This window comes from Caballeronia hypogeia (assembly GCF_001544875.2).
Taxonomy (GTDB): Bacteria; Pseudomonadota; Gammaproteobacteria; order Burkholderiales; family Burkholderiaceae; genus Caballeronia; species Caballeronia hypogeia.
In genome coordinates, this window is sequence record NZ_FCOA02000025.1 from 1 (window position 1) to 57,392 (window position 57,392).

Annotated in this window: 52 protein-coding genes and 1 tRNA gene (1 of these 53 running past the window's edge); 33 read left to right on the plus strand and 20 right to left on the minus strand. The window is 63.5% G+C overall.

From position 1 onward, the window contains the following. Positions 1–166: 166 nt before the first annotated feature. Positions 167–1,357, minus strand: coding sequence for a M20 aminoacylase family protein (locus tag AWB79_RS27940; protein WP_061170703.1), 1,191 nt, complete (start codon positions 1,355–1,357; stop codon positions 167–169). 165 nt (positions 1,358–1,522) lie between these two features. On the opposite strand from AWB79_RS27940, the gene AWB79_RS27945 reads away from it, so the two are divergent. Both AWB79_RS27945 and AWB79_RS27950 read left to right on the plus strand, forming a co-directional pair. Beyond that, a complete protein-coding gene (locus AWB79_RS27945) occupies positions 1,523–3,604 on the plus strand; it encodes a molybdopterin-containing oxidoreductase family protein (protein WP_061170704.1) in 2,082 nt (693 codons plus the stop codon). Positions 3,605–3,732: 128 nt separating this feature from the next. Then, positions 3,733–5,406, plus strand: coding sequence for a long-chain fatty acid--CoA ligase (locus AWB79_RS27950; protein ID WP_061170705.1), 1,674 nt, complete (start codon positions 3,733–3,735; stop codon positions 5,404–5,406). A 155-nt stretch (positions 5,407–5,561) separates the two neighbouring features. On the opposite strand, the gene AWB79_RS27955 is transcribed toward AWB79_RS27950, so the two are convergent. Beyond that, positions 5,562–6,737 (minus strand): porin, encoded by a 1,176-nt coding sequence (locus AWB79_RS27955; protein WP_061170706.1) that lies wholly within the window; start codon positions 6,735–6,737, stop codon positions 5,562–5,564. A 484-nt stretch (positions 6,738–7,221) separates the two neighbouring features. On the opposite strand from AWB79_RS27955, the gene coq7 reads away from it, so the two are divergent. The 18 genes from coq7 to lpxC all read left to right on the plus strand — a co-directional run bounded on the left by coq7 (position 7,222) and on the right by lpxC (position 27,734). Next, entirely contained in the window at positions 7,222–7,878 is a 657-nt protein-coding gene (coq7, locus tag AWB79_RS27960) for a 2-polyprenyl-3-methyl-6-methoxy-1,4-benzoquinone monooxygenase (RefSeq protein ID WP_061170707.1), read from the plus strand. Positions 7,879–8,313: 435 nt separating this feature from the next. Next, a complete protein-coding gene (gene mraZ, locus AWB79_RS27965; protein ID WP_061170708.1) occupies positions 8,314–8,742 on the plus strand; it encodes a division/cell wall cluster transcriptional repressor MraZ in 429 nt (142 codons plus the stop codon). A 16-nt stretch (positions 8,743–8,758) separates the two neighbouring features. Further along, positions 8,759–9,712, plus strand: coding sequence for a 16S rRNA (cytosine(1402)-N(4))-methyltransferase RsmH (rsmH, locus tag AWB79_RS27970; RefSeq protein ID WP_061170709.1), 954 nt, complete (start codon positions 8,759–8,761; stop codon positions 9,710–9,712). After that, on the plus strand, positions 9,709–10,053 hold the full coding sequence (ftsL, locus tag AWB79_RS27975; RefSeq protein WP_061170710.1) for a cell division protein FtsL: 345 nt from the start codon (positions 9,709–9,711) through the stop codon (positions 10,051–10,053). Before rsmH ends, ftsL begins: the two co-directional genes overlap by 4 nt. Further along, positions 10,050–11,903 carry a peptidoglycan D,D-transpeptidase FtsI family protein gene (locus AWB79_RS27980; RefSeq protein WP_061170711.1) on the plus strand — a complete coding sequence of 618 codons (1,854 nt, stop codon included), beginning with the start codon at positions 10,050–10,052 and terminating at the stop codon, positions 11,901–11,903. Before ftsL ends, AWB79_RS27980 begins: the two co-directional genes overlap by 4 nt. Beyond that, a complete protein-coding gene (locus AWB79_RS27985) occupies positions 11,900–13,444 on the plus strand; it encodes a UDP-N-acetylmuramoyl-L-alanyl-D-glutamate--2,6-diaminopimelate ligase (protein WP_061170712.1) in 1,545 nt (514 codons plus the stop codon). Before AWB79_RS27980 ends, AWB79_RS27985 begins: the two co-directional genes overlap by 4 nt. Next, entirely contained in the window at positions 13,441–14,871 is a 1,431-nt protein-coding gene (locus tag AWB79_RS27990) for a UDP-N-acetylmuramoyl-tripeptide--D-alanyl-D-alanine ligase (RefSeq protein WP_061170713.1), read from the plus strand. Before AWB79_RS27985 ends, AWB79_RS27990 begins: the two co-directional genes overlap by 4 nt. A 21-nt stretch (positions 14,872–14,892) precedes the next feature. Next, on the plus strand, positions 14,893–16,062 hold the full coding sequence (mraY, locus tag AWB79_RS27995; RefSeq protein ID WP_061170714.1) for a phospho-N-acetylmuramoyl-pentapeptide-transferase: 1,170 nt from the start codon (positions 14,893–14,895) through the stop codon (positions 16,060–16,062). A gap of 50 nt (positions 16,063–16,112) precedes the next feature. Beyond that, the gene (gene murD, locus AWB79_RS28000; protein WP_061170715.1) at positions 16,113–17,624 is read left to right on the plus strand and encodes a UDP-N-acetylmuramoyl-L-alanine--D-glutamate ligase; all 1,512 of its coding nucleotides are present in this window, start codon (positions 16,113–16,115) and stop codon (positions 17,622–17,624) included. Then, positions 17,621–18,919 carry a putative lipid II flippase FtsW gene (ftsW, locus tag AWB79_RS28005; protein ID WP_061170716.1) on the plus strand — a complete coding sequence of 433 codons (1,299 nt, stop codon included), beginning with the start codon at positions 17,621–17,623 and terminating at the stop codon, positions 18,917–18,919. Before murD ends, ftsW begins: the two co-directional genes overlap by 4 nt. Next, positions 18,916–20,034 (plus strand): undecaprenyldiphospho-muramoylpentapeptide beta-N-acetylglucosaminyltransferase, encoded by a 1,119-nt coding sequence (murG, locus tag AWB79_RS28010; protein ID WP_061170717.1) that lies wholly within the window; start codon positions 18,916–18,918, stop codon positions 20,032–20,034. The genes ftsW and murG overlap by 4 nt, the downstream gene beginning before the upstream one ends. Positions 20,035–20,036: 2 nt before the next feature. Beyond that, entirely contained in the window at positions 20,037–21,431 is a 1,395-nt protein-coding gene (gene murC / locus AWB79_RS28015; protein WP_061170718.1) for a UDP-N-acetylmuramate--L-alanine ligase, read from the plus strand. 22 nt (positions 21,432–21,453) lie between these two features. Then, positions 21,454–22,395 carry a D-alanine--D-alanine ligase gene (locus tag AWB79_RS28020; RefSeq protein WP_061170800.1) on the plus strand — a complete coding sequence of 314 codons (942 nt, stop codon included), beginning with the start codon at positions 21,454–21,456 and terminating at the stop codon, positions 22,393–22,395. Between the two features lie 34 nt (positions 22,396–22,429). Then, entirely contained in the window at positions 22,430–23,182 is a 753-nt protein-coding gene (locus AWB79_RS28025; RefSeq protein ID WP_061170719.1) for a cell division protein FtsQ/DivIB, read from the plus strand. A gap of 26 nt (positions 23,183–23,208) precedes the next feature. Beyond that, entirely contained in the window at positions 23,209–24,441 is a 1,233-nt protein-coding gene (gene ftsA / locus AWB79_RS28030) for a cell division protein FtsA (RefSeq protein ID WP_061170720.1), read from the plus strand. Between the two features lie 109 nt (positions 24,442–24,550). Then, complete coding sequence (gene ftsZ / locus AWB79_RS28035) at positions 24,551–25,759, plus strand: cell division protein FtsZ (RefSeq protein ID WP_061170721.1); 1,209 nt, start codon at positions 24,551–24,553, stop codon at positions 25,757–25,759. 287 nt (positions 25,760–26,046) lie between these two features. Beyond that, on the plus strand, positions 26,047–26,550 hold the full coding sequence (locus AWB79_RS28040) for a peroxiredoxin (protein WP_061170722.1): 504 nt from the start codon (positions 26,047–26,049) through the stop codon (positions 26,548–26,550). Between the two features lie 266 nt (positions 26,551–26,816). Beyond that, on the plus strand, positions 26,817–27,734 hold the full coding sequence (gene lpxC, locus AWB79_RS28045; protein ID WP_061170723.1) for a UDP-3-O-acyl-N-acetylglucosamine deacetylase: 918 nt from the start codon (positions 26,817–26,819) through the stop codon (positions 27,732–27,734). A 56-nt stretch (positions 27,735–27,790) separates the two neighbouring features. Here the strand turns inward: lpxC and AWB79_RS28050 are convergent, their stop codons facing one another. The 5 genes from AWB79_RS28050 to AWB79_RS28070 form a co-directional block, all read right to left on the minus strand. Beyond that, entirely contained in the window at positions 27,791–28,783 is a 993-nt protein-coding gene (locus AWB79_RS28050) for a lysylphosphatidylglycerol synthase domain-containing protein (protein ID WP_061170801.1), read from the minus strand. Positions 28,784–28,788: 5 nt separating this feature from the next. Further along, positions 28,789–29,607, minus strand: a complete 819-nt coding sequence (hpnK, locus tag AWB79_RS28055) for a hopanoid biosynthesis-associated protein HpnK (RefSeq protein WP_061170724.1) — start codon at positions 29,605–29,607, stop codon at positions 28,789–28,791. A gap of 4 nt (positions 29,608–29,611) precedes the next feature. Then, the gene (gene hpnJ, locus AWB79_RS28060; RefSeq protein WP_061170725.1) at positions 29,612–31,036 is read right to left on the minus strand and encodes a hopanoid biosynthesis associated radical SAM protein HpnJ; all 1,425 of its coding nucleotides are present in this window, start codon (positions 31,034–31,036) and stop codon (positions 29,612–29,614) included. An 81-nt stretch (positions 31,037–31,117) separates the two neighbouring features. After that, complete coding sequence (gene hpnI, locus AWB79_RS28065) at positions 31,118–32,293, minus strand: bacteriohopanetetrol glucosamine biosynthesis glycosyltransferase HpnI (RefSeq protein ID WP_061170726.1); 1,176 nt, start codon at positions 32,291–32,293, stop codon at positions 31,118–31,120. Between the two features lie 395 nt (positions 32,294–32,688). Continuing rightward, entirely contained in the window at positions 32,689–33,180 is a 492-nt protein-coding gene (locus AWB79_RS28070) for a DciA family protein (RefSeq protein WP_061170802.1), read from the minus strand. 266 nt (positions 33,181–33,446) lie between these two features. Here AWB79_RS28070 and secA point away from each other — a divergent pair, with 266 nt between their 5' ends. The 4 genes from secA (at position 33,447) to AWB79_RS28090 (ending at position 38,966) form a co-directional block, all read left to right on the plus strand. Beyond that, positions 33,447–36,260, plus strand: coding sequence for a preprotein translocase subunit SecA (secA, locus tag AWB79_RS28075; protein ID WP_061170727.1), 2,814 nt, complete (start codon positions 33,447–33,449; stop codon positions 36,258–36,260). 162 nt (positions 36,261–36,422) lie between these two features. Then, positions 36,423–37,664: a bifunctional glutamate N-acetyltransferase/amino-acid acetyltransferase ArgJ gene (argJ, locus tag AWB79_RS28080; RefSeq protein ID WP_061170803.1), complete on the plus strand. Its 1,242-nt coding sequence runs from the start codon at positions 36,423–36,425 to the stop codon at positions 37,662–37,664. A 10-nt stretch (positions 37,665–37,674) separates the two neighbouring features. Further along, positions 37,675–38,538 (plus strand): ATP-binding protein, encoded by an 864-nt coding sequence (locus AWB79_RS28085; RefSeq protein WP_061170728.1) that lies wholly within the window; start codon positions 37,675–37,677, stop codon positions 38,536–38,538. After that, positions 38,535–38,966 (plus strand): NUDIX domain-containing protein, encoded by a 432-nt coding sequence (locus tag AWB79_RS28090; protein ID WP_061170729.1) that lies wholly within the window; start codon positions 38,535–38,537, stop codon positions 38,964–38,966. Before AWB79_RS28085 ends, AWB79_RS28090 begins: the two co-directional genes overlap by 4 nt. Positions 38,967–38,982: 16 nt before the next feature. Here the strand turns inward: AWB79_RS28090 and AWB79_RS28095 are convergent, their stop codons facing one another. The 9 genes from AWB79_RS28095 to AWB79_RS28135 all read right to left on the minus strand — a co-directional run bounded on the left by AWB79_RS28095 (position 38,983) and on the right by AWB79_RS28135 (position 46,777). Next, positions 38,983–39,174: a DNA gyrase inhibitor YacG gene (locus AWB79_RS28095; protein ID WP_061170730.1), complete on the minus strand. Its 192-nt coding sequence runs from the start codon at positions 39,172–39,174 to the stop codon at positions 38,983–38,985. Positions 39,175–39,237: 63 nt separating this feature from the next. Next, a complete protein-coding gene (zapD, locus tag AWB79_RS28100; protein WP_061170731.1) occupies positions 39,238–39,993 on the minus strand; it encodes a cell division protein ZapD in 756 nt (251 codons plus the stop codon). Between the two features lie 169 nt (positions 39,994–40,162). After that, entirely contained in the window at positions 40,163–40,768 is a 606-nt protein-coding gene (gene coaE / locus AWB79_RS28105) for a dephospho-CoA kinase (protein ID WP_061170804.1), read from the minus strand. Between the two features lie 17 nt (positions 40,769–40,785). Beyond that, positions 40,786–41,700 carry a prepilin peptidase gene (locus AWB79_RS28110; protein ID WP_061170732.1) on the minus strand — a complete coding sequence of 305 codons (915 nt, stop codon included), beginning with the start codon at positions 41,698–41,700 and terminating at the stop codon, positions 40,786–40,788. Between the two features lie 31 nt (positions 41,701–41,731). Then, positions 41,732–42,943 (minus strand): type II secretion system F family protein, encoded by a 1,212-nt coding sequence (locus AWB79_RS28115; RefSeq protein ID WP_061170733.1) that lies wholly within the window; start codon positions 42,941–42,943, stop codon positions 41,732–41,734. Then, positions 42,943–44,151 (minus strand): GspE/PulE family protein, encoded by a 1,209-nt coding sequence (locus AWB79_RS28120; protein ID WP_061170734.1) that lies wholly within the window; start codon positions 44,149–44,151, stop codon positions 42,943–42,945. Before AWB79_RS28120 ends, AWB79_RS28115 begins: the two co-directional genes overlap by 1 nt. 74 nt (positions 44,152–44,225) lie before the next feature. Continuing rightward, a complete protein-coding gene (locus tag AWB79_RS28125) occupies positions 44,226–45,515 on the minus strand; it encodes an HlyC/CorC family transporter (RefSeq protein ID WP_061170735.1) in 1,290 nt (429 codons plus the stop codon). A 145-nt stretch (positions 45,516–45,660) separates the two neighbouring features. After that, positions 45,661–45,737, minus strand: a tRNA-Pro gene (locus AWB79_RS28130). A gap of 47 nt (positions 45,738–45,784) precedes the next feature. Further along, the gene (locus AWB79_RS28135; RefSeq protein ID WP_061170805.1) at positions 45,785–46,777 is read right to left on the minus strand and encodes a polyprenyl synthetase family protein; all 993 of its coding nucleotides are present in this window, start codon (positions 46,775–46,777) and stop codon (positions 45,785–45,787) included. On the opposite strand from AWB79_RS28135, the gene AWB79_RS39745 reads away from it, so the two are divergent. From AWB79_RS39745 to proB, 5 genes are all read left to right on the plus strand, one after another. Next, complete coding sequence (locus AWB79_RS39745; protein ID WP_198399116.1) at positions 46,713–47,042, plus strand: hypothetical protein; 330 nt, start codon at positions 46,713–46,715, stop codon at positions 47,040–47,042. The two genes, AWB79_RS28135 and AWB79_RS39745, sit on opposite strands and share 65 nt — an antisense overlap. Positions 47,043–47,050: 8 nt before the next feature. Then, complete coding sequence (rplU, locus tag AWB79_RS28140) at positions 47,051–47,362, plus strand: 50S ribosomal protein L21 (protein ID WP_014192315.1); 312 nt, start codon at positions 47,051–47,053, stop codon at positions 47,360–47,362. Positions 47,363–47,387: 25 nt separating this feature from the next. Beyond that, positions 47,388–47,648 (plus strand): 50S ribosomal protein L27, encoded by a 261-nt coding sequence (gene rpmA / locus AWB79_RS28145; RefSeq protein WP_008342952.1) that lies wholly within the window; start codon positions 47,388–47,390, stop codon positions 47,646–47,648. A gap of 143 nt (positions 47,649–47,791) precedes the next feature. Then, positions 47,792–48,916: an Obg family GTPase CgtA gene (gene cgtA / locus AWB79_RS28150; RefSeq protein ID WP_061170736.1), complete on the plus strand. Its 1,125-nt coding sequence runs from the start codon at positions 47,792–47,794 to the stop codon at positions 48,914–48,916. 20 nt (positions 48,917–48,936) lie between these two features. Next, complete coding sequence (gene proB / locus AWB79_RS28155) at positions 48,937–50,055, plus strand: glutamate 5-kinase (protein WP_061170737.1); 1,119 nt, start codon at positions 48,937–48,939, stop codon at positions 50,053–50,055. Between the two features lie 82 nt (positions 50,056–50,137). Here the strand turns inward: proB and AWB79_RS28160 are convergent, their stop codons facing one another. Both AWB79_RS28160 and AWB79_RS28165 read right to left on the minus strand, forming a co-directional pair. Then, a complete protein-coding gene (locus AWB79_RS28160; RefSeq protein WP_061170738.1) occupies positions 50,138–50,701 on the minus strand; it encodes a CNP1-like family protein in 564 nt (187 codons plus the stop codon). 141 nt (positions 50,702–50,842) lie between these two features. Next, entirely contained in the window at positions 50,843–51,493 is a 651-nt protein-coding gene (locus tag AWB79_RS28165) for an RNA pyrophosphohydrolase (RefSeq protein ID WP_061170739.1), read from the minus strand. A 257-nt stretch (positions 51,494–51,750) separates the two neighbouring features. Here AWB79_RS28165 and AWB79_RS28170 point away from each other — a divergent pair, with 257 nt between their 5' ends. Both AWB79_RS28170 and AWB79_RS28175 read left to right on the plus strand, forming a co-directional pair. Next, on the plus strand, positions 51,751–53,487 hold the full coding sequence (locus tag AWB79_RS28170; protein WP_061170740.1) for a proline--tRNA ligase: 1,737 nt from the start codon (positions 51,751–51,753) through the stop codon (positions 53,485–53,487). Beyond that, a complete protein-coding gene (locus tag AWB79_RS28175) occupies positions 53,487–54,086 on the plus strand; it encodes a MarC family protein (RefSeq protein ID WP_061170741.1) in 600 nt (199 codons plus the stop codon). Before AWB79_RS28170 ends, AWB79_RS28175 begins: the two co-directional genes overlap by 1 nt. A 46-nt stretch (positions 54,087–54,132) precedes the next feature. Here the strand turns inward: AWB79_RS28175 and AWB79_RS28180 are convergent, their stop codons facing one another. After that, positions 54,133–54,684 (minus strand): hypoxanthine-guanine phosphoribosyltransferase, encoded by a 552-nt coding sequence (locus AWB79_RS28180; RefSeq protein ID WP_061170742.1) that lies wholly within the window; start codon positions 54,682–54,684, stop codon positions 54,133–54,135. A gap of 125 nt (positions 54,685–54,809) precedes the next feature. Next, complete coding sequence (gene ffh, locus AWB79_RS28185; RefSeq protein WP_061170743.1) at positions 54,810–56,177, minus strand: signal recognition particle protein; 1,368 nt, start codon at positions 56,175–56,177, stop codon at positions 54,810–54,812. 125 nt (positions 56,178–56,302) lie between these two features. Between ffh and AWB79_RS28190 the strand changes: the two genes are divergently transcribed. After that, on the plus strand, positions 56,303–57,208 hold the full coding sequence (locus tag AWB79_RS28190; protein ID WP_061170744.1) for a cytochrome C assembly family protein: 906 nt from the start codon (positions 56,303–56,305) through the stop codon (positions 57,206–57,208). 46 nt (positions 57,209–57,254) lie between these two features. Beyond that, a protein-coding gene (locus AWB79_RS28195; RefSeq protein ID WP_061170745.1) for a PP0621 family protein crosses the window boundary here: on the plus strand, positions 57,255–57,392 show its beginning. It continues 216 nt past the right edge of the window; only the first 138 of its 354 coding nucleotides appear in the window; its start codon is at positions 57,255–57,257; its stop codon lies off the right edge, out of view.

The following is a 57,392-nucleotide window of genomic DNA, read 5'->3' on the forward strand; positions in this document are numbered from 1 at the left end:
CCGATGATAGTGCGGATTCCCGTGTGAAAGTAGGTAATCGTCAGGCTCCTCATGCCGCAAACAAAAACCCCACCCCACAAAGGTGGGGTTTTTGCGTTTCGACGCGAAATCTTCGCGTTCATCGTCCAGAGCAACAGCGGCGAGTCGCCCGCCGCTGTCTGTGGCATCAACGCGCAAGGAATCGTTCTGCCAGTCTCACCCAATACGACGATCCCACCGAAAGCAGGTCATCGTTGAAATCGTAGCTGGCGTTATGCAGCATGCATGGCCCGGCACCGTGGCCGTGCTCCCGATGTCCGCCATCGCCGTTACCCAGAAACGCGTAGCATCCCGGCTTCTCCAGGAGCATGAACGAGAAATCCTCGGCTCCCATCGTCGGTTCGACAGATGCGTCGACCTTGTCTTTACCCACGATTTCCGCCATCACTTCTGCCGCGAATTTCGCCTCCTCGGACGCGTTGATTGTCGGCGGATAATTTCTGTGGAAGTGCAGTTCCACCTCGCAATCGTAGGCGGCAGCCGTCGCTTCGACGATCTTGCGCATGCGCGTTTCGATCAGATCGAGCGTTTCCACCGTGAATGTCCGCACGGTTCCACCGAGCCACGCTTGATCGGGCACCACGTTCACCGCGTCGCCTGCATGAATCTGAGTGATTGAAAGCACCGCAGTATCAATCGGTTTCTTGTTGCGCGTGATGATGCTCTGAATTCCATTAGCAATCTGAACCGCCGTGAACACGGGGTCGCGCCCGTTATGCGGCAATGCGGCGTGCGAGCCTGTTCCGCGAATCGTCACGCGAAACTCGTTGCTCGACGCCATGATCGGCCCCTCCGTCACGCCAAAATGACCGGCTGGCATACCAGGCCAATTATGGATTCCAAATACGGCATCCACCGGAAATCGCGAAAACAGCCCGTCCTCAATCATGGCCTTCGCCCCCGCGCCGCCTTCCTCAGCCGGTTGGAAGATGAAAACCACGGTTCCGTCGAACTTGCCGTGCTCGGCAAGATGCTTGGCGGCGCCCAGGAGCATGGCCGTGTGACCGTCATGGCCGCACGCGTGCATGCGACCGTCTTTGGTCGAGCGGTGCCCGAAGGTGTTCAGTTCCTGGATCGGCAGCGCGTCCATATCCGCGCGTAGTCCGATCGACGTCCTTCCGGAGCCCCGCTTCAGCACCCCCACGACTCCCGTTTTGCCCAATCCGCGATGCACTTCTATTCCCCATTGCTCAAGGCTGTCGGCGACCAGTTTCGCCGTGCCGATCTCCTCGTAGCGCAATTCGGGATGGGCATGAATCGTTCGTCGAAGTGCTTTGATTTCGTCGTGTGATGCTTCGATTTCTGGGATCAGATTCATTTGAACCGCTCTCACGTTTGAATTCGGATTGCGCGCATTGATCTGCGCGCTTAACGGGTCCATTCTACGCCGCCACTATTTGCTTCATCGGACGGTCGGTCGCATTGCGGTCGTAATAGAATTCCTTCATTTGCCGCTTTTAATCTCGCTTTACCGGACTTCCAGATGAACGCTCCAGCCGAGTTCGCCCGAGCCGTATGCCCGCACGATTGCCCCGACACCTGCGCCTTACGCGTCACAGTAAAAGACGGCAAGGCGGTCAAAGTCAGCGGCGATCCCGATCATCCGCCGACGCAGGGCGTGCTGTGTACGAAAGTCAGCCGATACGCCGAGCGCACGCATCACAAGGATCGCCTTCTTACACCGCTGCGGCGAGTCGGCCGAAAGGGCGAGGGACGATTCGAGCCGATCGGCTGGGACGAAGCGTTGAGCATCGCGGCCGAGCGCCTGACAGCAATCGCCCAGCGCGCGCCTGAGGCAATCGTTCCATACAGCTACGCCGGAACAATGGGCCTCGTGCAAGGCGAAAGCATTGCTGCGCGATTCTTCAACGTGCTCGGCGCGTCGCGTCTGGAACGCACCATTTGCGCTGCGGCCGGCGCGGCAGGCCTTCGCTATACCTATGGCGCCAGTCTCGGCATGCACGCCGAGTTCTACGAGGAAAGCGAGCTGATTCTGATCTGGGGCGCGAACCCGATCGCATCGAGCCTCCACTTCTGGACACGCGCTCAGGAAGCCAAGCGGCGCGGAGCGAAGCTGATTGCCATCGATCCCTACAGGTCGCTCACAGCGGAGAAGTGTCATCAGCATATCGCGCTGCGGCCGGGTACCGATGCCGCGCTCGCGCTCGGCATGATCGACGTGCTCATCCGCGAGAATCTCATCGACCGCGAATACGTGGCCGCGCATACGCTCGGTTTCGATGAACTCGCCGCGCGCGCGGCACAATACCCGCCGTCGCGCGTGGCGCAGATCTGCGGCATCGAAGAGCACGTGGTCGTCGAACTGGCGCGTGCGTTCGGCGCAACCAAAAAAGCGGCGATTCGCCTCAACTACGGCATGCAACGGGTGCGCGGAGGCGGTAACGCGGTGCGCGCGATTGCCTGCCTGCCGTCGCTGACGGGAGCGTGGCGGGAACGCGCGGGCGGCCTTCTGTTGTCGTCGTCCGGCTGGACGCCGGTTGACAACAGCGCGCTCGAACGTCCGGACCTGTTGCCCGAGTGGCCTTCGAAGCTACCGCGCGCGATCAACATGAACGCGATCGGCGACGCGTTGCTGCACCCGGGCGACGCAGCCTTCGGGCCGAAGGTCGAAGCGCTGATCGTCTACAACTCGAACCCGGTCGCGGTCGCGCCCGACTCCGCAAAAGTGGCGGCTGGTTTCGCACGCGAGGATCTGTTCACGATCGTGCTGGAACATTTCCAGACGGACACGGCCGATTATGCCGATCTGATTTTTCCCGCGACCACGCAGCTTGAACATCTCGACGTGCACAAGTCGTACGGACATACGCACGTGATGGCGAACCTGCCCGCTATCCCGCCCGTCGGCGAGTCGCGTCCGAACACGGAAATCTTTCGCGGTCTCGCGCGCGCCATGGGACTGGCGAAGCCGGCGCTTTATGAGACTGACGAGCAAATCGCGGCGAGAGCATTCCGCTGGGACGATCGTGTCCTGGAAGGCCAGAACTGGGACGCGTTGAAGTCCAGCGGCTGGCTGAAGCTACAGATCGCCGAGGCGCCGTTGGCCGAGGGCGCGTTCCGCACGCCGTCGGGCAAGTGCGAGTTCTATAGCGAACGGCTGAAACGTGAAGGGCTCGATCCGCTGCCCGATTATCTGCCGCCCTACGAGTCCGCGGACGGTTCGCCTGAACTCGCCGCGCGTTATCCGCTCGCAATGATCTCGCCACCTGCCCGCAATTTTCTGAACAGCAGCTTCGTGAACATCGAAAGCCTGCGTGCGGCGGAGCGCGAGCCTTATCTGGATATCCACCCCGTCGACGCCCACGCGCGCGGCCTGACGGACGGCGCGCAAGTGCGCATCTTCAACGATCGGGGTTCGATGCAGGCGCGCGCCCGCGTGACCGAGCGCGCGCGCGAAGGCGTTGTCGTCGGTTTGTCAATTTGGTGGAAAAAGTTGTCCCCCGATGGCTGTAATGCCAATCAAGTTACGAGCCAGGCATTGACCGATCTGGGGGGATCGGCGACGTTCTACGATTGCCTGGTTGAAGTGGAGCAGATGCATTGAAGTGCTTTGAAATAGCGGACCCGCGCGGGTCTGGTGTATGGCGTCTAACCCGGTTGCCGGAGACCTGCCGAAAGGCTAGCATCTCGTTTCCGCACGACCATTCTAAAATTATATAAAGGAGACGCCGTATGGAGAAACCTTGGCTGAAGTCTTACCCGGCCGGCGTGCCTGCGGAAATCGATACCTCGGCATATCGCTCGGTTTCCGAGCTGCTTGAGGACAGCTTCCGCGAAAATCGCGAGCGTCGCGCGTTTCTGTGCATGGGACAGGCGATCACGTATGGCGAGCTCGACGCGATGTCGGTGAAGCTCGCCGCGTATTTCCAGCAGAAGGGTCTGAAGCCCGGCGCGCGTGTCGCGTTGATGATGCCCAACGTCCTGCAATATCCGATCGCGATCGCGGCGGTGCTGCGCGCGGGCTACGTCGTCGTGAACGTCAATCCGCTCTATACACCGCGTGAGCTCGAGCATCAGCTCAAGGACAGCGGGGCGGAAGCCATCGTCATTCTGGAGAACTTCGCCTGCACGCTCGAGGCCGTGGTGAAAAACACCGCGATCAGACATGTGGTCGTCGCCGCCATGGGCGATCTCATGGGCCTGAAGGGATTGCTGGTCAATTTCGTCGTGCGCCGCGTGAAGAAGATGGTGCCCGAATGGAGTCTGCCGGGCAGTATCCGCTTCAACGACGCCCTTGCCGAAGGCGGCCGCGGCAAGCTCGCGCCCGTCACCCAGAAGCCCGATGACGTCGCTTTTCTGCAGTACACGGGCGGCACGACCGGAGTCGCGAAGGGCGCGACGCTCACGCATCGCAATGTGATCGCGAACACGCTGCAGTCGGAAGTCTGGCTGAACCCGGCCCGCAAGCGCCGCCCCGATATCGACCAGTTCGTGTCTGTCGTGGCGCTGCCGCTGTATCACATCTTCGCGCTCACCGTGTGCGGCATGCTGACGATCCGGACCGGCGGTCTCGGCGTGCTGATCCCGAATCCGCGCGACATCGCGGGCACGATCAAGGAGCTGCAGGGCATTCCCATCAACACGTTTCCCGCCGTCAACACGCTCTATAACGCGCTGCTTAATCACCCCGACTTCGACAAGCTCGATTTCTCCAAGCTCATCGCGGCGAACGGCGGCGGTATGGCGGTGCAGGAAGCCGTCGCAAAACGCTGGTTCGCGGCAACCGGCGTGCCGATCGTGGAAGGCTACGGCCTGTCCGAGACTTCGCCCTGCGTGACCTGCAATCCGGTGACGGCCACGGAGTACACCGGCACCATCGGGCTGCCGCTGCCGTCGACCGAAATTTCCATCCGCGACGACGACAACAACGAGGTCCCGCTCGGCCAGGCCGGCGAGATCTGCATTCGCGGACCGCAGGTGATGGCGGGCTACTGGAATCGCCCCGAAGAAACCGCGAAGGTGATGACCGCCGACGGCTTCTTCCGTTCGGGCGATGTCGGGGTGCTGGACGAGCGTGGTTTCGTGAAGATCGTCGATCGAAAGAAGGACATGATTCTGGTGTCGGGCTTCAACGTGTATCCGAACGAGATCGAGGATGTCGTGGCGATGCTGCCCGGCGTGTTCGAAGTCGCGGCGGTCGGCGTGAAGGATCAGAACTCGGGCGAAGCGGTGAAGCTCTTCATCGTGCGGCGAGACCAGAGTCTGACCGAAGCCGACGTGATGGCTTTCTGCAAGGAGCGGCTTACCGGCTACAAGCGTCCGCGCATGATTGAGTTCCGCAATGACCTGCCGAAAAGCAACGTCGGCAAGATTCTGCGACGCGAATTACGCGACGGCGCAGCGTAGCCTTCGCTCTTTTTCAGACAAAACGCCTTCGTGCCGAGAGACACGAAGGCGTTTTTGTTGGCCGCTCACCACAAGTTGAACCGTCTCGCGCCGCGGGCATGAAAAAAAGGCGCCCGAAGGCGCCTTTCAGTTGGTACCGCTTCGTTACGACCTTATTAGAACTTGTGACGGATGCCGACCACAGCAGCAACCTGGTTCGACGTCGACGACGGCGACAGGCCGTTGATGTTCGCGACTGCCGGACGGTTCGTCGAGTCCGTGCCGCTTGCATGCTGGTACACGCCGTCGATATACACGTCCGTGCGCTTCGACAGGAAGTAGTCCGCGCCGAGCATTGCCTGATGGTACTTGGCGTCGGTCAGGCCGTAACCCTTCGTGTAGTCATATGCCACGCCCAGCAACAGAGCCGGCGTCAGCTGATACTTGAAGTTGATTTCGGCGTTGTGGAACTTGCCCGAGCCGCTCGTGAAGCCCGCCGGATTCAGGCCAGCGCCTGCTTCGTTGTTGACGTCCTTGAACATCGTGTTGCTGTACGTCGCGCCGATGGTCGCTGCGCCAAACGTGTACGCACCGCCAGCCGAGATCACTTGCAGCGTCTTGGCCGAAGCGAAGCCTGAGGTCACGCGGCTCGTGAAGTTCGAAGCCGAAGGCGTCGTGGTCGCGGTGCGCGAGGTCGCGTTGTTGCCGTAGAACGAGTAGTTCGGGTCCTTGACGTTCAAGTAGCCCGCGCCCAACTGCAGGGGACCTTGTGCGTAGCCCAAGCCCACCGACCAGATCTGGTTGCGGTTGAACTGGCCAGCCTGGCCGCCGAGGCTGTACAGGCCGCCGAACGTGAAGCCTGCGTAGTTCGCGCTCGTGTACTTGACCGCGTTGTTCACGCGATTCGTGTTGTTCATGTTGTCCAGGTCGCCCGGGTGCGCGCCGAAGTACGACGCCCACTGGCTACCGACTTCGAATGCGCCCGTGTAGTCAACCACGGAGTCGTACTGGCGACCCAGGGTAACCGTGCCGTATTGCGCCGTCGACAGACCGACATATGCTTGACGGCCGAACATGTCGCCGCCCTGGCCCAGTTGGCCGTTGAACACGTTGAAGCCGTTTTCCAACACGAAGATGGCCTTCAGACCGCCACCGAGGTCTTCCGTGCCGCGCAGGCCCCAACGGCTGCCTTGCAGGTTGCCGCTGTTCATCGAGTACAGCTTTTGGCCGTTGCTGTTGTTGTTGTATGCGAAGCCTGCGTCGACGATGCCATACAGCGTCACGCTGCTCTGCGCATGTGCGGCACCTGCGAAAGCGCCCAATGCGGCGAGAGCGAGAAGCGACTTTTTCATTGAATAGATCTCCAGGGAGTGTTTGCGACTGTTTGGCAAGGCCACTGTTCTAGCGCCAGTGTGTTGACGGTCCCTGCCGGGCTTCTTAACGAAGTTGCCACGTAATGTAACAAAGAGAGTTTGGAGCACAAAGAAAAAGGGGGCGGCCCGCCGGACTCATGTGACGTTTACGCAACAGGCGCTAAGATCTTGGTTTGGCAGGATTTTCGCGACCCGTGTTTGCCCTAATTACGAAAAACGGCGTCATCGAACGGTCGATCTGCTGCGGTGCGCTGGAAACGAACGTCCAGCTTTGGCGGCGACGAAGCCGTTGGCGCGGCATGGCATCGGCGCCAATCGATGTGCGCTAAAATCCGCGTTTTCCGCCGCTTGCCGCCGCGTGACCGGCGAGCTGAACAGGTGCATCGGAGCACGTCGATTGCTGCACGCGTACCAATCGCGTACCAATCGTTCGGGCGACGGACACACGAAGAGAGGTGAGAACATGACGCTCGATGAAGTCATCAGCGAGTTCGATCGCGGTCTGCGTTCCATGACCGGCGTGAGCCGCATGTCGCGCCCCATTCCGGAATCGACGGCATCGGCGTTCAGCGCCGAAAGCGATGCCCTTGCGGACGAGTCGCAACTCACGGAGAAAGAGCGCGCGCACTCCGCCGGACTGATGCGAGTGAACCACGTCGGCGAGGTTTGTGCGCAGGCGCTTTATCAGGCTCAAAAACTGGCCACCGATTCGCCCGAACTCAAGGCGAGCTTCGAGCAGGCCGCGCGCGAAGAGGAAGATCATCTCGCGTGGACTTCCCGGCGTCTGCAGGATCTCGAATCGCGCCCGAGCCTGCTGAATCCGCTCTGGTATGCGGGTGCGCTCGCGATCGGTTTCGTGGCGGGGCGCTTCGGCGATCGCGCGAGTCTCGGCTTCATGGCCGAAACCGAGCGCCAGGTCGAGCAGCATCTCGATGGTCACATGAAGACCTTGCCCGCGAACGATCACGCGTCGCGCGCGATCGTCGAACAGATGCGGCTCGACGAGAGCGCGCATGCCGCGGCGGCCATCGGCGCGGGCGCGGGCGAAGTGCCGTTCCCGGTGCGTGCGCTGATGCGCGCGGCGTCGAAGGTCATGACGCGCACCGCTTACTATATATAGTGATTCGTCACGTCCTGGCCGATCAATCCAGGTTGGCCGGGAATCCCTGCAGTCTTATCCCACCACAGGCATGAATCGGCCAAAAACACCGTTACATTTCCCTCGTTTCGGCAGCTGATTTCACGTACTACCTTCACATCACGCACTAGCTCTCTAATTCATAACGGTTTTCTCTTTTCCCATCACTTCAAGCTCCTTCGCTAAGTCCTTGTTCTAGCGAATAAAAACCACTCGAAAAGAAGACGCGCGTCTTGACCGAGGAAATGCGTTCCTCTAAAGTGGGAGACAGTGTGAGAAAGTGGTCTTTTGTGTGATTCAGAGCCCATTTTCGAGCAAAAGTGGAGGGGGACGGGCGCGACGGTGGGCAACCGCCGCTGTGCATGGGGCCACGGCAAGCGCTGAAGCGCTGGCATTGGCCGCAACGGGGAGAAGCGAGTGTTCCAAGGGGCGTCGGCGCTGACGCTCGATGCGAAGGGGCGGATGTCGATTCCGTCGCGCTATCGGGAGGCGCTGCAAGGGCAGGCAGAAAGCCGGGTGACGCTCACGAAGAGCCCGGATGGATGCCTGTTGCTTTTTCCCCGCCCCGAGTGGGAAGTCTTTCGCGCGAAGGTCGCCGCGCTTCCTATGGAAGCCATGTGGTGGCGGCGCATTTTTCTCGGTAATGCAATGGATGTCGAACTCGACGGCAACGGGCGCGTGCTGGTCTCGCCCGAGCTGCGCGCTGCCGCGTCGCTGGAAAAGGACGTGACGCTTCTGGGCATGGGCGCGCACTTCGAGTTGTGGGATGCGCAGACCTACGCGGCGAAGGAAGCTGCGGCGATGGCGCAAGGCATGCCCGAAGCGCTGAAGAACTTTACTTTCTGACGCGGCGCTCAAGGACATGGCGAATTCGTCAGGAAAAGAACTGCAGCATCTCACGGTGCTGCTGAACGAAGCAGTCGATGGACTGATCACGCGCGCGGACGGCATCTATATAGATGGCACGTTCGGACGCGGCGGTCATAGCCGGGCGATTTTGCAAAGGCTGGGGGAAGCGGGGCGGCTCGTCGCCTTCGACAAGGATCCTCTCGCGATCGCCACGGCGCAACAGATTCAGGATTCGCGCTTTTCGATCGTGCACGACAGCTTCGCGGCGTTGCGCGACTCGATGAGCGAGCGAGGGGTGGAGCGGGTGTCGGGCGTGTTGCTCGACCTTGGCGTGTCGTCGCCGCAGGTGGACGACCCGGAGCGCGGCTTCAGCTTCCGCGCGCAAGGTCCGCTCGATATGCGGATGGACCCGACTCGCGGCGAGTCGGCGGCTGAGTGGCTCGCGCGGGCCACGGTGCAGGAAATTACGGAGGTCATCAGAGATTATGGGGAAGAACGGTTTGCTTTTCAGATTGCAAAGGCGCTTGTTGCTCGCCGGGCAGAGTCCGACCGTCTTGGGCCTCTCGACAGCACGGGCGAGCTTGCCGAAATCGTGGGTCACGTCGTCAAAACCCGTGAAAAGGGCAAGGACCCGGCAACTCGCACCTTTCAGGCTATACGGATTCACATCAATCAAGAGCTTGCGGAGCTGCAAGTAGTTCTTGAATCGGCATTGGCATTGTTGGAGCAAGGGGGGCGGCTGGTCGTGATCAGCTTTCATTCGCTCGAAGACCGGATCGTCAAGCGGTTCATGCAGGCGCAATCCAGCGCGCCGGCGGTGGACCGGCGCTTGCCGATCCGCGCGGTAGATCTACCCAGCCCGCCGCTGCGCGTGGTGGGCCGCGTGTTTCCGAGCGAAGCCGAAGTGACCGGCAACCCGCGCGCACGGTCCGCGGTCATGCGTATCGCGGAGCGGATCGCGCCATGAACCGCCTCAATATTTTCCTGCTGATTATCGTGCTGGGGTGCGCGCTGTCGGTCGTCAGCGCCACCAATCAGCAACGGGAAATCTTCATCGACCTGCAGCGGGCGCAGTCGCAGGAGCGGCAGCTTCAGCAGGATTACGCGCAGTTGCAGTACCAGCAGAGCGCGCTGTCGAAGACATCGCGCATCGAGCAGTTGGCCACCAACTCACTGAAGATGCAGCCCGTGACGACCGGCCGCACGCAATATCTGACCTACGATACGGCCGCGAACAAGGCCGCCGACGCACCCGTGCCGCCGCCGCTGCCGGCGTCGGCGCCGCCTGCACGCGGAGCGAAGCGATGAAAAAATCCGCGAAGCAGAAAGACATTCCGCACACGCCTAATCCGCTGCTCGCCGTGCGCCTGCCGATGTGGCGCTCGAAGTTCGTCGTGTTCCTGCTCTTCATGGCGTTCGTCGCGCTCGCCGCGCGAGCGTTCTGGATTCAGGGTCCGGGCAACGCCTTCTTCAAGAAGCAGGGCGAGAGCCGCTATCAGCGCACGCTCGAAATGCCGGCCACGCGGGGCCAGATCCGCGACCGCAACGGCCTCGTGCTCGCCACGAGTCTGCCGGTGAAGGCTATCTGGGCGATTCCCGAAGCCGTGCCGAACGATCTCGGCGCGGAGAAGTTCGCGCAATTGTCGAAGCTGCTCGACATGCCGGAAAAGGAGTTGCGCGCGAAGCTCTCGATGGACAAGACCTTCGTCTACGTGAAGCGTCAGGTGCCGCTGGAAACCGCGCAGAAGGTCGCCGCGCTCGATATCCCCGGCATTTATTCGCGTGGCGAATACAAGCGCTTTTACCCGGAAGGCGAAATCACCGCGCACCTGATCGGCTTTACTAATATTGAAGACAAGGGGCAGGAGGGCGTCGAACTCGGCGACCAGAGCATCCTCGCCGGCACGCCCGGCATGCGCCGCGTGATCAAGGACCGCATGGGCCATATCGTCGAGGACGTCGACGAGCAGGTCGTGCCGCACAACGGTACGGACGTCGAACTCTCGATCGACAGCAAGATTCAGTACATCGCGTACACGAACCTGAAGGCGGCCGTCGAAAAGACCAAGGCGAAGGCCGGCGCGGCCATGGTGATCGACGTGAAGACCGGCGAGGTGCTCGCGCTCGTCAACTATCCCACCTACAACCCGAACGACCGCTCGCGCATGACCGGCGAGCAATTGCGCAACCGCATTCTCACGGACACGTTCGAGCCGGGCTCGATCATGAAGCCGTTCACCGTTTCGCTCGCGCTCGATCTGCATCGCGTGACCCCGAACACGCTCGTCGAAACCGGCGGCGGCGTGTTCGTGCTCGACGGCGCGCGCATCACGGACGATTCCGGCTTCGGCACGCTCACCGTCGGCGGCGTGATTCAGAAGTCGAGCAATATCGGCGCGACCAAGATTGCGATGCAATTGCGTCCCGAGGAAATGTGGAACATGTACACGAGCATTGGTCTGGGACAGGCGCCGAAAGTCGGCTTCCCGGGCGCGGTGACGGGACGTCTGCGGCCGTGGAAGAGCTGGCGGCGCATCGAGCAGGCGACCATGTCGTACGGCTACGGCCTGTCCGTGTCGCTGTTCCAGCTGGGCCGCGCGTACACGGCGATCGCGAACGACGGCAAGATCCTGCCCGTGTCGATTTTCCGCACCTCGGGCGATCAGCCGCCGGTCAGCCAGCAAGTGTTTTCCCCGACGACCGCGCGTGAAGTGCGCGCGATGCTCGAGACCGTCGTGGCGAAGGGCGGCACGTCGCCGGATGCGGCGGTGCCGGGCTATCGCGTCGGCGGCAAGTCGGGTACGGCGTACAAGCACGGCGGCCACGGCTACGACCATTCGAAGTACCGCGCGTCGTTCGTCGGCATGGCGCCGATGCCGAATCCGCGCATCGTCGTGGCCGTATCGGTGGATGAACCCACGGTCGGCAGTCACTTCGGCGGCCAGGTGTCGGGTCCGGTGTTCTCGGGCATCGTCGGCGATACCTTGCGCGCGCTGAACGTGCCGCCCGACATGCCGGTCAAGCAGATGGTCGTGACGGACGATTCGAACTCCGCCACGCAACCGGCAGCGCAGCCGGCGAACACGAACAACGCGAACTCCGCGAAGAAAGTCGCGGTGTCGAGCAACACGAAGACACACCCGGGAGTCGTGCGATGAGCGCGCAAGCCCGCCCAAGCAAGATGCAGAAGGACGTATCACATGCCGTTCAATGGCTGCGCGCGCATGCGCAGCCCGAGGCGCAATTGCACGCAGACACGCGCTCGCTGAATAGCGGCGACGTGTTTCTCGCCTATGCGGTCGAGGGCGCCGACAACCGTCCGTACCTCGACGCCGCACTCGCTGCCGGCGCGGCCGCCGCGCTCTATCAGCCAGAGAACTTCGCGGGCAAGCCGGACGCGTCGAAGACGCTCGCCGTGAAGGCGCTGAACGAACTCGCGGGCCCGATCGCCGCCGCGTGGTACGGCGAGCCCACGGCTTCGATGCTCACGGTCGGCGTGACCGGCACGAACGGCAAGACCTCGTGCAGCCAGTGGATCGCCACCGCGCTGACCGCGCTCGGCCGCCCGTGCGCGATCGTCGGCACGCTCGGCATCGGCATGCCGGGCAAGCTCGTGCATAGCGGCTTCACCACGCCCGACGCGCCTCAGCTCCAACGCAACCTCGCGCAACTCAAGCGCCAAGGCGCGGAAGGCATCGCGATGGAAGTGTCGTCGCATGCGCTGCATCAGGGGCGCGTGAATGGCGTCGATTTCGATATCGCCATCTTCACGAATCTCACGCAGGATCATCTCGATTACCACGGCACTTTCGACGCCTACGAAGCCGCGAAGGCGCGCTTGTTCGCGTGGCCGTCGCTCAAGACGGCGATCGTCAATCGCGACGACGCGGCGGGTCAGCGGCTGATACAGTCGCTGCGCGGCAAAGTGCGCACGATCGCCTACGGTGTCGAAATGCCGGCCGAGGCCGCGCCGGGCGCCGACGCGATGCTGCTCGCCACCCAAGTGCGCGCGACGGCAACGGGCACCGCGTTTCATCTCTCCTCCGACTGGGGCGAGGCGGACGTGGAGGTCGGCACGCTCGGCAGGTTCAACGTGAGCAATCTGCTGTCCGTGCTCGGCGTGCTGCTCGAAGTCGGCGTGCCGTTCGACGCGGCCATCGCGCGTATCGAAAAACTCGAATCGGTCAATGGCCGAATGGAGCGTCTCGGTGGACGCGTGCAGAGCGACGAGCCGCTTGTCGTGATCGATTACGCGCACACGCCCGACGCGCTCGACAAGACGCTCGCCGCGTTGCGCCCGATCGCGCAGGCGCGTGGCGGCGAACTCGTCTGCATGTTCGGCTGCGGCGGCGATCGCGACGCGACCAAGCGCCCGCTGATGGGCGAGATCGCGGAACGACTCGCGGATCAGGTCGTCATCACGAGCGACAACCCGCGCAGCGAAGACCCGCAGGCCATCATCGACCAGATTGCCGTGGGCATGAAGGACGCCGCGAAGGCGCGTCGCATCGAAGACCGCGCGAGCGCGATCCTGCAGGCCATCCGCAGCGCCGCGCGCGAAGACGTCGTCGTGCTCGCCGGCAAAGGACACGAAGCCACGCAGGAAATCATGGGCAAGAAACGCGCGTTCTCCGATCAGGATCATGCGCGGCTCGCGCTTGCCGCACGCGCCACGCAACAACGCGGAGGTGGCGAATGACGATGTTCACCTTGCGCGAAGCCGCCGCGATGATTCACGGCGCGACCATTCAGGGCGACGAAAACGTCGCGATCGATCGCATCGTCACGGACAGCCGTGGCGTGCAGGCCGGTGACCTGTTCGTCGCGGTGAAGGGCGATCGCTTCGATGCGCATGATTTCCTCGATCAGGTGGCGAAGAGCGGCGCGGCCGCAGCGCTGGTTTCGCGTGAACCCAGCAACGCGAGTGCCTGGCCGCTTCCTGTCATCAAGGTAAAGGACACGCGCGCCGCGCTCGGTGCGCTGGCACACGGCTGGCGTCTGCACTTCGCGATGCCGCTGGTCGCGGTCACCGGCAGCAACGGCAAGACGACGGTCAAGGAGATGATCGCGTCGATCTTCGCGGCCGCGGTCGGTGAAGACTCGCGCCTCGCGACGGCGGGCAACTTCAACAACGACATCGGCCTGCCGCTCACGCTGTTTCGCCTCGAACGCAAGCACAAGCTCGCGGTCGTCGAACTCGGCATGAATCATCCGGGCGAAACCGAAGTGCTCGGCAAGATCGCGATGCCCGATGTCGCCGTGGTCAACAACGCGCAGCGCGAGCATCAGGAATTCATGGCGACGGTGGAAGCCGTCGCGCTCGAACATGCAACGGTGATCCACGCGCTCGGCAGCTACGGCACCGCCGTGTTTCCGGCCGACGATCAATACTCGGTCTTCTGGCGCACCGCCGCCGAAGGCAACGCGATCATGGATTTCGCGCTGACCGACGACACGACGAAAGCCGCCGTCACCGGTACGCTCGACGGCGCGACGGTGCACATGCGCACGCCGCAAGGACCGATCGACGTGAAGCTTGCCGTGCTCGGCGAGCACAACGTGCGCAACGCGCTGGCGGCGACCGCCGCGGCGCTTGCCGCCGGCGTTTCGCCTCAGGCGGTCAGGCAAGGCCTCGAAGCATTCCAGCCGGTGAAAGGCCGGCTGCAAGTAAAGCGCGCGGTGCTCGGCGCGCTGAACGGCGCGACCGTCATCGACGACACCTACAACTCGAATCCGGACTCGATGCGCGCCGCCATCGACGTGCTCGCGTCGCAGGCGTCGCCGCGCGTGCTCGTCATGGGCGACATGGGCGAAGTCGGCGAGGAAGGTCCGGCGTTTCATCGCGAAGTCGGCGCATATGCAGCGGAGCGCGGCATCGACGCGCTGTTCGCTATGGGCAACGCAAGTCGCGATTCGGTGAACGCCTTCAACGCGGCGCACTCGAAGCAATCCGCGAAGCATTTCGGTGACGTTGCCGAACTGATCGCAGCGCTCGAAAACGCCGGTTTCGGCGCACAAGCCACGTATCTCGCGAAAGGCTCGCGCTTCATGAAGATGGAACGCGTGGTCGACGCATTGACGAATCCCCAGCAACCCGCGTCGGGCAATGCGCCCGGCGCACACTGACACCGAAAGAGAAGGACCAGTATGCTACTCGCACTCGCGCAATGGCTTCAGAATGACGCCAGCTTCATGCGCGTGTTCACCTACATCACGTTCCGCGCCGTGGGGGCCACGGCGACGGCGATGCTGATCGGCCTCGTCTGCGGCCCGTGGGTCATTCGCAAGCTGACCGCGCTGAAGGTCGGCCAGGCCGTGCGCAAGGACGGCCCGCAAACGCACCTCGTCAAATCCGGCACGCCTACCATGGGCGGCGTGCTCATTCTCATCGGCATCGCGGTGTCCACGCTGTTGTGGGCCGATCTCACGAACCGCTTCGTGTGGATCGTGATGCTCGTCACCTTCGGCTATGGCGTGATCGGCTGGGTGGACGATTACCGCAAGGTCGTGCACAAGGACCCGCGCGGCATGTCCTCGCGCGAGAAGTATTTCTGGCAATCGGTGATCGGCCTGTTCGCGGCGGTCTATCTCGCGTTCAGCGTGTCCGAAGCCAGCAACACGCGCGTGTTCGATCTCTTCATGGCTTGGGTCCGCAGCGGCCTCTCGATGGGCCTGCCCGCGCGCGCCGACCTGATGCTGCCGTTCCTCAAATCGATCACCTATCCGCTCGGCGTGTGGGGCTTCATCGCGATGACGTACTTCGTGATCGTCGGGTCGAGCAACGCGGTGAATCTCACCGACGGCCTCGACGGTCTCGTCATCATGCCGGTCGTGCTGGTGGGCGCTTCGCTCGGCGCGTTTGCGTATGTCATGGGCTCCTCGGTGTACTCGAAGTACCTGCTGTTCCCGCACATTCCCGGCGCGGGCGAGCTTCTGATCTTTTGTTCCGCCATGGGCGGCGCGGGCCTCGCATTCCTCTGGTACAACACGCACCCCGCGCAGGTCTTCATGGGCGATGTCGGCGCGCTCGCCCTCGGCGGCGCGCTCGGCACGGTCGCGGTGATCGTCCGTCAGGAAGTCGTGCTGTTCATCATGGGCGGCGTGTTCGTCGCGGAAACGCTGTCCGTGATGCTGCAGGTCTTCTGGTTCAAGTTCACGAAGCGCCGTTACGGCGAAGGCCGCCGCTTCTTCAAGATGGCCCCGCTGCATCACCACTACGAACTGTCCGGCTGGACGGAAACGCAAGTGGTGGTGCGCTTCTGGATCATCACATTGATGCTGTGCCTGTTCGGTTTGTCGACGCTCAAGCTGCGTTGATTCTGTGCGTCTGCTCTGCAGTCTTTTAGGTTTTCGGGAAAGGTAAAGCGATGTTCGGCGAGAAGTTTGTCGGTCGGCAAAGTCCGATGGTGCTCGTGCTGGGACTGGGTGAATCCGGTCTGGCGATGGTGCGCTGGTGCGCCAGGCACGGTTGCCGCCTGCGGATCGCCGACACGCGCGAAGCGCCGCCGAATCTCGCCGAACTCGCGATCCACAAGATCGACGCGGATTTCGTCGGCGGCGCGTTCACGTCCGAACTGCTCGACGGCGGCATCGAGCTCGTTGCGATCAGCCCGGGACTCTCGCCGCTCGCGGAAGACCTCGCGCCCTTGATCGCGGCTGCGAAGGAACGCGGCATTCCGGTGTGGGGCGAGCTCGAACTGTTCGCGCAGGCGCTCGCCGGACTCGGCGCGAACGGCTACGCGCCGAAGGTCATCGCGATCACAGGCACGAACGGCAAGACCACGACCACCGCGCTCACCGGTCTGCTCTGCGAGCGCGCGGGCAAGACTGTCGCGGTGGCGGGCAACATCAGCCCGGCGATGCTGGACAAGCTCACCGAAGCCATCGATCAGACCGCGCTGCCGGACGTCTGGGTGCTGGAACTGTCGAGCTTCCAGCTCGAAACCTCGCATACCTTCGCGCCGGACGCCGCCACGGTGCTCAACATCACGCAGGATCATCTCGACTGGCACGGCGGGCTCGATGCCTACGCCGCCGCAAAGGGCCGCATCTTCGGCCCGCGCACGACGCGCGTGCTGAATCGCGACGACAACCGCACGATGAAGCTCGCCGCGAACGTCGCCCAGGATCGCGTGGTGACGTTCGGCTTGAACGAGCCGCTGATCGTCGGCGATTACGGCTTGCTGCGCGATAACGGCATGGCGTGGCTGGTCGTCGGTATCGATCAGGACGCAAGCGATGAACCGGTGACTTCACGCCGCCGCAAGAAGGACGAAACCGAGCCGAATCTCGTCTCGAAGCGTCTGATGCCCGTCGATGCGCTGCGCATTCGCGGCCTGCACAACGCGGCGAATGCGCTCGCGGCGCTTGCCCTGACGCGTGCGATCGATCTGCCGCTCGCGACGCTTCTGCACGGCCTGCGCGAGTATCGCGGCGAGCCGCATCGCGTGGAGGTGATCGCACAGATCGATGGCGTCGATTACGTCGATGACAGCAAGGGCACCAATGTCGGAGCGACAGTCGCCGCGCTCGACGGCCTCGCGCAACGCGTCGTCCTGATCGCCGGCGGCGACGGCAAGAGCCAGGATTTTTCACCGCTGGAAGCGCCCGTCGCACGCTGGGCGCGCGCAGTGATGCTGATCGGCCGCGATGCGCCGCGCATTCGCGAGACGCTCGAGTCGACCGGCGTCGCGCTCGAAGATCACGCCACGCTCGAGGCCGCGACGAACGCCGCCGCGCGCATCGCCGAAGCCGGCGACGCCGTGTTGCTCTCGCCCGCGTGCGCGAGCCTCGACATGTTCAGGAACTACGCACATCGCGCCGACGTGTTTCGCGGCGCGGTCGAAGATATCGCCGCCGCGCGGGGAGTGATGCTATGAGCTGGTCGGAACGCTTCGGATCCAAACTGACCGGACAGCGCAACGCCGTGCCGCACGATTCGCTCGGCGGCCGTACGGGCGCCTCGGGTGCTTCGGGTGGATCCGGCACGCGCGGCGGCATTTCGAGTGCGGTGAGCGGCGTGCGTCCCGCGCGCTCGCGCATGCTCGACTACGACTATTCGCTGCTGTGGGTGACGATCGCGTTGCTGGGCCTCGGCATCGTCATGGTGTACTCGGCTTCGATCGCCATGCCCGATTCGCCGAAGTACGCGAGCTACCGCGACTGGCACTTTCTCGTGCGTCACCTGATTTCGATCACGACGGCGCTCGTCGGCGCGACCATCGCGTTCAAGATTCCGATCAAGACCTGGGAAAAGTACGCGCCGAAGTTCTTTCTCATCTCGCTGTTGATGCTGGTCATCGTGCTGATTCCGCACATCGGCAAGGGCGTGAACGGCGCGCGCCGCTGGATTCCGCTCGGCATCACGAACATGCAGCCGTCGGAAATCATGAAGCTCGCGGTGACCATCTACGCCGCGAACTACACCGTGCGCAAGCAGGAATTCATGCACAGCTTCGGCAAGGGCTTCTTGCCGATGGCACTCGCGGTCGGCGTGGTCGGCGCGCTCTTGCTGCTCGAGCCGGACATGGGTGCGTTCATGGTTATCGCCGCGATCGCAATGGGCGTGCTCTTCCTCGGCGGCGTGAACGGCAAGCTGTTCGGCGGACTCGTGCTAACCGCGGTGGGCACGTTCACGATGCTCGTGTGGCTGTCGCCGTGGCGTCGCGAGCGGATCTTCGCGTATCTCGATCCATGGGACGACCGTTACGCGCAAGGCAAGGCCTATCAGCTCACGCACTCGCTGATCGCATTCGGTCGCGGCGAATGGTTCGGCGTGGGTCTCGGCGGCAGCGTCGAGAAGCTCAACTACCTGCCGGAAGCGCATACCGACTTCATTCTCGCGGTGATCGGCGAAGAGCTGGGTTTCGTCGGCGTGATCTGCGTGATTCTGCTGTTCTACTGGATCGTGCGCCGCGCGTTCGAGATCGGCCGTCAGGCGCTCGCGCTCGACCGCACGTTCGCGGGTCTGATGGCGAAGGGCATCGGCATCTGGTTCGGCGCGCAGACCTTCATCAACATGGGCGTGAATCTCGGTCTTTTGCCGACCAAAGGTCTCACGTTGCCGCTCGTGTCCTACGGCGGCTCGGGCATTCTGCTGAACTGCGTCGCGCTGGCGGTGCTGCTGCGTGTCGACTACGAGAATCGTGTATTGATGCGCGGAGGAAAAGTATGACCGCGCAACGCGACCGCACCTTGATGGTGATGGCGGGCGGCACCGGGGGCCATGTGTTCCCGGGGCTCGCGGTCGCGCACTGGATGCAGGCGCACGGCTGGCGCGTGGTGTGGCTCGGCAACGCGAACGGCATGGAAGCGACGCTCGTGCCGAAGCACGGCATTCCGATGGAATACGTGCGCTTCGGCGGCGTCCGTGGCAAGGGCATCAAGACCAAGCTGATGCTGCCGGTGAATCTGCTGCGCGCGTGCTCGCAGAGTCTCGCGGCGCTGCGTCGCGTGAAGCCGGACGTCGTGCTCGGCATGGGCGGCTACATCACGTTCCCGGCGGGCATCATGACGAAGCTCGCGGGCTGCCCGCTCGTGCTGCACGAACAGAATTCGATCGCCGGTCTCGCGAACAAGGTGCTCGCGCATCTCGCGAAGCGCGTGCTGGTCGCGTTCCCCAATGCTCTGCCGAATGCGGAATGGACCGGCAATCCGATTCGTGCGGAACTTAACCAGGCTTTACCACCCAAAGAACGCTACGCCACGCGTTCCGGACGCCTGAACGTGCTCGTCGTCGGTGGCAGTCTCGGTGCGGCGGCGTTGAACGAAACCGTGCCGAAAGCCCTCGCGATGCTGAATGCCAATGAACGTCCGCGCATCGTGCATCAGGCGGGCGCGAAGCATATCGAGGCGCTGCAGGCGAATTACGCGGCGGCGGGTCTCGCGGTCGGCGACGACCTGCAACTCGTGCCGTTCATCGAAGACATGGCAAAGGCCTACGCCGCAGCCGATCTCGTCATCTGCCGCTCGGGCGCGATGACGGTATCGGAGATCGCGGCGGTCGGCGTGGCCGCGCTCTTCGTACCGTTTCCGTTCGCCGTCGACGATCACCAGACGACCAACGGCGCGTTCCTCGCGAAGAACGGCGCGGCTGACTTGATACAACAACGCGATTTGTCGGCGCAAAAGCTCGCCGACTGGTTATGCGCACAATCGCGCGACACGCTTAGTGATATGGCCGAGCGCTCGCGCGCACTGGCGAAACCGGACGCGACCGAAAGAGTCGCGAGCATTTGCGCCGATGTGGCCGGCGCGCGTCTGAACGCGCAAGCTAGGGAGGCACATTAGCAATGAAACACATCGTCAAGCATATTCATTTCGTCGGGATCGGCGGCGCGGGCATGAGCGGTATCGCCGAAGTGCTGCTCAATCTCGGCTATCACGTGAGCGGTTCGGATCTGTCCAACGGCGCGGTCACGGAGCGCCTGCGTGCGCTCGGCGCGCGCGTCGAGATCGGCCATCATGAACAGAACATCGAAGGCGCGAATGCGGTCGTCGTCTCGACGGCCGTGCGCCCAGACAATCCCGAAGTGCTGGCCGCGCGCCATCGCCGCGTGCCGATCGTGCCGCGCGCCGTCATGCTCGCGGAACTCATGCGCCTGAAGCAGGGCATCGCGATCGCCGGCACGCACGGCAAGACCACGACCACCTCGCTCGTCGCGAGCGTGCTGGCGGCGGGCGGGCTCGATCCGACCTTCGTGATCGGCGGCCGTCTGAACAGCGCGGGCGCGAATGCGCGTCTCGGCACCGGTGATTTCATCGTCGCGGAAGCGGACGAATCGGACGCGTCGTTCCTGAATCTGTTCCCGGTGATCGAAGTCATCACGAACATCGACGCCGATCACATGGACACCTACGGCCACGACTTCGCGCGGCTCAAGCAGGCGTTCATCGAGTTCACGCACCGGCTGCCGTTTTACGGCATCGCGGTGCTGTGCGTGGACGATCCGAACGTGCGCGAGATCCTGCCGTTCGTGTCGAAGCCGATCATCCGCTACGGTCTCGGCGCGGAAGCGGAAGTGCGCGCGGTTAATGTCGAGGCGCGCGACGGCCGCATGCATTTCACGACGCTGCGCGCGGACGCGCCGTCGCTCGACATCGTGCTGAACCTGCCGGGCACGCACAACGTGCAGAACGCGCTCGCGGCGATTGCGATTGCGACTGAACTTGAAGTCGCCGATGCCGATATCCAGCGTGCGCTCGCCGAATTCAACGGGGTGGGCCGGCGCTTCCAGCGCTACGGCGAAGTGAGCGCAAACAACGGCGAAGGCGCGTACACGCTGATCGACGACTACGGCCATCACCCGGTGGAAATGGCCGCGACGATCGCGGCGGCGCGCGGCGCGTTTCCCGATCGCCGCCTCGTGCTCGCGTTTCAGCCGCATCGCTATACGCGTACGCGCGACTGCTTCGAGGATTTCGTGAAAGTGCTGTCGACCGTCGATGCGCTCGTGCTCACCGACGTCTACGCGGCCGGCGAAGCGCCTATCGTCGCGGCGGACGGCCGGGCGCTGGCGCGTGCGATCCGCGTGGCGGGCAAGGTCGAGCCGGTGTTCGTCGAGACGGTAGACGAAATGCCCGACGCGATCACGACGATCGCGCGCAACGCAGACGTGGTGATCACGATGGGCGCGGGCTCCATCGGCGGTGTGTGCGGGAAGCTGGCGAACAGCCAGCCTCAGTAAGAGCAAGAACATGAGCAATCAAGTGAATCAAATCGATCCGAAACGCTTCGGCAAGGTGGCGGTGCTTCTGGGCGGTCATTCCGCCGAACGCGATGTCTCGCTCAATTCGGGACGCCTCGTGCTGGAAGGCCTGCGCGCGGCGGGCGTCGACGCGCATCCGTTCGATCCGGCAGAGCGTCCGCTCTCGGATCTGAAGGCCGATGGATTCGCGCGCGCGTTCATCGCGCTGCATGGCGGCTATGGCGAGAACGGGCAACTGCAGGGCGCGCTGGACTTCTACGGCATCAAATACACCGGCAGCGGCGTGCTTGGTTCGGCGCTCGGCATGGACAAGCTGCGCACCAAGCTCGTGTGGCAGCAGACCGGCATTCCCACGCCGCCGTTCGAAACCGTGTTCCGCGACGAAGACTACGCGGCGCGCGCAAAAGAGATCGTCGCGAAACTCGGGCTGCCGCTCTTCGTGAAGCCGGCGAGCGAAGGGTCGAGCGTCGCCGTGATCAAGGTTAAGAGCGCCGAGACGCTGATCCCGGCGCTGGAGGAAGCGGCGCGCTTCGACAAGATCGTGATCGTCGAGCAGAGCATCGAGGGCGGCGGCGAATACACCTGTTGCATCGCGGGCGATCTCGATCTGCCGGTCATCAAGATCGTGCCGGCGGGCGAGTTCTACGACTATCACGCGAAGTATGTCGCTGACGACACGCAGTACCTGATTCCGTGCGGACTGACGGAAGCCGAGGAAGCGCGCATGAAGCAACTGACGAAGCGTGCGTTCGAAATCCTCGGCTGCACCGACTGGGGCCGCGCCGACTTCATGCTCGACGCCGACGGCAACCCGTACTTCCTCGAAGTGAACACGGCGCCCGGCATGACGGACCACTCGCTGCCGCCGAAGGCCGCGCGCGCGGTCGGCATCGGCTACAGCGATCTGGTGGTGAAGGTGTTGTCACTCACGCTGCAAAACTGACTCGATCACACCCCGGACACGAACAAGCGAAACCATGTGGAACAACGTTCGCCAACTCAACCTCGCCGCCAATGCGCTGCACGTCCTGCTCGTGCTGGTGCTGCTGGGCGCCGCGGGTTACTGGGCGATCCAGCGTCCCGAGTTTCGTCTGCGCGAGATTCAGATCGATGGCGACACCACGCACGTCAGTTCGCCGGTCGTGCGCGCGAGCGTGGTCGGACGCCTGAAGGGAAACTACTTCACGGTCGATCTGGACGCGGCGCGCGCGGCGTTCGAGCAGGTGCCGTGGGTGCGTCACGCGAGCGTGCGCCGCGTATGGCCGAACGCGCTCGCGGTGACGCTTGAGGAATACAAGCCGCTCGGCACGTGGGGAACGGATCAGCTGGTGAGTGTGGATGGAGATCTCTTCACAGCGAACCAGGGCGAGCTCGATGAAGACCTGCCCGCGTTCGACGGCCCGGAAGGCACGGCGAAGGAAGTGGTCGCGCGTTATCACGATTTTCAGAAGTGGTTCGCGCCGCTCGACGCGCAGCCCGAGGAGGTGACGCTGTCGCCGCGCTTTGCATGGACCGTGAAGCTCTCGAACGGCACGCAGATCGAACTCGGCCGCGAGCGCAACCAGGAAACGCTGAACGAGCGCTGCAAGCGCTTCGTCGCATCGTGGCCGTCCGTGACGGGACGCTGGGGCAAGGACATCGAATATGCGGATTTGCGGTACCCGAACGGCTTTGCCATACGAGCCGCGAACATGCGCTTCATCAACGATACCGACAAGGCCAAGAAGTAAGCAGACATCACGGGCATGAGCACGCTATGAGCAAAGACTACAAAGACCTGCTGGTTTCCCTCGACATCGGAACGTCGAAGGTGGTCGCGATCGTCGCCGAACTGAAGGGCGAAGGCCACTACGAGGTGATCGGACTCGGTCAGGCCGACTCAAAGGGGTTGAAGAAAGGTGTCGTGGTCAATATCGAGGCCACGGTGCAATCCATTCAGCGCGCGCTTGAAGAAGCTGAACTGATGGCGGATTGCAAGATCACAAACGTATTCACCGGCATCGCGGGCAGCCATATCCGCAGCTTCAATTCGAGCGGCATGGTCGCGATCAAGGACAAGGAGGTCACGCAGGCGGATGTCGCCCGCGTGATCGAAACGGCCAAGGCGATCAACATTCCGACCGATCAGCAGGTGCTGCACATCCTGACGCAGGAATTCATCATCGACGGTCAGGAAGACGTGCGCGAGCCGATCGGCATGAGCGGCATCCGCCTCGAAGTGAAGGTGCACATCGTGACGGGCGCGGTGAGCGCGGCGCAGAACATCGTGAAGTGCGTGCGCCGCTGCGGGCTCGAAGTGAACGACCTCATTCTGCAGCCGCTGGCTTCGTCGCTCGCGGTGCTGACCGAGGACGAGAAGGAACTGGGCGTGGTGCTGGTCGATATCGGCGGCGGCACGACCGACATCGCCATCTTCAGCGAAGGCGCGATCCGGCATACGGCCGTGATCCCCATCGCAGGCGACCAGATCACGAGCGACGTCGCGATGGCGCTGCGCACGCCGACGCCCGACGCGGAAGACATCAAGGTGAGCTACGGCATCGCGAAGCAGGCGCTGGCCGATCCGGACGAAATGATCGAAGTGCCGGGTCTCGGCGAACGCGGTCCGCGCACGCTGTCGCGCCAGGCGCTGGCGGCGGTGGTCGAGCCGCGCGTCGAAGAGCTCTTTTCGCTGGTGCAGCAAGTGGTGCGCGAGTCGGGCTACGAAGAGCTTTTGAGCAGCGGCGTGGTGCTGACCGGCGGCGCGGCGATGATGCCCGGCATGGTCGAACTGGGCGAAGACATTTTCCTGAAGCCGGTGCGCATCGGCGTGCCGGAATATGCGGGCGGTCTCGCCGATGTCGTGCGCAATCCGCGCTATTCGACGGCAATGGGCCTGCTCGCAGAAGGGCGCTCTCAACGCATGCGCGGCCGCAAGGTCGCGGTGCAGAGCGGCTCGATGGGACAAGTGTTCACGAGGATGAAGGACTGGTTCCTCGGGAATTTCTAAGAACAACGCATCAAAAGAATTTCGCGCTGGTACCGGCGGCTGGCGCGCGATGTGAGGTTGCCCGATCTCTCATCGAATAACGCCGATCTTCATTCTTGACGGAGGCAACATGGATTTCGAAATGCTGGAAACGGAAACCAACGGCACGATCATCAAGGTCGTGGGTGTTGGTGGTGCTGGCGGCAACGCGGTTCAGCACATGATCAACCGCGGTGTGCAGGGCGTCGACTTCATCGTGATGAACACCGACGCGCAGGCGCTCGCTCGTTCGCGCGCGCCGGCGGTTCTGCAACTGGGCATGACCGGTCTCGGCGCGGGAGCGAAACCGGAGAAGGGCAAGGAAGCGGCGGAAGACGCGCGTGAGCGCATCGCGGATGCACTGCGCGGCGCGCACATGGTGTTCATCACTGCGGGCATGGGCGGCGGCACGGGCACGGGCGCGGCTCCCGTCGTGGCGCAGATCGCCAAGGAAATGGGCATTCTGACCGTCGGCGTCGTGAGCAAGCCGTTCGAGTTCGAAGGCGGCCGCCGCATGCGCGTCGCGGAAGCGGGCTCGCAGCAACTGGAGGATCACGTCGACTCGCTGATCGTCGTGCTGAACGACAAGCTGTTCGAGGTGATGGGCGACGACGCCGAGATGGACAAGTGCTTCCAGTGCGCGGACGACGTGCTGAACAACGCAGTCGCCGGTATCGCGGAAATCATCAATGTCGATGGCCTCGTGAACGTCGACTTCGAAGACGTGAAGACCGTGATGGGCGAGCAGGGCAAGGCGATGATGGGCACGGCGACGGTGGCCGGCGTCGATCGCGCGCGCCTGGCTGCCGAGCAGGCGGTTGCAAGCCCGCTGCTTGAAGGTGTGGATCTGTCGGGTGCGCGTGGCGTGCTGGTGAACATCACGTCGAGCCGTTCGCTGCGTCTGTCGGAAACGCGTGAAGTGATGAACACCATCAAGTCCTACGCGGCTGACGATGCAACGGTCATCTTCGGCGCCGTGTACGACGACGCGATGGGCGACGCGCTGCGCGTGACGGTCGTTGCAACGGGCCTGGGCCGCGCGGCCAAGAAGCAGCAGCAAGCGCCGATGACGCTCCTGCGCACGGGCACCGACAATCAGCCGGTCGCGCACGCGCATCATGCCGCGCACAATACGTACGGCACGCAGCACGGCCAGGGCACGACGGACTACGGTCAGCTCGACACGCCGGCAGTGTGGCGCTCGACGCGTGAAACGGCGGCATCGCACGTGCAGGCGCTGCAGGAAAAGGGTGTCGATACGTATGACATTCCGGCGTTCCTGCGCAAACAGGCGGACTGAGCGGCGCACGTTATTTGCTGCTGAGTTCGTTACTGACGATGCAGCCCACCGTGTGCACGCGCTGAACGCCTGCCGCGGATGATGCAGGCTTCACGTGGGGCGACTGTCCAAGGCCGCGTTCTGATTTCAGGGGACGCCAGGCCGTGGCCAGCCGACCTCCACGAATTTGTCTCCTGACGTCGAGGATGGCAGATTGAAGCCGAATTCGCCGCGATCACGTTTATCGACGCTGCGGGACGATGCAATCGCAAGGATGTTCGCGAGCACTGACGAGGGAAGGACCGAGCATGATCAAAGTGGGTGACACGTTGCCCGATGCGCGCCTCTTCGAGTTCATCGAGGAGGCGACTGAGGGCTGCGCCGTGGGACCGAATGCGTTCCAGGCGCGCGAGCGGTGCGCCGGCAAGCGCGTGGTGATCTTCGGATTGCCGGGCGCGTTCACGCCGACGTGCTCCGCCAGACACGTGCCGGGCTATGTCGAGTCGGCGGCGGATTTGTCCGCTGCCGGCATCGACGAAGTCTGGTGCGTTTCCGTCAACGACGCGTTCGTCATGAGCGCGTGGGGACGCGATCTTCAAACCGCGGGCAAGGTGAAGATGATCGCTGACGGCAGTGCGCGTTTCACTCAGGCGCTCGGACTGGATCAGGACTTATCCGAGCGTGGCATGGGAATCCGTTCCCAGCGCTACGCGATGGTGGTCGACGACGGCGTGGTCAAGACGCTGAATGTCGAAGCGCCCGGAAAGTTCGAAGTCAGCGACGCTCGAAGCATCCTCGCGACGTTGCGCTGAGTGCATCGGCGCTGCCGCGTTGCCTTTGTGCAACGCTCAGGCGCCCTCGTAATCAGCGGCAACTTGGGGCCGATGACCGGAAATGCCTCCATTCCGGCCATCGGCCCGTTCTACTTCCTGTTTCGGCTGGCGTGGCGTAACACAGGGAAACAGTTGATACCTCCCGAAGCAGGACGTCGCGCGACGAATGGAGTATAATTCGATCTATTAGTACCTAATACGCGATTGATTCTCTTTATAGGGAACACGAATCGGATCAGAACATCATGTTGAAGCAGCGAACAATCAAGACCGTCGTCAAAACCGTGGGAATCGGGCTCCACTCAGGCCGCAAGGTCGAGTTGACCTTGCGTCCCGCGCCGGCTGGCACGGGCATCGTGTTTGCGCGAATCGACCTGCCGCAACCGGTCGATATTCCCGCGTCGGCAATGTCGATTGGCGACACTCGTCTCGCCTCCGTCCTGCAGAAAGATGGTGCGCGCGTGTCCACCATCGAGCACCTGATGTCGGCGTGCGCGGGTCTGGGTATCGACAACCTGTATGTCGACGTGACCGCCGAGGAAATTCCGATCATGGACGGCAGCGCGGCTTCCTTCGTGTTTCTGATCCAGTCGGCGGGTATCGAGGAGCAGAACGCGGCGAAGAAGTTCATCAAGGTGACGAAGCCCGTCGAAGTGCGTGACGGCGACAAGTTCGCGCGTCTCGATCCGTACTTCGGTTTCAAGCTGAGCTTCACGATCGATTTCCGGCATCCGGCCGTCGACAAGACCGGTCAGGCGCTGGAAGTAGATTTCGCGACCACGTCGTACGTGCGCGAAATCGCGCGCGCGCGCACGTTCGGCTTCGCGCATGAAGTCGAGATGATGCGAGAACTGGGTCTCGCGCGCGGCGGCAGCATGGACAACGCGATCGTGCTGGACGAATACCGCATCCTGAACAACGACGGCCTGCGTTACGACGACGAGTTCGTGAAGCACAAGATGCTCGACGCGATCGGCGATCTGTACGTGGTCGGTCATCCGCTGCTGGCTTCCTACAAGGCGTACAAGGGCGGCCACGCAATGAACAACATGCTGCTGCGCGAACTCCTCGCGAACGAAGACGCCTACGAAATCGTCACGTTCGAAGATACGCAAAAGGCGCCGCGCGGTTTTGGTTTCGACACACAGACGGCGTTTGCCTGAGCATCGGTACAAAGTCGGTACAAAGCAGGAACACGAAATGAGCGGCCCCGCGCCGCTCATTTTTTTTGCGCCGCGAGATTGCGACGTCCCGGACGGCGTCTCGCGATCTCGGCGATTTGCCATGTCGCAAGCGCGATGCATCCGAACACGGTCTCCCGCATGCGCTTGATGAGCGGCAGCGCGATCGCCGCATCCATGCCGACGCCGCACATCGTCGCGAACAGCATGACCGCCGCTTCCTGAACCACGAGTCCCGCGGGCACCATGAACGCCGCGTGGCGCACGGCCTGCGTCAGCGCCTCGATGGCGATGGCGTCGCCGATCGACACCGGATGGCCGAGCAGCGCCAGCGCCCACCAGACTTCGAGCGCGCCGAGCAGATAGCCGCTGAGTTGCCACGCGAACGCGCGCAATTGGGTGGACGGTTGACGCAGGAGCGCGTCGAGCGCGGCGTCGAGCCTCGGACCGTCGATGCCGCGCGTGAGCGGATGCGTCTCGCCGAACACGCGGCCGGCAAAGCGCGCGATCGCCTGAAACCAGCCGCCTCTGCGCAACAAGGCGAACGCGAGCACCGGCAGCGGCAGCGACAGCACTAGTCCGAGCGCGATCGATTCGATGCCAGCGCCGCGCTTCGAGCCAAGCGCGAGCAGGATTCCCAGCGCGGAAAACGCATATTGCACGGCAATCGTCACGAGCACTTCGACGATCACCGACGCCATCACCACCGTCTCGTCGCGCACGCGCCAGCGCGCCAGCCGCACGCCGACCACTTCGCCGCCGATGCTCGCGACCGGCAGCAACCGGCTCACGGCTTCGCGCACCGCGGCGACCCACCAGAGGAACCCGAGCGATGCGCGCCCGGCGAGCAGCACGCACCAGCCCTGCGCGTCGAGCAGCAGGGGCAGCGCGTGGAACGGAACGAGCCAGAGCAGCGTCCACCCGGCGCGATCGATGATCGCGATGACATCGCCGGCGCCCTGATGCGCGACGAATGCGATCAACGCGACGATGCCCGCCGGAAGCGCCGCCCAGCGCAGCGCGCGCAACACGAAATTCATCGTCTGTGCGGGAAGACGTCGGCGAATCCGCCGCGCACGAGGCCGGCCGATTCGATCGCCGACGCCACGCGCGGCGACAGCAAAGCGTTCAGTTCGTCAGCGTGCCGATAATCGCGCATCGATTCCGTGATGGGCGTGTCCGCGCGCATCGCCGGATGACAGTAGATCTCGGTGACGCCCTGCGGCAGACGCGCGAGCGCGTCGAGCAGCGCCGCGGTGTCCATTGCGCCACTGCGCGCCATGCCGAACACGTGGTCGTTATGCGCGATTCCCGCACGCGCGAGGCGCGCGCGCACCAGCGCCATCCACGGACGAAGCGCGAGCGGCGCGTCCGGTTCGCGTGGCAGGCGCATCGCGTGCATGCCGAAGTCGCGGCCGATTCGCAGAATCAGCGACAGCACGGTCGGATGCAGATGAAAGTGCTTGTGCGTGTTGACGTGATCGAGGGCCAGGCCGGTCGCGGCGAACGCTTCGAACTGAGCGCGGATCTCGCGCGCCAGTTGACGGCGCACACGCGGCAGACAAAAGAAGCGAAAGCCGTCACGCACCATGCGGTCTTCGAAGCGGCCGTCGCTGCCGACGAGCGCGGGAATCTCCGAGGCGGGCGAGGTCGCAGGTCCATCCGCAAGCACGATATGCAAGCCGACGCGCAGGCCCGGATTCGCCCGCGAGACCCGCACCGCGTGAGCCGCGGCCGGCGCGCCGACCATGAGGCTGGCGCAATTCAGCACGCCTTCGCGATGTGCTAGCGCGACCGCCTCGTTCACACGTTCGTGCAGGCCGAAGTCATCGGCGGTGACGATCAGGCCGCGCATCGCATCAAGCCTCGTGCGCGCGCAGGAAGCGGAAGAATTCGACGCCTTCGCGCAGGCGCCGCTTCATCATGTCCCGGCTCGTCAGCATTTCGCGCACGATCTCCCAGATCTTCGATGGCCGGAAATAGAAGCGCTTATAGAAGCGCTCGAGTTCGTGATAAATGTCCTCGCGCGAAAGATGCGGATATCCGATGGCCGCGAGTTGCACGCCTTCCTTGCTGACGAGATTGACGGTCTTGTTTTCTTCCATCCAGCCGTTTTCCACGGCCTGCCTGTAGAGCGCCGTGCCCGGATAGGGCGCCGCGAGCGATACCTGGATCGTGTGCGGATTGATTTCCTTCGCGTACTGGATCGTCTTTTCGATGGTCTCTTTCGTCTCGCCCGGCAGACCCAGAATGAACGTGCCATGCACCTTGATGCCGAGCTTGCGGCAATCGTCGGCGAAGCGTCGCGCGATGTCCGTGCGCAAACCTTTCTTGATGTTCAGGAGGATCTGGTCGTCGCCCGATTCGTAGCCCACGAGCAGAAGGCGCAAGCCGTTTTCCTTCATGATCTTGAGCGTCGAATAGGGCACGTTGGCTTTCGCGTTGCACGACCACGTGACGCCGAGCTTGCCAAGCCCGCGCGCGATTTCCTCGACGCGCGGTTTGAAATCGGTGAAGGTGTCGTCGTCGAACATGATCTCTTTCACTTCGGGCATGTTGTCGCGAATCCAGTTCACTTCTTCGAGCACGTTCTCGACCGAACGCACGCGATACCGGTGCCCGCCCACCGTCTGCGGCCACAGGCAAAAGGTACAACGGGAGCGGCAGCCGCGTCCCGTGTAGATCGACACATACGGATAGTTCAGATAGCCGATGAAATAGTTCTCGACCTTGAGATCGCGTTTATACACCGGCGCGACAAACGGCAGCTCGTCCATATTCTCGATGATCGGCCGTGCCTCGTTGTGTTCGATCGAGCCGTCCGGGCTGCGGTAGCTCAGTCCTTTGATATCGCAGAACGGATGGCCTTGCGCGATTTCGAGGCACGTATAGTCGAATTCCTCGCGACACACGAAGTCGATGGCGTCGCTCGCCCCGAGCGAGTTGTGCGGATCGACCGCGACTTTCGCGCCCACCATGCCGATCAGAATCGCCGGATCGCGTTGCTTCAGATGCTCCGCGAAGAGCGCATCCGACGGAAACGACGGCGTGCTCGTGTGAATGATGACGAGATCGTATTGCTGCGCGAGATCGAGCGCCGCCTCGACGGACATGCCGTCGGCGGGAGCGTCCACCACCCGGCTGCCGGGAATGAGCGCGGCGGGCTGGGCGAGCCAGGTCGGATACCAGAACGAGCGGATCTCGCGCTTCGCCTGATAGCGCGAACCGGCGCCGCCGTCGAATCCGTCGAACGACGGCGCCTGGAGAAAGAGCGTCTTCTTCATGAGTGCTTCCGCAAGTCGCTTGCGATAAATGAGGAAAGCCGGAACGGCGTCCGGGATGGAGTTGCGCCACGGCGGCGTGAATCAGCGTCCCGTGGACATGGGCCGTGCGGTCTGCCGCACCGCGTGGCCTTCGACCGGCATGCGCGCGCCGCGCCACACGACCGTCGAACCGAAGACGGCCGCGAGCCATTCGAGCGCGAGCAGCGAGTCGCGCAGCGGCACGAGCGACAAATCGCGCCAGAACGAACGCAGCGGACGCGATTCGCGCGCATGCAGCAGGACGCGCGCCGCCATGCCCGCACACGACGTGACGAAAAGCGGCAAGGACAGCGGCGCGGGCTCGCTCGTCAGCGCGCAGGCCATGCCGGCGAGCATCCACGGGAACGAAAAGGTGACGAACAGAAACGCGAAGCCCGCGCGATTGATCGAGCGGATCGTGCGCAACCAGCGCGTCTCCCGCTGCCAGAGTTCGGCGATGCCGGGCTCGGTGACGTCGGTGCCCACGAGCATCGGCGAGAGCACGGTGCGCAGGCCGAGACGGCGCGCGTGGTCGGCGAGGTAGTAATCGTCGGCGAGACAGTCTTTCAGCGCGTGAAAGCCGCCGATCGCCTCCAGCGTTCTGCGCGACAGCGCGAGGGTTGCGCCGAAGCCGTATTCGCGCGATCCGCCGCCGTGCGCCACGCGCACCGAAGGCGCGAACCATTCGTTGACGAACAGCGCGCCGATGCGTGGCCACAATCCGCCGACGGGCGCCGCGCGATAGAGGCAGGTCACCACGCCGACTGTCGGATCGGCCAGCGGCGCGGTCACGGCGCGAAGGTAGTCGGGGGCGACGAAAATATCGCTGTCGGCCAGCACGATCAGGTCATGACGCGCGTGTTGCGCTGCGTTGATGAGATTGCTGACCTTCAGATTTCGGCCATGGACGCGCGGATCGATCACCAGGCGAATGTCGCGCTCGGGGTAAGCGGCCTGAAGACGGCGCACGACCGCGATGGCCGGATCAGACGGCGAAGCCACGCTGAAAATGAGCTCGAAATGCCGATGCGTCTGCACGCAAAAACTGGCGAGATTCTCGATAAGACGCGGTTCCGCGCCGCACAGCGGTTTGAGCACGGTGATCGCGCTTTCCTGCGCGCAGGTCGGGAATATTCGGCGCTTTCCGAAGCCCGGCATGACAGCGGCTGCAAATGCGTAAATCGCCGCGGCTAAAACCGGCAGAAAAAGAATACCGCCGATGGAGACAAAATTTGACATGAAAAACCCCGGGCGCGAACGGCCGCGATGCAGCGAAAACCCGTCAATCCGGACAGGGCGCATGCGAAAGCGCGTTCAACGCCGGAGCGGCGGGGCGCGCGTGAGCTTGGCGGCATTGCGCCGGAGACCCGGCGTCGATCGAATGACCGCGACGTCGATAACCGGGAAGTGCTGGCCCAATTGGAATTCTGGCGAATTCTAACAATGCCTTGGCCGCGTTTGTGACAAAAAATGTGGAAGAGTGCGGGACTATAAAAACGGGCCGAGATTAAACTCGTTAGTAATATTTTTTTACGACCGTCGGATTATCTCGAAATCGCGGAATAATCGGCTGATTCGCAATATCGAGAGGGAAGGAAAGCGGGTGAATGTCTGGCGGCAGCCGTGTTCGCCGTTTAACGGTTGCCCTGCGTCCGATGCCGCGCGGCCATTTTCGCGAGCGCTTCCTGCAATGGCGACGGCTCCAGCGATTCCGCCAGCTCATGCAGCGCCGAAGCGCCCGCCGCCGACATGCGCGCCTGCTTGGGTGGCGCGGATTCCTTCATCGGCTGCGGACGAACGCGGATTTTCAGCGCGTTCACCGCCCAGCCGCGCTGCTGAAGGTCCCCGAGCAGGCGCGGCTCGATATGCCGCAAGCGCGCCGCGAGCGCATTGTGCGCGGCGAACAGCGCGAGCACGCCGTCCTTGATGAAACCGGGTTCGACGTTCGCTGCGAGATAGTCCGGCAAGAGCGCGCTCAAGTCGCGCTGCAGCGCCGCCATCTGCTCGACGCCCGCGCGCAGCGCGCGAAAGGCGTCGGTGCGATCGAGCACGTCGGCGACGGCTTGCGGGCGGCGCGGATCGAAACGCTGCGGCGCAGACCTTGAATTTGATGGGAAACGGCTCATTTTTGATTCGGCGAACGCGTGGCGCGAGCGCCAATTGTAGCGCGAGCGCGTCAAGCGTCGCGGGCGGGTGCGCTTTGCTTTCAGCCCGTTGACTGTCGCGTCCCGGCGACGGGCGCGCGGCGGAGGCGACGTAAGCTCTGCCAAACTCGCGTGCTAAAATTCCCGATTCGATTTCATCCAAATGGACTTAAGTCGCCGAGGTTTTCCGATCGCGGGCGCATTGCCAAAATGTGCCTGGCCGAGGCCGCGACGCAGACACTGATCCAATGACGACCGGTTTCCTTCAGAAGATTTTTGGCAGTCGCAATCAGCGACTGGTCAAGCAGTATCAAAAGACCGTTGCGGCGATCAACGCCCTAGAGCCGACCGTCGAGAAATATTCGGACGATCAGTTGCGCGCGAAAACGGACGAGTTCCGCCAGCGCGTCGCGGGCGGCGAGTCGTTGGACGTGATCCTTCCCGAGGCGTTCGCGGTCTGCCGCGAGGCGAGCCGGCGCATCCTGAAGATGCGTCACTTCGACGTCCAGCTGATCGGCGGCATGGTCCTGCACTACGGCAAGATCGCCGAAATGCGCACCGGCGAAGGCAAGACGCTGGTCGCCACGCTCGCCGCGTATCTGAACGCGTTGTCGGGCCGCGGCGTGCACGTCGTCACGGTGAACGACTACCTCGCCCAGCGCGACGCCGAATGGATGGCGCGCCTTTACAACTTCCTCGGCCTGTCCTGCGGCGTGAACCTGTCGCAAATGGAGCACGGTCAGAAGCAGGAAGCTTACGCGGCGGACATCACCTACGGCACGAACAACGAGTTCGGCTTTGACTATCTGCGCGACAACATGGTCTACGAGACCAACGCGCGCGTGCAGCGGCCGCTCAATTTCGCGATCGTCGACGAAGTGGATTCGATCCTCATCGACGAAGCGCGTACGCCGCTCATCATCTCCGGTCAGGCTGAAGATCACACCGAGCTCTATGTGCGCATGAACGCGCTGCCGCCGCTGCTCGAGCTGCAGATCGGCGAGGAGAAGGCGGACGGCACCGGAGTCGAAAAGCCGGGTGACTACACGCTCGACGAAAAAGCGCGTCAGGTTTTCCTCACGGAATCGGGCCACGAGAAGGCCGAGCGCCTGCTCGCCGAGTGGGGTTTGATCGGCGAGGGCGAGAGCCTCTACGCGCCGCAGAACATCACGCTGATGCACCACATCTACGCCGCGTTGCGCGCACACACGCTGTTCCTGCGCGACCAGCATTACGTGGTGCAGGACGGCGAAGTCGTGATCGTCGACGAATTCACGGGCCGCATGATGACCGGCCGCCGCTGGTCGGATGGTCTGCATCAGGCGGTGGAGGCCAAGGAACACGTCCAGATTCAGGCCGAGAATCAGACGCTCGCGTCGATCACGCTGCAGAACTACTTCCGCATGTACGCGAAGCTGTCCGGCATGACCGGTACGGCGGACACGGAAGCGTACGAGTTCCAGGAAATCTACGGGCTGGAGACGGTCGTCATTCCGACCAACCGTCCGCCAAAGCGCGTCGATAAGCAGGATCAGATCTACAAGACCTCGAAGGAGCGCTACGACGCCGTGATTCGCGACATTCGCGATTGCGTCGAGCGCGGCCAGCCGACGCTCGTCGGCACGACGTCGATCGAAGCATCCGAGTTGCTGTCCGGGCTGCTCGCGCAAGCGGGCGTGAAGCACGAGGTGCTGAACGCGAAGCAGCACGCGCGGGAAGCGGCGATCGTCGCGGAAGCCGGCCGTCCGGGCGTCGTGACCATCGCGACGAACATGGCCGGTCGCGGCACGGACATCGTGCTCGGCGGTAACGTGGAAAAGCAGGCGTCGTTCATCGACGCGGATCTTTCGATTCCCGAGAACGAAAAAGCCGCGCGCATCCAGAAGCTCAGCGACGAATGGCAGACGCTGCACGATCACGTGAAGGCGGCGGGCGGTCTGCATATTATCGGCACCGAGCGTCACGAGTCGCGCCGTATCGACAATCAGCTGCGCGGCCGGGCGGGCCGTCAGGGCGATCCGGGCTCGTCGCGTTTCTATCTGTCGCTGGACGATCCTTTGCTGCGCATTTTCGCGGGCGACCGCGTGCGCTCGATCATGGACCGCCTGAAGATGCCGGAAGGCGAGCCGATCGAAGCGGGCATGGTCACGCGCTCCATCGAAGGCGCGCAGCGCAAGGTCGAAGCGCGCAACTTCGACATCCGCAAGCAGTTGCTCGAATACGACGACGTCTCCAACGATCAGCGCAAGGTCATCTACCAGCAGCGCAACGAACTGCTCGAAGCGAACGACGTGCAGGAAACCATCGCCGCGATGCGCCAGAGCGTGGTCGGCGACGTGGTGCGCACGTTCGTGCCGGCGGGCAGCATCGAAGAGCAGTGGGAAGCGCCGGAACTGGAAGAAGTGCTGCGCAACGACTGGTCGCTCGACCTCGCCGTGCAGGAGATGATCAACGAGTCGAATTCCATCGACGCCGAGGAAATCTGCGAAGCCGTGCTCGCCGCCGCCGACGAAGCGTACGAAGCGAAGGTCGCGATGGTGGGCCGCGAGTCGTTCAGCGCGTTCGAGCGCTCGATCATGCTGCAGACGCTCGACAGCCGCTGGCGCGAGCACCTCGCCGCGCTCGATCACTTGCGTCAGGGTATCCATCTGCGCGGCTATGCGCAGAAGAACCCGAAGCAGGAATACAAGCGCGAGGCGTTCGAACTGTTCGCCGCGATGCTCGATGCGGTGAAGCAGGAAGTCACGCGCGTCGTCATGAACGTGCAGATTCAGTCGCCGGAGCAACTGGAAGAAGCGGCCGAACAGTACGAAGAGAAGGGCAGCCATCTGGAGAACGTGTCGTTCACGCACGCGGACTTCAACGCGCCGGCCGCCGAGCCGACGCCCGCCGCGACGGCCGCGAGCGCCACGGCTGCGATGGTCAGCCAGGCGATGGCGGCAGGCGACGACATCAGCGTCGCCACGCGCCCCTCGGACGACGTGCCGAAGGTCGGCCGCAACGATCCTTGCCCGTGCGGCAGCGGGAAGAAGTACAAGAACTGTCACGGCAAGCTGGTGTAATCGGCCGGTGACTGGCAGGACCAAGCGACGCAGCGATGCGTCGTTTGTCTTTGCAGGACTCTACATTTCACGGCGCCGGTTCGATTCAGCTGGCCGACGTCAGTCTTCCATCATGTGCCGGCTTGCATGGCCGGCACGCGCCACCTTCAGCGAGACGCGAACATGGCCGTCAACTTTCCCTCCATCGATCCCGCAGCGCTTCATCCCGTCGCCGGCGTCACGCTCGGTTACGCCGAGGCGAACATTCGCAAGCCCAACCGCAAGGATGTGCTCGTCATTCGCGTCGATGAAGGCGCGAGCGTCGCGGGCGTGTTCACGCAGAACCGCTTTTGCGCCGCGCCGGTCACCGTGTGCCGCGAGCATCTCGCGGCGGCGGGCAAGGGCGGCAAGGGCATTCGCGCGCTCGTGGTGAACACCGGCAACGCGAACGCCGGCACGGGCGAGCCCGGCATGGCGCACGCGCGCGAAACCTGCGCCGAACTCGCGCGCCTCGCGGGCCTCGACGCACAGCAGATCCTACCGTTCTCGACCGGCGTGATTCTCGAGCCGCTGCCGATCGATCGCCTGAAGGCCGGCCTGCCCGCCGCGCTCGCGAACCAGCAGGCCGCGTACTGGTTCGACGCCGCGCAGGCCATCATGACGACGGACACGTTGCCGAAGGCGGCCTCGCGTCAGGTGACGATCGACGGTCACGTGGTCACGCTGTCCGGCATCAGCAAGGGCGCGGGCATGATCAAGCCGAACATGGCGACGATGCTCGGCTTCCTCGCCTTCGACGCCAACGTCGCGCAGCCCGTGCTCGATCAGCTCGTGAAGCACGTCGCGGATCGCTCGTTCAACTGCATCACGATCGATGGCGATACCTCCACCAACGATTCGTTCATCCTGATCGCATCGGGCAAGTCGTCGCTGCCGGCGATCACCTCGACGGATTCGCCCGCGTACGCCGCGTTGCGCGATGCGGTCACCGAAGTCGCGCAAGAACTGGCGCAGCTCATCGTGCGCGACGGCGAAGGCGCGACCAAGTTCATGACGGTCACGGTCGAAGGCGGCAAAGACGCGGCGGAATGCCGCCAGATCGCCTACGCGATCGGCCATTCGCCGCTGGTGAAGACCGCGTTCTACGCGTCGGACCCGAATCTGGGCCGCATTCTCGCGGCGATCGGCTATGCGGGCGTGACGGATCTCGACGTCGGCAAGATCGATCTCTATCTCGATGACGTGCTCGTCGCGAAAGCCGGCGGACGCAATCCCGAGTACAAGGAAGAAGACGGCCAGCGCGTGATGAAGAAGAGCGAGATCGCGATCCGCGTGCTGCTCGGCCGCGGCGACGCGCAAGCGACCATCTGGACCTGCGACCTCTCGCACGACTACGTGAGCATCAACGCCGACTATCGCTCCTGAGCCCGTAAGCATGGACAAACTCGAACAATTTCTCACTCGCGCCGAAGCTGTGCTCGCGCGCATCGAAGGCATGCTGCCGCCGGCGGCGCCGGATATCGACTGGGCATCGGCGGTGGCGTTTCGCTGGCGCAAGCGTCAGGGGCGCGGCTTTCTGCAACCGGTGCCGGCCATCTCGCAGATTTCGCTCGATGACCTTCAGAACATCGACCGTCAGAAGGGCCTGATTCAGCAGAACACGCAGCAATTCGTGAAAATGCTGCCGGCGAACAACGTGCTCCTGACCGGCGCGCGCGGCACGGGCAAGTCGTCGCTGATCAAGGCGTGCCTGAACGAATATTCGAAGGACGGCCTGCGCCTGATCGAGGTCGACAAGGACGATCTGCACGATCTCGGCGACATCGTCGATCTGATCTCGGCGCGGCCCGAGCGCTTCGTCGTGTTCTGCGACGACCTGTCCTTCGAGGAAGGCGAGTCGGGCTACAAGGCGCTGAAGGTTGCGCTGGATGGCTCCGTGTCGGCGCAGTCGGACAACGTGCTGATCTACGCGACCTCGAATCGCCGTCACCTGTTGCCCGAGTACATGAGCGACAACGAGACCTACAAGCACACGTCCGACGGCGAGATTCATCCGGGCGAGGTGGTCGAGGAAAAGATCTCGCTGTCCGAGCGCTTCGGTTTGTGGGTCAGCTTCTATCCGTTCAAGCAGGACGACTATCTGGCGATCGTCGGCCACTGGCTGAAGCATTTCGGCTGCGACGGCGCCGAAGTCGAAAGCGCGCGTGGCGATGCGCTCGTCTGGGCGCTCGAACGCGGATCGCGTTCGGGGCGCGTCGCGTGGCAGTTCGCGCGCGACTGGTCGGGACGCAAGCAATGACCGACACGAAAGCCGACATCGCGCCCGATGGCCGCAAGGTGACCGAAGTGGCCGTCGGCGTGATGGTGCACCATGACGGACGTTATCTGCTCGCGCAGCGGCCCGAAGGCAAACCGTATGAAGGTTACTGGGAGTTTCCCGGCGGCAAGCTCGAACCGGGCGAGAGCATCGAGGCGGCGCTCGGGCGCGAACTGCACGAGGAACTGGGCATCGACGTCACCGCGTGCCAGCTCTGGCGCACGCTCGAACACGATTATCCGCATGCGTACGTGCGTCTGTTTTTCTGCAAGGTGACGGAGTGGAAGGGCACGCCGCTCGGACGCGAAGGTCAGGCGATCGCCTGGCAGAGGCTTCCGGTGGAAGTCGCGCCGCTCCTGCCCGCGGCCATTCCGATTCTTGAATGGCTCGAAGAGGAAGAGCGCGAGTAAGGTTTAGCTCGGGGGCCTAGTTCAGGCCGCCGCGCGAGTCATCGTCCGGCGGCGTTTCCTGCGCATTGCCTTCGATGCGGTATTTCTCGGTTGCCCAAGCGCCGAGATCGATCTGCTTGCAACGCTCGGAGCAGAACGGACGGAAACGGTTTTCGGGAACCCAGCGGACATCCTTGCCGCAGGTCGGACATTTGACGACAGTGGTCATGACAGTGACGAATTGATCAGGCGATGAAACGGTATTTGACCATATGCGGCCAAATCGCTCCGTTCAAAGGCTGCAAAGCGTCAGATGAAAGGGAACGTCGACATCGACGGCGCGGGGTTTCAGGTCGCCGTCCTGCACCGTGAAACGCACCCACAGCATGTACTTGTTCGCGCTTGCTTCCGGAATCACGCGGGTATCGGGCGAAACGCGCACTTGCATCAGCTGGTAGGTGCGGCCGGAGAGCATCTGCTGATAGCTGCCCTGCATCGCCATGACTTTCGATGCCTGTCCCGATTCGCGCGCGAGCCGCAACACGATGGCGGCCGCGTCGCGCAGCGCGAGCATCGGCGTGACCCATTTGGCGATGTCCTGACGCCGCTCTTCGACCGGCAACTGCTGCCACGCGTAATACGAAGGCAGATCGAACTTGCAGGTGCCGCCGGGAATGATCGTGCGGCTGCGAATGCTCGCGAGCCACTCGTTATCGGCCAGATGCTGCCCGGTCTTGCCATGCATTTCGGTAAGCCCGGCAAGCGTCTGCTCGATCTCGCCGAGCACGGCCTCGAGCGCTTCCTGTTCGATACCCGGATTGCCGCGGAACGGTGCGAGCGTTTGCCGCTGCCGCTCCAGTTCCTTCATGAGATCGGCCTTGAGGTCCGTGCGGCCGGCGACTTCCGCGATCTCGAAGAGCGTCGTGAGCGCGACATGATGCTCTCGCGCGTCTTCCTGAGTCAGAAAGAACGTGAAGCGCTCGAACAGATCTTCGAGCCGCAGCAGCGTCCGGATGCGCTCGTTGAAGGGGTACTCGTAAAGGATCAAGCGCGCTCGCCTCGGCGTGGGTCGGTTGCTTCCATGAGCGGAAGTGAGCACATTCTAATGCCGCATCCTCACCCTAGCAAATCGGGGCGGATTCGCCCGGCAAAGCGCCTGTTTGAACACAAAAAAGGGAACTTTTAGGCGATTTCTCGACCTCAGGCGCGCGTGTTTTTCATGCGGCGGCGAGCGCGAGGTAGCGGGCGTGCAACGTGTCGACATGTTCCGCCAGCGTGTCGAGCGTGGCGGCTTCGTCGTTGACGATGATGTCGTCGGCGGCGGCGATGCGCGCCTCGCGCGATGCCTGCTTCGCGATGATCGCGAGCACCTGATCGCGCGTGAAGCCGTTGCGCCGAATCACGCGTGCGATTTGCGTCTCGACGGGGCAATCCACCACGAGCACGCGCGATACGCGCGCTTTCCACTCGCCCGATTCCACTAGCAGCGGCACCACGACGATGTGATACGTGCCCGGCGCCGCATGCCGCTGGCGTTCTGTTTCAGCGCGGATCAGCGGATGCACGATGGCTTCGAGCCGTGTTTTCGCGGTGTCGTCGGCGAAGACGAGGGCGCGCATCTTCGCGCGATCCAGCGACCCGTTCGCCGCGATGAAATCCTGGCCGAATTCGCTCGCGATGAGCGGCATCGCGACGCCGCCCGGCGCCGTGATCTGATGCGCGATCAGGTCCGTGTCGATCAGCGGCACGCCGCGCGCCGCGAACAGATCCGCGACCGTGCTCTTGCCACTGCCGATGCCGCCGGTGAGACCAATGCTGAACATCCGTTGCACTCCTTCGATCATCCGAACAATGCGTAGAGCGGCGTGCCGACGAATAGCGTGATCGCGCCGCCCGCCGCGAGGAACGGCCCGAACGGCAAAGGTTCCTCGAAACGCATGCGCCGGCGCAGCGTCGCGAGAATGCCGAACGCGGCGCCCGCGACGGCCGCGATCAGCACCACTTGCGCGAGCGCCGCCCAGCCGAGCCAAGCACCGAGCGCCGCCAGCAACTTGAAATCGCCATAGCCCATGCCTTCGACGCCGCGTGCGAGCTTGAAGATCCAGTACACGCACCACAGGAAAAGATAACCCGCGATCGCGCCCGTTACCGCGTCGTGCAGCGTCGCGAACCCGCCTTCGCCGAAATTCACGATGAGGCCGGCCCACAGCAGCGGCAACGTCAGCACGTCGGGAAGATAGTGCGTGTCGTAGTCGATCAGCCCGGCCGCGAGCAAGGTCGCGCACAGTCCGAACGCGGCGAGCGCAGCCCATGCCGGTCCATATGCGTACAGCGAGAGCGCCGCGAGCGCGCCGGTCGCGATTTCGATCAGCGGATAGCGCGGGCTCACGCGCGCGCCGCATGCTGAGCAGCGCCCGCGCAGCGCGAGATAGCTGAGCACCGGAATGTTCTCCCATGCGCGCAAGACATGCTTGCAATGCGGGCAGGCGCTGCGCGGCACCGCGAGATTGAAGCGCTCCGGATAAGCGTCCGCGGGAGCGGGTTTGGAGTCATCGGGCAATGCGGCATCGACTTCGGCGCGCCACGCGCGCTCCAGCATGATCGGCAACCGATGCACGACGACGCTCAGAAAGCTGCCGATCACCAGACCGAACACAATGGCGAATCCGTACTGCGCGGCAGCGGGAAGCGCGGCGAACGCCTCCACATAGCGGCTGGCGAAGTGCGCGGCGGATGGATCGAACGAAGGCTGCATGATGGTGGAACGATGGCTTTGGCCCGCGATGCTACACCACGTTGCCGAGCTGAATGATAGGAAGATACATCGCAATGACGAGTCCGCCCACGAGCGCGCCCAGCACCGCGATGACGATCGGCTCGCACAGACTCGCGAAGGCGCCGATGCGCTCGTCGACCGAACGATCGGCGAGCGTGGCCAGATCGAGCAGCATGGCGTCGAGCGAGCCCGATTCTTCCGCGACCGCGATCGGCTGCACCACGTCCTGCGGAAAGCATCCGGCGGCGCGCATCGCGGCGGCGAGGCGCTCGCCATTGCGCAGGCGCGCGGCGATATCGACGGTCGCGCGGTCGAACACGCGGTTTCCGGTGGCGTGCGTGAGCGAGTCGAAAGCGTCGGAGAGCGCGGTGCCCGCCGCAAGCAAAGTGCCGAGAGCGCGGCTCCAGCGCGCGACGGCGAGCGAACGCAGCAGCGTGCCCGCGAGCGGCAGGCGCAACGCGATGCGATCGGCCGCTGCGCGCGCGTCGGGCGAGCGCTTCATCCAGCCGAGCGCGGCCGTCGCGAGGCACGCGCACGCCGCGACGAAAGGCACGCCGTAACGCGCGGCGCCATCGGAGAGTGCGAGCACGAAGCGGGTCGGCGCGGGCAGCGCGGCGCCGAAGCCATCGAAGATGGTCTTGAAGGTCGGCACGACGCCGATCAGCAAACCGGCCGTGATCGCAAGCGACAAGAGCAGCACGACGACCGGATAGGTGAGCGCCGCGCGCAGTCCGGCCTTTTGCGACGCGGCGCGCTCGCGGTCGTCGGCGAGGCGCGCGAGCACCGCCGGCAGCGCGCCCGCCACTTCTCCGACCGAGACCAGTTGGCAATACAACGCGCCGAACGCGGCGGGATGCTGCGCGAGCGCCTCCGAATACGGTACGCCGCGCGTGATGTCCCGGCCGAGCGTTCGCGCGATGCGCGGCATGCCGCCCGTCGGGCCGCCCTCTGTGCCGCCCGCGAGCAGTTCCAGTGCGGCAGCGAGCGGCAGTCCCGCGCGCAGAAGCCCGGCCAGCTGGCGCGTGAAGAGGGTGACGCGCGCTGCATTCGTTTTCGGCGGCGGCGCGCGGCCGAGCGTGTCGAGGCTCGTCACGATCACGCCTTCGCGCCGCAGCGACGCGCGCGCCGCGAGCGTGTCGATGGCGATGAGCTTGCCGCGCTTATGTCTGCCGTCCGCGGTCAGGCCGCGCCACGCGAAGCGTAGTTCGGGCGCGCGGTCCATCAGTCGATCTCCGTGGCTTCCGCCGCTTCGGCCACGCTCGTCACGCCTTCGCGCACGCGGGCGAACGCCGCATCGCGCAGCGTCGGCATGCCTTGCGCCTGCGCCGCGCGCGTGACCGTATGGGTCGCCGCGCGCGCGACGATCAGCTCGCGAATGTCATCCGATGCAGGCATCAGTTGATGCACGCCGACACGCCCGCGATAACCGATGCCGTGACAAGCCGGACAGCCGCGCGGCTCGAATGGATGGAAACCTGCGTCGAGCGGCAGCGTGGAACGCGTGCGACAGTGCTCGCAGAGCTTGCGCACCAATCGTTGCGCACTGACGAGCCTGAGCGCGGACGCGAGGTTGTAGGGCGCCACGCCGATATCGATCAGACGGGCGATGGCGGCGGGCGCGTCGTTCGTATGCAGCGTCGAGAGCACGAGATGACCGGTCTGCGCGGCCTTCACCGCGACGTCGGCGGTTTCGGCGTCGCGAATTTCCCCGACCATGATCACGTCCGGATCCTGCCGCATGAACGCGCGCAGCGCGACCGCGAAGGTCAGCCCCGCCTTTTCGCGCACGCTCACCTGATTGATGCCCGCGAGCTGAATCTCGACCGGGTCCTCGACCGAGCACACGTTGCGCGCCTCGGCGTTGAGCATCTGCAGGAAGCAATACAACGACAGTGTCTTGCCGCTGCCGGTCGGCCCGGTCACGAGCACGAGGCCGTGCGGTGCGCGGATCGCCGCTTCGACCGTGCGGCTCTGCGCGTCGTCGAGGCCGAGCGCGGCGAGTGAAAGATCCGGCGGCAAGGCGTCGAGCCGGCGCAGCACGAGCTTCTCGCCGAACAGCGTCGGCAGCGAATTCACGCGATAGTCGCCGATGCGCCCGCCCGGCAGCGTCAGACGCAGGCGGCCGTCCTGCGGCACGCGGCGCTCCGCGATGTCCATGCGCGCCAGCACCTTGATACGCGTGACGAACGCGTCGCGCAGATGGGGCGGCGGACGCCGCAGTACGTGCAGCGCGCCGTCGATTCGCAGCCGGACGCGCCAGTCGTACTCCCATGGCTCGACGTGGATATCGGACGCGCCGCGCTCGGCCGCTTCGCGCAAGGTATCGGCGAGCAGCGCGACGGCGGGAGTTTCGGAATCGGATGCGGGGTCGGACGGCGGGCGAGCCGGGCGCGCGAAGGTTTCGAAGGCGTCGCGGGAAGGGGCAATCATGGGCGTCGGACCGTGAGAGTCGAGATGATCCGATCATCCCGTCGCCGGCCCGCGACGCCCAGTCGGCCGAATGGCTAACGCAGCGCGCGCTTCGCGGGCGCGGAAGGGCGGAAGATTTTCACGGTGCGGATCGCCTGATCGTCGCTACGCATGACTTCGAAGGTCACGTTCGCGATCTGCACGGAGACATCGCCGTCGGGTATGTCTTCGAGCGTTTCGAGGATCAGGCCATTGAGCGTCTTGGGACCGTCCGTCGGCAGCGTCAGTTGCAGCCAGCGGTTCAGTTCGCGCAGCGGCATGCTGCCCGCGACGATGCACTCGCCGTTCTCGTCCCAGCCGCCGCGCGAGCCGGCGCCGCGCGGAATCGTCGTCGTGAACTCGCCGATCAGCTCCTCGATGATGTCCTCGGGCGTCACGAGCCCCTGCAATTCGCCGTACTCGTCGACCACGATCGCGATGCGATGGCCGCTTTCCTGAAAGTACTGCAACTGCTGGAACACGGGCGTGCCGGCCGGCACGAAATAGGGTTCCGCGAGCAGCTCGCGCAGCGACTCGCGTTCCAGTTCCTGGTTATGCAGCGCCGACAGCGTCTTGCGCACGTGCAGAATGCCGAGCACGCGGTCGATGTCGCCCTGATAAACGAGGAGCTTGTTGTGATAGCACGTCTCGAGCTGATGCAGGATTTGCTCGAACGGCGCATCCATATCGAGCGCCTCGATGCGACGGCGCGGGATCATCACGTCATCGACCGAGATATTTTCGAGATCGAACAGGTTCAGCAGGATGCTGCGGTGCTTGGTCGGCATGAAGCTGCCGGTTTCGAGCACGATTGTGCGTAGCTCTTCCGGCGAAATGCGCTGATCGCGCTTGTTCTTGGTGTTGATGTGCAGCGTGGCGAGGATCGCGTTGGCAAACAGGTTCACGAACCAGATGAGCGGCCGCGCGATGCGCATGAGCGGCGACAGCACGAGACTCGCGGGCAGCGCCACTTTCTCCGGATACGTCGCGCCGACGATCTTCGGCGCGATTTCCGCGAACACGATGATGAGAAACGCGATGACGCCCGTCGTGATCGACAGCACGAGGTTGTTATGGCCGAAGGTGCGCAGTGCGATGGAAGTGGTGAGCACCGGGATGATCGTGTTGATCAGGTTGTTGCCTATCAGGATCACCGAGAGCAACTGGTCGGTCTTGGCGAGCAGGCCCTGCGTGGTGCGTGCGCGTAACGACCCCTGGCTCGCCAGATATTTCAACCGATGGCGATTGAGCGCCATCATCGACGTTTCGGAGATCGAGAAGAAACCGGAAAGAATGAGAAGCAGAAAGATGGCGCAAATTTGCGCCCATAAGGGAAGGTTGTCCACGCGGTGATCGGGTAGGGGCGGAGATGGGAGGGAATATAACAGACGGGTTTGCAAGCTTGCCGTAGCTTGGGCAACCAACGCAATACCGGCCAAGCGCGGAAAAGAAAAAACCCGCATGGCGGACCATGCGGGTTTTTCGAAATTCTGGTCGGGGTGAGAGGATTCGAACCTCCGGCCTCTACGTCCCGAACGTAGCGCTCTACCAGGCTAAGCTACACCCCGAATTTTCTACAACTCTTACTTGGACTGCTATGTCGTTAAAGTCTCGTTTAAGACTGTCTCGACGTCGAGTAAGAACATAATTCTATCAGGCTCTCTTTGAAGATGGAAGGGGGGAATGAAGAAATTGCGTTGGCCGCTGCCTGAGCTTCTTTCCGCGCGCATTCCAGCGTGTGGTCCAGCGCGCCCGAAGTGGTGATCGCGTGGAAGATCGTGTCAAAGCGATCCGTGCCGCCCTGCTCGATGGCCTCGCGCGCGAGCGTCGCCTGCTCCGGCGTGCCGTGCTCCATCAGATAGATGAGCGGCAGGGTGGGCTTGCCTTCGCGCAGGTCGTCGCCAGCGTTCTTGCCCATCGATTCCGGCGTGCCCGTGTAGTCGAGCCAGTCGTCCATGATCTGGAACGCCGTGCCGATGCGCCGGCCGAATTCCGCCGCCGCCGCTTCGGTGCGCGCATCCGCGCCCGACAGCACCGCGCCCAGTTGCGCCGCCGCCTCGAACAGCTTCGCCGTCTTGTAGCGGATCACCTGCATGTAGCGCGCTTCATCGACGTCCGGGTCGTGCATGTTGAGCAGTTGCAGCACTTCGCCTTCGGAAATGATGTTGGTCGCGACCGAGAGAATCTCCATCACGCGCATCTTGCCGACGCTCACCATCATCTCGAACGAGCGCGAATACAGGAAGTCGCCGACCAGCACGCTCGCCGCGTTTCCGAACAGCGCGTTCGCGGTCTTGCGGCCGCGGCGCAGATCGGATTCGTCGACCACGTCGTCGTGCAGCAGCGTTGCCGTGTGGATGAACTCCACCACCGCCGCCAGTTCATGGCGATGTCCGGTCGTGTCGCCCAGCGCGCCCGAAACCAGCAGCAGCAGCGCCGGACGCAACCGCTTGCCGCCCGCGCCGATGATGTACTCCGAAATCTGGTTGATGAGCATCACTTCTGATGCCAGGCGCTGCCGGATGACGCGATTCACCTGCTGCATGTCCTCTGCGATCGGGGCGAGCAGTGCGGCGGCGTTTGGGGATGAAGTGGCGGTGGACGACATGATCGGCAAGAAAGGTAATCCGGCGGATTATAAGGCGAATCCGACGAACGACGGGTGTCCGGACTGTCGAATCGCGCCGCGTCGACGGATTTCCGACACGTTTCGCCGGGTTTTCGCCGAGGTTCGCGCATGGACCCGCGCCTGGTTCGTTCGCGGAGCGCCCGCGGCGCGGCATATGCCGATGCGCTTTGACGTCGTGCGTAACCCTATGTATAATCGCGTGTTTTCCCCCGCGTGGTGCGAGGGAAAAATGAATTCTGAGTGAGGTTCTCAATGTACGCGGTCATAAAAACCGGCGGCAAGCAGTACAAAGTTGCCGTTGGCGAAAAATTGAAAGTAGAACAGATACCGGCAGACATTGACGCTGAAATCACGCTCGACCAGGTTCTCGCAGTAGGCGAAGGCGAATCGATTAAGTTCGGTACGCCGCTGGTCAGTGGGGCTTCCGTCAAGGCTACCGTCGTGTCCCAAGGTCGTCACAAGAAAGTGACCATCTTCAAGATGCGTCGCCGGAAGCACTACCAAAAGCACGCTGGCCATCGCCAGAACTACACCGAACTGCGCATCGACGCGATCAACGCGTAAGCGCATCGGTTAAGGAGCTAAGCAAATGGCACACAAAAAAGCAGGCGGGTCTTCCCGCAACGGCCGCGACTCCGAGTCGAAACGCCTCGGCGTGAAGGTGTACGGCGGCCAGGCAATCAACGCAGGCGGCATCATCGTTCGCCAGCGCGGCACGCGCATGCATCCGGGTGAGAACGTCGGCATCGGCAAGGATCACACCCTGTTCGCGCTGGCCGACGGTCACGTCAAGTTCGTGACCAAGGGCGCTGCGAAGAAGCACACGGTCGTCGTCGTCCCGGCAGCGTAAGTTTTTACGCACGGGCTTCAGGACCGAAAGATGGCCCCGCGAAGTTCGCGGGGCCATTTTCATTTGTATCGACAAACATGGTTATCGCAGACCGGCATCCGCCGGTCGCGGCAAAATAGCGGAAACACGGGACGGAGTAACGCATGAAGTTCATTGACGAAGCGAGGATCGAAGTCATCGCCGGCGACGGGGGAGATGGCAGCGCGTCGATGCGCCGCGAAAAGTTCGTCCCGTTCGGCGGGCCGGATGGCGGCGACGGCGGCCGGGGCGGCAGCGTCTACGCCGTCGGCGATCGCAATATCAACACGCTGATCGACTACCGCTTCTCCAAGAAGCATCAGGCGCGCAACGGCGAAAACGGCCGCGGCTCGGACTGCTACGGCAAGGGCGGCGACGACATCACGTTGCGCATGCCGGTCGGCACCATCATTTCCGATCAGGAAACGGGCGAGATCATCGCCGACCTGACCGAGCACAATCAGCAAGTGCTGATCGCGCAAGGCGGCGCGGGCGGCCTCGGCAACCTGCATTTCAAATCGAGCACGAACCGCGCGCCGCGTCAGAAAACCGACGGCAAACCGGGCGAGCGCCGCATGCTCAAACTCGAACTGAAAGTGCTCGCCGACGTCGGCCTGCTCGGCATGCCGAACGCGGGCAAGTCCACGTTCATCTCGTCGGTGTCGAACGCGCGGCCGAAGATCGCCGATTACCCGTTCACGACGCTCGCGCCGAATCTCGGCGTGGTGCGCGTGGGCCCGAGCAAGAGCTTCGTGATCGCGGACATTCCGGGTCTGATTGAAGGCGCGGCTGAAGGCGCGGGCCTCGGGCATCGCTTCCTGCGTCACCTGCAGCGCACGGGTGTTCTGCTGCATCTCGTCGATATGGCGCCGTTCGATGAAAACGTCGATCCGGTCGCGGAAGCGAAGGCCATCGTCAACGAACTGCGCAAGTACGACGAGACGCTTTACGAGAAGCCGCGCTGGCTCGTGCTGAACAAGCTCGACATGGTGCCGGAAGACGAGCGCGAGGCGCGCATCGCCGACTTCGTCGAGCGTTTCGAGTGGGACGGCCCGGTGTTCGAGATTTCGGCGTTGACAGGTCAGGGCTGCGAAGCGCTCACCTACGCTATCTACGACTACATTTCGCAGCATTCGGATGCATCGCGCGCGGCGGAAGCGGAAGATCTCGCCGCCGACGTGCGTTTCCGCGACGACGAAGCGAGTCAGCCGAACCCGGCGAACCAGCAGGCCAATCAAGACGACGAATAACCACGAGGAGAAAGCGCACGATGCGTTCGGTCATCGCCGCTGCGAAGCGAATCGTAGTGAAAGTAGGGTCGAGCCTCGTCACCAACGACGGGCGCGGGCTCGATCACGCCGCCATCTCGCGCTGGGCCGCGCAGATTGCGGCGCTGCGCGAGCAGGGCAAGGAAGTCGTGCTCGTGAGTTCGGGCGCGATCGCCGAAGGCATTCACCGGCTCGGGTGGACCAAGCGTCCGCGCGAGATCGACGAATTGCAGGCCGCCGCCGCCGTCGGTCAGATGGGACTCGCGCAGGTCTATGAGAGCAGCTTCGGCGCGCATGGCATCCGCACCGCGCAGATTCTGCTAACGCACGCCGATCTGGCCGACCGCGAACGCTATCTGAACGCGCGCTCCACGCTGCTCACGCTGCTGCGCCTGGGCGCCGTGCCGATCATCAACGAGAACGACACCGTCATCACCGACGAAATCAAGTTCGGCGACAACGACACGCTCGGCGCGCTCGTCGCAAATCTGATCGAAGGCGATGCGCTCGTCATCCTCACCGATCAGCGCGGCCTCTTCACCGCCGATCCGCGCAAGGACCCGAACGCGACGCTCGTCGAACAGGCCGACGCCGGCACGCCCGAACTCGAACAGATGGCGGGCGGCGCGGGTTCGAGCCTCGGGCGCGGCGGCATGCTGACCAAGATTCTCGCGGCGAAACGCGCGGCGCATAGCGGCGCGAACACCGTGATCGCGAGCGGCCGCGAAGCCGATGTGCTGACTCGTCTCGCATCCGGCGAACTGATCGGCACGCAACTGATCGCGCGCACGGCACGCATGGCGGCGCGCAAGCAGTGGATGGCGGATCATCTTCAGGTGCGCGGACACGTCGTGATAGATGCCGGCGCGGTCAACAAGCTCACCGCCGACGGCAAGAGTCTTCTGCCGATTGGCGTGATCGACGTGAAAGGCGCGTTCGATCGTGGCGAGGTGATCGCCTGCGTCAACGATCAGGGGCAGGAAGTGGCGCGCGGCATCACGAACTACAGTAGCTCGGAGGCGCGGCTGATTCACCGGCGGCCCAGCGGCGAGATCGAAACTGTGCTCGGTTATATGCTGGAACCGGAGTTGATCCACCGGGACAATCTCGTGCTCGTCTGAGACGCCGTGCAACGTGCGAAGTGCAAAAGACAAAGCCCGCTGAGCCGTAAGGCCAGCGGGCTTTGTCATGAAGCCGGCCGCATCAGCGCAGATTGATGTTGGTCTGCGTGCGCTTGTACTGGATGTTGTTCACGATCTGCTCGGCCGAACCCACCGGCAGCTTGCTCGCGCAGAAATAATCCTGATAGAGCGCGGCCTGATACGCGTTCAGTTCGCCATTCTCGATGCGCTTGAATTCGAACGCGGCGCCCTGATCCCAGCCATTTTGATCGTCGTTGATGCTCGCGTAACGGCGCCATTCGTAGGTGTCGCAACGAATGCCTTCGTAGTTGACGTTGCGCGCGCCCACCGGGCTCGTCACGACGATCACGTAACGCACGACGCCGTCCTTGCCGACCGTGAGCGTCGATTTATCGACGGCGAAGGTGAGCGGCGTGTTCTGCGAGACGTTGAACGCCAGCAGATTCGACGCCTTCGGCAGCGGCGGCATGGTATCGATTTTCTCTTCGGCCCAGGTCGTCTTGCGGTCGAGCAGATAGGTGAAGACGCCGTCGTCCTGCGTGGTCGGGGTCTTGGAGCTGGAGCAGCCGGCGAGCGCGGCAAGCGTTGCCGCGGATGCCACGATTACCGCGAGTGAGGCTTTCACTTTCAATTGGGTTTCCCGGAAAACTTGCGCGCGGGACGCGGGAGCGCCCGCCCGGCGGAACAAAGCGAGATGGCACGGTGAGCGATTCACCGTGCCATCGATCGAAGTTTGAGAGTCAACCTGCAACAAGAACGGCGGCGATCAGTCGCACGACGAGCGCTGCACGATCACATGCACTTCTTCGCTGACCGTGCATTCTGCCTGAACCGTCGCGCCGGAGGCAGTAACGGCAGGCGCTTCGATCGTCATCGTCTGGACGACGCGCGGATAGCGCGGCCCATGATGCGCGGCACGCTCGCCGCGTTCGCCACGGGCGTTGGTCCGCCGCAGGAAGCGGGATAGCTCGGTAAGAGCCATTTGATAAACGTCGCGCTTGAACTCGATCACCGCATCCAGCGGCACCCAATACTCGTTCCAGCGCCAGGCATCGAATTCCGGATGGTCCGTCGCGCGCAGGCAGATGTCGCAATCGCGGCCCACCATGCGCAGCAGAAACCAGATTTGTTTCTGACCGCGATAATGTCCGCGCACCTCGCGCTTGATGAACTTGTCCGGCACCTCATAACGCAGCCAGTCGCGCGTGCGACCGACAACTTTCACATGCTCAGGCAGCAAGCCGGTTTCTTCGTGTAACTCCCGATACATCGCTTGCACGGGGGTTTCGCCGTATTTGATACCCCCTTGCGGAAACTGCCAGGAATGTTCACGCAGCCGCTTGCCCCAAAACACTTCGTTGCGCGCGTTCAAGAGGATGATGCCGACGTTCGGGCGAAAGCCTTCACGATCCAGCATACAGCCACCTTCAAATCCTTTAAAATTGCTTTGATTATAAACAGTTAACGGACTCGGCGCACCGGCAGGAACCCCAATTCGGGGCACGATGTCCCCGAAGCGCCCGGCTCGTTTCGAGTCTGTGTTTGAGTCTTTTTGCCAGGCAAGCCGGGAAGCGGCAAAATCTGCTTCCCACGAACTGTTCCGTCGTCCACCATCGAATCGCCCGCTTCGGCGCTGAAACGCTCCGGAGCGCGCCGCTTTTGGATAATTTTTGAATGAAAGCATCCCGTTTCTTCATCGGCACCCTGAAAGAAGCTCCCGCCGACGCCGAGATCGTCAGTCACAAACTGATGATGCGCGCCGGCATGATCCGCCGCGTCGCGGGCGGCATCTACGATTACATGCCGATCGGCCTGCGCTCGGTGCGCAAGGTCGAAGCCATCGTGCGTGAAGAGATGAACCGCGCGGGCGCGCTCGAATTGCTGATGCCCGCCGTGCAGCCCGCCGAGCTCTGGCAGGAGTCGGGCCGCTGGGAGCAGTACGGTCCCGAACTGCTGCGCTTCAAGGATCGCCACGACCGCGATTTCGTCGTGGGCCCGACGCACGAGGAAGTCGTGACGGACATCGCGCGTCGCGACATCAAGAGCTATCGCCAGTTGCCGGTGAACTTCTACCAGATCCAGACGAAGTTCCGCGACGAGATCCGTCCGCGCTTCGGCGTGATGCGCGGCCGCGAGTTCATCATGAAGGACGCCTATTCCTTCGATAAGGACCTCGATGGTCTCGCCGAGTCGTATCGCAAGATGTACGAAGCCTATGTGCGCATTTTCACGCGCATCGGGCTGGAGTTCCGCGCGGTCGCGGCGGACAACGGTTCGATCGGCGGCAGCGGCTCGCATGAATTCCACGTGATCGCCGAGACGGGCGAGGACGACATCGCCTATTGCCCGGACTCGGACTTCGCGGCGAACGTCGAGGCGGCGGATGCGTTGCCGCTCATCGAGAAGCGCGCCGCGCCCACCGAAGAGCTGAAGAAGACGCCGACGCCGGGCGCCGCGAAGTGTGAGGCGGTCGCGCAGCTTCTGAACATTCCGCTCGAAAAGACCATCAAGTCGATCATTCTTGCAACCGACAACGAAGGCGCGGAACCCACGATCTGGCTGCTGATGCTGCGCGGCGATCATTCGCTCAACGACATCAAGACGAACAAGCTGCCGGGCCTCGCGGGTTACCGCTTCGCGACGGAAGCCGAGATCATCGAATGGTTCGGCACGCCGCCGGGCTATCTCGGCCCGATCGGCACGAAGAAGCCGGTGCGCGTGATCGCGGATCGCACGGTCGCGAACATGAGCGACTTCGTGGTCGGCACGAACGAGGTCGATTACCACACGACCGGCGTGAACTGGGGCCGCGATCTGCCCGAGCCGGAAGTGGCGGATATCCGCAACGTGGTCGCGGGCGATCCGTCGCCGGACGGCAAGGGCACGCTGGAAATCTGCCGCGGCATCGAAGTGGGGCACGTGTTCCAGCTCGGCATCAAGTATTCGAATTCGATGAGCGCGACCTTTCTCGACGAAAACGGCAAGCCCGCGCCGATGCAGATGGGGTGCTACGGCATCGGCGTCACGCGCGTGCTGGGCGCGGCGATCGAACAGAATTTCGATGACCGCGGCATCATCTGGCCGGAAGCCATCGCGCCGTTCGAAGTCGTGATCTGCCCGATGGGCTACGACCGAAGCGACTCCGTGCGCGAGCAGGCCGACAAGCTGTACGCCACGCTGCAGGCGGCGGGCGTCGACGTGATCCTCGACGATCGCGGCGAGCGTCCGGGCGTGATGTTCGCGGACTGGGAGCTGATCGGCGTGCCGCATCGCATCGTGATCGGCGATCGCGGGCTGAAGGACGGCAAGCTGGAGTATCAGGGCCGCCGCGACGCCGAAGCCACGCTGCTGCCGGTAGATGAAGCGGCGGATGTCGTGACGGGCAAAGTGCGGGCCGCGCTCGGGAAGTAATGCAGTACAACTTCCTGTCGGCGACGATCCTGCTGCTGCTGATCACGGACCCGCTCGGCAACATTCCGATCTTCATCAACGCGTTGCGCGGCGTCGCGAAAGAGCGGCGCCGCGTCGTCGTATTGCGCGAAGTGGCGATCGCCTTCGTCATTCTGCTGGTGTTCATGATGGCGGGCGACCGCTTCCTGCGCGCGATGAACCTCACCGATGTCTCGTTGCGCATCGCCGGCGGGATCGTGCTGTTTCTGATCGCGCTACGGATGATTTTTCCGCATCCGGATGGCGCGATGGGCGGCGATTCGCGCGGCGGCGAGCCGCTCATCGTGCCGCTGGCCATTCCGGCGCTCGCCGGACCTTCGGCTTTGGCGACGGTCATGCTGCTGACGTCGCAGGCGCCCGGCAAGATGCTCGAGTGGATCGGCGCGCTGACCGTGACGATGATCGTCTGCGCAATCGTGCTGATCCTGGCGGAGAAGATTCAGCAGTGGCTCGGCGAGCGTGTCGTGACAGCATTCGAGCGCTTGATGGGGCTGGTGCTCGTGGCGATTTCCGTCGAAATGATGCTGACTGGAATACGCACTTTCGTGCATCAGCTATAAAAAAAGCGGCCTTTCGGGGCCGCTTTTTCATTGCGCAGGTCGGGAGTCACGCGCCTTCCGTCAACGCCCGAATTGTCGGTAAATTGCGCCAGTAACCCTTCGCATCCATGCCGCAGCCGAAAACGTAGCGATTCGGCACTTCGAACCCGCAGAAATCCGGACGCAACGGCTTCGCCTTCGGGATGATCTTCTCGCACAGCACCGCCGAGAGAAACGTCTTCGCGCCCATCGCCATGATGCGGTCGCGGATCGCGGCCATGGTTTCGCCTTCGTCGAGGATGTCGTCGAGCACGAGCACCACGCGATCCTTCACCGATTCCGCCGGCGCCACGCGCCACTGCATCTCGCTGCCGCCCTTGATTGCGTTGCGGTAGCGCGTCAGGTGGATGTAATCGAACTCGAGCGGGAAATCCAGATGCGGCAGCAGCATGCCGGTGAACACGGCCGCGCCTCCCATGACCGAGAGCACGAGCGGGAAGTCGTCTTTCGTCGCCGCCTTGATGGCCGCGGCCATCTTGCCGATCGATGCGTTGACTTCGTCAGCCGTCACGATCTCTTCGGAGTGGCTGAAAATATGGAGGGCTTCTTCGCGGTTCATAGGGAAAGCGGGGGAAAGGCAGACTTCTTAGTGTGGAAAAAAACAGCGGCATGCGCCATATGATAAACCCGCGCTTCAATCGCGTCGGGCGACGCGCGAAAACGCGGGTTCGTATTTCTGTGCGGTCAACGCATTCCGGGCAACATGCCCTTCATGCCGCGCATCATCTTCTGCAGGTTGCCGCCTTTCAGCTTCTTCATCATGCCGCGCATCTGCTCGTACTGATTGAGCATGCGGTTCACTTCCTGAACGTGCACGCCCGCGCCCGCCGCGATGCGCCGCTTGCGCGCCGCCTTGATGAGCTCGGGTTTCGCGCGCTCCTGCAGGGTCATCGAATTGATGATGCCTTCCATGCGGCGCATCTGCTTCTCGGCGTTGTTCATGTCCGCGCCCTGCGCGGCTTGCTGGAACTGCGCGGGCAGTTTGTCCATGAGCGACGACAGGCCGCCCATGTTCTTCATCTGCGCGAGTTGAGCCTTGAAGTCGTTCAGGTCGAAGTCGCCGCCTTTCTTGACCTTGTCGGCGAGCTTCTGCGCGGCTGCCGTGTCGACGCCGCGCTGCGCTTCCTCGACGAGCGCGAGAATGTCGCCCATGCCGAGAATCCGGTTCGCCATGCGGTCCGGATGGAACACTTCGAGGCCGTCGAGCTTTTCCGCGACGCCGACGAACTTGATCGGCTTGCCGGTGACGTGACGCACCGAGAGCGCCGCGCCGCCGCGGGAATCGCCGTCGAGCTTGGTGAGCACGACGCCGGTGAGCGGCAGCGCGTCGTTGAACGCTTTCGCCGTGTTGACCGCGTCCTGACCCAGCATGGCGTCGACGACAAACAGTGTTTCAGCGGGCCTCAGGAGATCGTGCAGTTCGCTGATCTCCTTCATCATCGCTTCGTCGATACCGAGACGGCCGGCCGTGTCGACGATCACGACATCGTGATAGTGACGCTTCGCCCAGTCGATCGCCGCGCGGGCGATATCCGCCGGCTTCTGATTCGGCTCCGACGGGAAGAAATCCGCGCCGACCTGTTCGGTCACCGTCTGCAACTGACGGATGGCGGCGGGGCGGTACACGTCGACCGAAACGGTCAGCACTTTCTTCTTTTGCTTCTCGCGCAGGAGCTTGGCGAGCTTGCCGGAGGTCGTGGTTTTACCCGCGCCCTGAAGGCCCGCCATGAGAATGACGGCGGGCGGCGCGACGGCGAGATTCAGCTCGGCCGCCTTGCCTTCGTAATCGCCGCCGATCACGGCCGTCAGTTCCTTCTGCACGACACCGACGAGCGCCTGACCCGGCGACAGGCTGGACAGCACTTCCTCGCCGAGCGCCTTTTCCTTCACCTTCGCGATGAACTCGCGCACGACTGGCAGCGCCACGTCCGCTTCGAGCAGGGCGAGGCGGACTTCGCGCAGCATCTCCTGCGTGTTGGCCTCGGTGAGGCGGGCCTCGCCGCGCAGCGTCTTGACGACGCGCGCCATCCGTTGAGTGAGGTTATCGAGCATGGGGAAACGGTAGAGAATTCGACCCTTGTTTTTGCCGCGATGCGATGCAACGCCGCATCGACGCGCCCCGCGCTGCCGCAAGGGTGAAGACGTCGCGAGTGTGGGGCCTAGTGTAAACTTCGAACATGGATATTGTACTGTATGCCCTCACTGCGCTTCTCTACGGCGGACTGGCCGTAGCGGGCTGGCGCGCGCATCGCCATACGGCGGTGGAACCGGCGCTGGCCGGCGTGCCTGCCGGGATCGCGCGGGCGGCGCCTTCGAAGGCGTCGGGCATGGGTGGAATCGGCCGCGCTCTATTATTAATAGCGCTGCTCGTGCACGGCGTGCTGCTGCACACCACCATCTTCCCTCAGAACGCGATGATCTTCGGCTTCGCGTTCGCGCTGTCCGCGATGTTCTGGCTCGGCGCAGGCATCTACTGGATCGAAAGTTTCTTTTTCCCGCTCGACGGCTTGCGGCTGCTCGTGCTGCCGCTCGCCTTCGTGGCTTCGCTGCTGCCGCTCGTTTTCGGCGGCGTGCGCGTGCTGTCGTACTCCGCCGCTCCGATGTTCAAGCTGCACTTCCTGATCGCCAACATCGCATACGGTCTCTTCGCGATCGCCGCACTGCACGCCGTGCTCATGCTGCTGCTCGAACGTCGCCTTCAACGCATGCGCGGTCTGTCGACGCGTCATACCGGCAGCAGCTGGCTTTCGAGCTGGCTCGACACGCTGCCGCCGCTGCTCACGCTCGAGAAGCTGCTGTTCCGCCTGATCGCGGCGGGCTTCGTGCTGCTCACGCTGACGCTCGTGTCAGGCGTCGCGTTCAACGAACAGTTGCTCAATCGTGCGCTGCAATTCGATCACAAGACCGTGTTCGCCTTCCTTTCCTGGCTGATGTTCGGCGCGTTGCTCACCGCGCGCCGCATCTCCGGGTGGCGCGGACGCGCCGCGTTGCGCTGGGTGCTGGCGTCGTTCGTCGCGCTGCTGCTTGCCTATGTGGGAAGCCGCTTCGTGTTCGAAGTGCTGCTGCATCGCGCGGTCGTCTGAGTGTCGGATCGTCCGAACGCGTGCACTTTTACTCGCCATTGAATCGATGCGAAATTTCCTCTTTCTGATCGTCCTCTTCTTCCTGGGGCAGTGGCTCCTGAAGAAGCTGCGCCGCGCCAACGAGCGCGCGCAACAGGGTGACACTCAATCGGGCGCCGGCACAGCCGGCAACGCGAGCGCGGGC

Excerpts from the sequence above, each read along its gene's own strand:
- AWB79_RS27955 (WP_061170706.1), bottom strand. The coding sequence starts at position 6,737 with ATGAAAAAGTCGCTTCTCGCTCTCGCCGCATTGGGCGCTTTCGCAGGT.
- AWB79_RS27950 (WP_061170705.1), top strand. The coding sequence starts at position 3,733 with ATGGAGAAACCTTGGCTGAAGTCTTACCCGGCCGGCGTGCCTGCGGAA.
- rplU (WP_014192315.1), top strand. The coding sequence starts at position 47,051 with ATGTACGCGGTCATAAAAACCGGCGGCAAGCAGTACAAAGTTGCCGTT.
- AWB79_RS28090 (WP_061170729.1), top strand. The coding sequence starts at position 38,535 with ATGACCGACACGAAAGCCGACATCGCGCCCGATGGCCGCAAGGTGACC.
- AWB79_RS28025 (WP_061170719.1), top strand. The coding sequence starts at position 22,430 with ATGTGGAACAACGTTCGCCAACTCAACCTCGCCGCCAATGCGCTGCAC.
- murD (WP_061170715.1), top strand. The coding sequence starts at position 16,113 with ATGTTCGGCGAGAAGTTTGTCGGTCGGCAAAGTCCGATGGTGCTCGTG.
- AWB79_RS28040 (WP_061170722.1), top strand. The coding sequence starts at position 26,047 with ATGATCAAAGTGGGTGACACGTTGCCCGATGCGCGCCTCTTCGAGTTC.
- hpnJ (WP_061170725.1), bottom strand. The coding sequence starts at position 31,036 with ATGAAGAAGACGCTCTTTCTCCAGGCGCCGTCGTTCGACGGATTCGAC.
- ffh (WP_061170743.1), bottom strand. The coding sequence starts at position 56,177 with ATGCTCGATAACCTCACTCAACGGATGGCGCGCGTCGTCAAGACGCTG.
- argJ (WP_061170803.1), top strand. The coding sequence starts at position 36,423 with ATGGCCGTCAACTTTCCCTCCATCGATCCCGCAGCGCTTCATCCCGTC.
- AWB79_RS28095 (WP_061170730.1), bottom strand. The coding sequence starts at position 39,174 with ATGACCACTGTCGTCAAATGTCCGACCTGCGGCAAGGATGTCCGCTGG.
- coaE (WP_061170804.1), bottom strand. The coding sequence starts at position 40,768 with ATGTTCAGCATTGGTCTCACCGGCGGCATCGGCAGTGGCAAGAGCACG.
- AWB79_RS28120 (WP_061170734.1), bottom strand. The coding sequence starts at position 44,151 with ATGATTGCCCCTTCCCGCGACGCCTTCGAAACCTTCGCGCGCCCGGCT.
- AWB79_RS28115 (WP_061170733.1), bottom strand. The coding sequence starts at position 42,943 with ATGGACCGCGCGCCCGAACTACGCTTCGCGTGGCGCGGCCTGACCGCG.
- AWB79_RS28190 (WP_061170744.1), top strand. The coding sequence starts at position 56,303 with ATGGATATTGTACTGTATGCCCTCACTGCGCTTCTCTACGGCGGACTG.
- rpmA (WP_008342952.1), top strand. The coding sequence starts at position 47,388 with ATGGCACACAAAAAAGCAGGCGGGTCTTCCCGCAACGGCCGCGACTCC.
- AWB79_RS28180 (WP_061170742.1), bottom strand. The coding sequence starts at position 54,684 with ATGAACCGCGAAGAAGCCCTCCATATTTTCAGCCACTCCGAAGAGATC.
- hpnK (WP_061170724.1), bottom strand. The coding sequence starts at position 29,607 with ATGCGCGGCCTGATCGTCACCGCCGATGACTTCGGCCTGCACGAACGT.
- ftsL (WP_061170710.1), top strand. The coding sequence starts at position 9,709 with ATGAACCGCCTCAATATTTTCCTGCTGATTATCGTGCTGGGGTGCGCG.
- hpnI (WP_061170726.1), bottom strand. The coding sequence starts at position 32,293 with ATGTCAAATTTTGTCTCCATCGGCGGTATTCTTTTTCTGCCGGTTTTA.
- proB (WP_061170737.1), top strand. The coding sequence starts at position 48,937 with ATGCGTTCGGTCATCGCCGCTGCGAAGCGAATCGTAGTGAAAGTAGGG.
- murC (WP_061170718.1), top strand. The coding sequence starts at position 20,037 with ATGAAACACATCGTCAAGCATATTCATTTCGTCGGGATCGGCGGCGCG.
- AWB79_RS28110 (WP_061170732.1), bottom strand. The coding sequence starts at position 41,700 with ATGCAGCCTTCGTTCGATCCATCCGCCGCGCACTTCGCCAGCCGCTAT.
- ftsW (WP_061170716.1), top strand. The coding sequence starts at position 17,621 with ATGAGCTGGTCGGAACGCTTCGGATCCAAACTGACCGGACAGCGCAAC.
- AWB79_RS28170 (WP_061170740.1), top strand. The coding sequence starts at position 51,751 with ATGAAAGCATCCCGTTTCTTCATCGGCACCCTGAAAGAAGCTCCCGCC.
- ftsZ (WP_061170721.1), top strand. The coding sequence starts at position 24,551 with ATGGATTTCGAAATGCTGGAAACGGAAACCAACGGCACGATCATCAAG.
- coq7 (WP_061170707.1), top strand. The coding sequence starts at position 7,222 with ATGACGCTCGATGAAGTCATCAGCGAGTTCGATCGCGGTCTGCGTTCC.
- AWB79_RS27940 (WP_061170703.1), bottom strand. The coding sequence starts at position 1,357 with ATGAATCTGATCCCAGAAATCGAAGCATCACACGACGAAATCAAAGCA.
- lpxC (WP_061170723.1), top strand. The coding sequence starts at position 26,817 with ATGTTGAAGCAGCGAACAATCAAGACCGTCGTCAAAACCGTGGGAATC.
- AWB79_RS28085 (WP_061170728.1), top strand. The coding sequence starts at position 37,675 with ATGGACAAACTCGAACAATTTCTCACTCGCGCCGAAGCTGTGCTCGCG.
- mraY (WP_061170714.1), top strand. The coding sequence starts at position 14,893 with ATGCTACTCGCACTCGCGCAATGGCTTCAGAATGACGCCAGCTTCATG.
- AWB79_RS28175 (WP_061170741.1), top strand. The coding sequence starts at position 53,487 with ATGCAGTACAACTTCCTGTCGGCGACGATCCTGCTGCTGCTGATCACG.
- secA (WP_061170727.1), top strand. The coding sequence starts at position 33,447 with ATGACGACCGGTTTCCTTCAGAAGATTTTTGGCAGTCGCAATCAGCGA.
- AWB79_RS27980 (WP_061170711.1), top strand. The coding sequence starts at position 10,050 with ATGAAAAAATCCGCGAAGCAGAAAGACATTCCGCACACGCCTAATCCG.
- rsmH (WP_061170709.1), top strand. The coding sequence starts at position 8,759 with ATGGCGAATTCGTCAGGAAAAGAACTGCAGCATCTCACGGTGCTGCTG.
- AWB79_RS27945 (WP_061170704.1), top strand. The coding sequence starts at position 1,523 with ATGAACGCTCCAGCCGAGTTCGCCCGAGCCGTATGCCCGCACGATTGC.
- murG (WP_061170717.1), top strand. The coding sequence starts at position 18,916 with ATGACCGCGCAACGCGACCGCACCTTGATGGTGATGGCGGGCGGCACC.
- AWB79_RS28135 (WP_061170805.1), bottom strand. The coding sequence starts at position 46,777 with ATGTCGTCCACCGCCACTTCATCCCCAAACGCCGCCGCACTGCTCGCC.
- AWB79_RS28070 (WP_061170802.1), bottom strand. The coding sequence starts at position 33,180 with ATGAGCCGTTTCCCATCAAATTCAAGGTCTGCGCCGCAGCGTTTCGAT.
- ftsA (WP_061170720.1), top strand. The coding sequence starts at position 23,209 with ATGAGCAAAGACTACAAAGACCTGCTGGTTTCCCTCGACATCGGAACG.
- cgtA (WP_061170736.1), top strand. The coding sequence starts at position 47,792 with ATGAAGTTCATTGACGAAGCGAGGATCGAAGTCATCGCCGGCGACGGG.
- AWB79_RS27985 (WP_061170712.1), top strand. The coding sequence starts at position 11,900 with ATGAGCGCGCAAGCCCGCCCAAGCAAGATGCAGAAGGACGTATCACAT.
- AWB79_RS27990 (WP_061170713.1), top strand. The coding sequence starts at position 13,441 with ATGACGATGTTCACCTTGCGCGAAGCCGCCGCGATGATTCACGGCGCG.
- AWB79_RS39745 (WP_198399116.1), top strand. The coding sequence starts at position 46,713 with ATGTCCTCTGCGATCGGGGCGAGCAGTGCGGCGGCGTTTGGGGATGAA.
- AWB79_RS28165 (WP_061170739.1), bottom strand. The coding sequence starts at position 51,493 with ATGCTGGATCGTGAAGGCTTTCGCCCGAACGTCGGCATCATCCTCTTG.